Genomic DNA, 56559 nt, shown 5'->3' with positions numbered 1-56559 from the left:
ATCTTCATTCAACTGATAAAGCATTAGTTATTGATGACTTCTTGGCGAATGGTCAAGCAGCATTAGGACTAATTGATTTAATTCACCAAGCCAATGCAGAAGTTGTTGGTGTAGGTATTGTGATTGAAAAATCATTCCAACCGGGCCGTGATTTATTGCTTGAAAAAGGCTATCGTGTTGAATCATTAGCACGCGTTCATTCTCTTACAGATGGCCAAGTTATCTTTGTAAAAGAATAAGATTTATAAATAAAAAAAGAGCGGACATCCGCTCTTTTTTTTAACTGTTTAAAGTGAAACTACAAGCTTCTTAACAACCTCACCTAGGCGTTTACCTTGTGCTTCACACAAAATCTTTTCATCCTGACTTAAGTTCTGGTCATGGCGGGGTCCGCTTACATGACTTGCCCCATACGGTGTTCCACCTGTTTTAGTATTAGATAAAGCTGGAATTGCATTTGGTAATCCCAGAATCATCATGCCGTGATGAAATAACGGCGGTAACATCGTGAGTAAAGTACTCTCCTGCCCACCATGCATCGATCCAGAAGAAGTAAAAACACAAGCAGGTTTATTATGTAATGCTCCATTGAGCCAAAGACTAGTCGTTTGGTCCCAAAAATATTTCATTTCACTTGCCATATTACCGAAGCGAGTTGGGGAACCTAATGCCAGACCCGCACAATTCGCTAGATCATCTAACGTACAGTAGATATCGCCTTCTGCCGGAATGCTTGGTTCAGCGATTGTGACGACTGGAGCAATATTTGGCACTGTCCGAATTTTCACTGACATACCCGCAGACTCAACACCATTGGCAATTAAATGTGCCATTTCTTTTGTAGAGCCATATTTACTGTAATAGAGTACAAGAATGTAAGGTTGCATCGGTTGCATCGGTTTCATAAATTTTGTTAAAAAGAACACTATACGGTATTTTTTATTTTTTTGGCGAAACCAATCTTATGAAATTCTAGAGGTGATTGATTACGTAGCATGAAAGGTAACACGAGCAAATTTCTCAAATTCGTTGAGTAAAAGATTCACCGACTTTTGATGAATCTATGCCCAAACAACAGAAAGCCAACTTTTTTAAAAAGATTAGGGCTACAATTTTTTCTATAGCGCATAGTAAACTTACAGAACGACTTTAATTCTATAAGTTATTCTTTTGCTTTAATCTACGATTTGAGTTCTTAAGCTCATACTTTGATAAGCTATTAATCGCCCCACATGATGATTAAAAAAATCGGGATAGACGACGCATGTTACAACGTTTTTTAAGTAAGCTTCCTTTTTATAATAAAACCTGGTTTCAGTTCGTTTTATATGTATTTAAACGTTTTGAAGCTGATCGGTGCCGCGAACAAGCTGGTTCTCTCACCTATACAACACTATTCGCAGTTGTACCGATGTTAACGGTTTTTTTAGTTATTATTTCTTCAATTAAAGCGTTAGAACCTGCAAGACAACAGCTCCAACATTTGATCTATAGTAATTTTTTACCTAAAAGTACTATTGCATTTGATAAAGCCTTGAATGCTTTTACAGAAAAATCCAGTAACCTCACCGTTATTGGTGTGCTGTTTTTATTCGTGACTACCGTTTTAATGCTCACGTCAATTGAAACAGTTTTTAATCGTATTTGGCGTGTAAAAGAAACTCGTAGCGGCATTATGGGTTTTATGCGTTACTGGACGATCATCTCTTTAGGTCCGATTATTTTAGGAAGTGCATTCGTCATTTCCTCGACGGTCGCTTCCATGAACATTCTCAGCAATAATTTTGCAGGATATCAACTTGATGGATCATTCATACTCTGGCTGATTTCGTTTCTATTGACCATTGTTGGCTTTTTTATTTTGTATTGGACTATTCCGAATCGAACAGTTCCAGTTTATGCAGCTGGTATAGCGGCCTGCTTAAGTGCTGTACTTTTTGAAATACTCAAAAACTTATTTAGCTTTGTAATGTCAAATTTCACCAGTTATGAACTGATCTATGGCGCATTTGCAGCAGTGCCTATTTTCCTGTTATGGATATTTCTCTCATGGAATATTATTTTACTAGGAGTAGAAGTCAGCTTTGCTTTAACTGCTTTTCATTCAGGTAAAGAGCAAAAACGACACCCTGTGCTCATGTTATTAGATATTCTTGAATTGTTTTATAAAAAGCAAAAACTGGGTGAAAGTGTAAGTGATAAAGAAGCCTTAGAAATTTTAGGCCGAGGAGAAGTTGGGCGCTGGCCCTCTTATGTACTTCTACTTGAAGAGCAAAATTTGATTAAGCGTACAGATAAAGATGAATATGTTTTAGTTCGCAATTTGTCTCAAGTCGACTTCTGGAGCTTTTTTACGGCTCTTCCATATCCACTCCCTTTACGCCAAGATGTCCAAAATGTGCATGATGACGATGAATGGATGGAAAAAATTGGCCCAGCTTTAGTTGAGTCTAATGACTATCTAGCTGCAAAACTTTCTATCCCCCTCTCCACAATTCTTGAAGAAAAATAAGTAGGCAGCAGCTTCTCATTTAATTAGCTGCACTCTAATGTTTAGCTCATAAAAAAACCCTATTATTGAAAAATAATAGGGTTAAAAATATCTAGCGGCGCAAATGAAATTACGCTTTTACAAAAGTTTCCCAGACAAAATCTTGTGTTGCACCCTTTAATGTCATTTTCAACTGATCACCCGAGTGTAATGGTCCAACACCCGCAGGTGAGCCTGTCATAATCACATCACCCGGCTCTAATGAAAAAACCTGATTAATATCAGTTAACAGATTACCAATAGTAAACATTAATAGTTCAGTATTCCCATCTTGACGTAACTCATCATTAATATGGAACGTGAATTTAGTCTCTTGCCAATCTGTAATTTCTTTTGTATCTACCCAGTCAGCCAAAACACAAGCACCATCAAAAGCTTTTGCACGCTCCCATGGGTGACCTTTAGTTTTCAGATCATTCTGTAAATCACGCATTGTTAAATCAAGACCTAAAGTCACTGCACCAATCGCTTTTAATACCTTTGCAGGGTCTGTTTCACCTTTTAAAGGCTGGTCAATACGTAAAACTAATTCACACTCAAAATGACAACTGCCCCAAGCTGGATTCCAAGAAATACCGTCATTTAAACCAATCAAGCTACTAGGTGGTTTAATAAATAATATAGGTCTATCAGGCATAGCATTATTTAATTCTTTGACATGATCGGCATAACTTCTGCCTACGCAAACGATTTTTGAAGGACGTGTATTCATGAGGCTTCCTTGGTTGTTGCGGCTGATAATTCCAATAATTTATTTCTTAAATGTATTTTCAAATATAGTTTGATCTGAAACCTGTGCAAATGCTCGCTTTGGCACAATAATTACAGTTTTATTTTTTAGCTCAAGCATGTAAGTCAGCTTGCCTTTAGCAAAGGTTTGCACATCTGAATATTGCATCACTTGTTTACGACCGCTGGCATAAAGCTCAAAATAATCTTGATAGAGGTCAATGCCCTGCTCGCTCTTTCCAAACTTGTAACGGACAAATTGACGCTTAAATAACATCGGTAAAAGCCAATAACGCATCAGCCCTTGCATCACCAGAAAAAAAATACCTAGCCCAACATAATATCGACCAACCCCAGAGAAACCTAAATAAAGTCCCCAAATAATAATTGCGATACTAATCGCAGGTGTTAGAAAACGGGTAAATTGTTTTTTCCCAAATGTCACTAATGAAAATCCATCTTGTGACTCTTCTAAATTCAAATAGTAACGTAAAGATAAAGCTGTTTTTTGCTCGGTCATTGCACTGCATCGATACTCAATAAATCGGAACTATTAGAGCATATTCATTTCAGCTTTAAAATGAATCAAAGGCTATTTTTTGTTTTGCTCAAAAGTAGCCTTAGTAGCGAGATTAAAATATTTTCGTTGCATATATGGAACGTAGATTCATATTTATTGGGCTTATTTCACTTTTTAAAATTTCTACAATAAGAGCATCACCTTCTTAGTGGAATGTCTCATGTCTTTTTTTGCAAAATTATTTGGCTTAAATCAAAAAGCAACTGTCTCAAAAGATGTGGTTATCCAAACCACTCAAGAGACGAATCTTCCCAATGAAACAAGCTTTTTAGAATTAATTAAAAAACGCCGTTCTATTTATTCAATAGGAAAAAACTTAAAACACTCTCCTACTGAAATTGAAAAACTAATTCAAGAGGCTGTAAAACATAGCCCATCTGCTTTTAACTCCCAATCTTCTCGCGTTGTAGTTTTATTTGATCAATCACACCAAAATTTCTGGAATATAGTTTTAGATGTATTAAAAACTATTATTCCGGCAGAGGCCCTAACTGGAACTAAACAGAAAATTCAAAGTTTTGCGGCAGGCGCAGGCACAGTTTTATTTTTTGAAGATCAAGATGTGATTAAAGGTCTACAAGAGCAATTCGAGCTATATGCCGATAACTTTCCAATCTGGTCTGAGCATTCAACAGCAATTGCACAATTTGCAGTATGGAACGTACTGGCTGAACAAGGCATTGGTGCTTCATTGCAACACTATAATCCAATCATTGATGAGAAAATTAATGCTGCTTTCAATGTTCCTACGCATTGGAAATTAAGAGCTCAATTAGTATTTGGTTCAATCGAAGGCGAAGCAGGCGAAAAAGCTTTTATTGAAGATGAACATCGCTTTAAAACATTTGGTTAATCTTTCCCCCTTTAATTCTTTTCAAAGCTGGTTGCGATAAGCGGCCAGTTTTTTATTAAAAAGCATAAAATTTAGGTACAAAAAAACCGCTATATATAGCGGTTAATTCTTCAAGTGGTGCGCTCAGAGAGATTCGAACTCCCGACCCCTTAGTTCGTAGCCAAGTGCTCTATCCAGCTGAGCTATGAGCGCGTACTTGATGTTGCGCATTATACGCAGTTTTTAAAGCTTAGGAAGCCTTTTTTCATCTTTCTGTCATCAACCGTCTAGTTCTTAGCCAGCGCTCTAGTTTATACAAAATAGTACCTAAAATTATTGAGGTTTTTCTCACTTAAGATGTATTTGAAATATTTTTTTTCAAATAAGTTTTATAGTTTTTTTGAAGTATTTGGCCATACAACTACAAGTTAAAGGCGACTATTTTAGTCAACATTATAGAAATAAAATATTTATAGTTGAGCTTTAACATTATAAACCTAAGTAAAATTTACCTCATATAATGCTTCAATTAAGTGAAAATATAAGTAAAAACACAAGCAATCAAAAAAATATTATATAAAAATTATTATTATTTTTACGTCTAAATGCAATGAATTACTATGTGTTTAAATATTATTTAATATTAAAAAATGTGACTAAAAATACACATTGACAGCTTTTGAGATCTATCCAATACTAAATTCCAATTATTGAGATACGCATCTCATTAATTATGTAGCGCAATAAATAATACTTACTTAAAAATACATAATTATATAGGAAATAGACCAACATGTTCTTACTAAAAACTCTTGTTTCTTCGATATCAAATATTACTCAAGACTTAGGTAATATTATATCGGTGAACACTAACGTAACTGGTGGATCTTCGGTTGATGGTCACATATCAACCTCTGGCCTACTTTCAGACACTCTATCTACAGTAACAAATACTATTACAACAACCACAACTGGCCTTGTTTCCGATGCTATTGGTACGGTTACGGGTAGTATCGGTTCTACAAGCCCTGTTGACACTGTCACTAATATTATTGGTGGCGTAACGGGTGGTATTGATCTTGGAACCTCACCAATCGCTCCTGTTATTGATGTTGTTCAAGGTGGTATCGATATTCTTCAAGGTGTAGAAAGCCTAAAAACTGAAATTATTAACACAGGTATTGAAACTGTGGCCGATGCTATTATCGACGCCCTTCCTCAAACTGAGCACCCAGTTTCTGATATTGCAGACTTAGGTACATTAACTTTTGAAACTTCTCGCGACACAGTAAATGGCGCTCTTGAAGTTGTTTCTGATTTGGTTGGTGGCGACATCCAAGGTGCAACTGAATCTGCTACTGGTATTGTTGATACGCTTATCACCAACGGTACGACTGCTACAGGTATTGTGACTGGTGTTGTTGGAAGTGTTACAGATGTTGTTGGTGGCGTAACTGGCGGTGTTGATGGTAACCCGCTTGAAGTGATTACCGACATTATCGGCGGCGTAACCGGCGGTGTTGACGGCAACCCACTTGAAGTCGTGACTGACCTTATCGGTGGCGTAACCGGCGGCGTTGGTGGTAACCCTCTTGAAGTCGTGACTGACATTATCGGCGGTGTAACGGGTGGTATCGGTGGCGGCACATCACCAATCTCTCCAGTAATTGATGTCGTTCAAGGTGGTATCGATATTCTTCAGGGCGTAGAAAGCTTAAAAACTGAAATTATTAATACAGGTATCGATACTGTTGCCGACACAATCATTGGCATCCTTCCACAAACTGAACATCCTGTTTCAGACCTAGCAGATCTTGGTACATTAACTTTCGAAACTTCTCGCGACACAGTAAACGGCGCACTTGAAACTGTTTCTGATTTAGTCGGTGGCGATATTCAAGGCGCAACTGAATCTGCTACTGGCATTCTCGACACACTTATCACCAACGGTACAAATGCAACAGGAATTGTCAATAATATTATCGGCGGTGTAACCAGTGGTGATAGTCCTCTTGGCGTAGTAACCGATATTATTGGCGGGGTAACTGGTGGCGTTGGTGGTAATCCGCTTGAAGTGATTACTGACATTATTGGTGGCGTAACTGGCGGTGTTGACGGTAATCCGCTTGAAGTGATTACTGACATTATTGGTGGCGTGACTGGCGGTGTGGACGGCAACCCACTTGAAGTGATCACTGATATCATAGGTGGCGTAACTGGTGGTGTGGACGGCAACCCACTTGAAGTGATTACTGGCATCATCGGTGGCGTAACTGGCGGTATCGGTGGTGGAACGTCTCCAATCTCTCCAGTGATTGACGTAGTTCAAGGCGGTATTGATATTCTTCAAGGTGTCGAAAGCTTAAAAACTGAAATTATCAACACTGGTATTGACACAGTTGCTGACACAATTATCGGTATCCTTCCACAAGTAGAGCATCCTGTTTCTGAAATTGCAGACCTCGGTACGTTAACTTTCGAGACTTCTCGCGACACAGTAAATGGTGCTCTTGAAGTGGTTTCTGATTTAGTCGGTGGTGATATTCAAGGCGCAACTGAATCAGCGACTGGCATTCTGGGTACACTTATTACTAATGGCTCTACTGCAACAGGCTTATTAACAGAAATCCTTGGCGGAGTGACAGGAACTATTGGTGGCGCAACTGGTAGCGTTGGTGGTGATAGCCCTCTTGGTGTAGTAACTGATCTTCTTGGTAGTTTAACGGGAGGAGTTACCGGCGGTGTGGGTGGCGACAACCCTATTGGTATCGTAACGGATATCGTGGGTAGCTTAACTGGTGGGGTAACTGGTCAAGGTGGCTTAGATGTCATTTCTAATTTACTTGGTGGATTAACTGGCGGCAGTTTACTCGGTGGAGTAACTTCTACGGTATCTAGCGTAACCAATACAACACACACTATCGTACCTCAGTCATTACTTACTGATAACTTCTTAGATAATTCTTTCCATACTGTTTAATATCATCAAAAGAAAGCCACTTATAAAAGTGGCTTTCTGCTTTAATATAGTTCTAAATATTAATTAATACTAATCAATCTCTTGCCATCTATAATATTTTTTATGTGCTAACTCTAGCATTGCATAATCATTAGGCGTATCACCATAAGCATAAATTGTAGAATATTGGGCTAAATCATATTTATTTTTTATTCTATTTACTTTTTCTAAATAACCACAATCACCATCAATAAAATGACCTGTTAAAATACCATTATGTATTTCAAGTTGATTGCATATAACATCTAAACCTAAAGAATGGCACCAACTTTCTAAATAAACGCCTAATGATGCAGATACAACAACAATCTGATCACCTTGCTGTTTGTGCCAGAGAATACGCTCCAGAGCATTTTCACGGACACATGTAGGAAGCACCTTTTTAGCAAACTCTTGTCCCCTATCTTTTAGGGAGTTCGCGTCATAGCCTACATACCCTACTTGGCAGAGCTTAGTTCGAATAGTTTTATCTGTTACCCAACCAAGCTTATAGCCGGCTATATACGGCGCAAGTCGAATACCACCGACTATTTGAGTTTTTCTGTTCAATGAAAATTTAAGAAATAAGCTGAATGTGTCGTTGTGAGTGATGGTGCCATCAAAATCAAATAAAGCTAGATTCATTTATGATTATCTCTAATATAATTAAAAAGTTATAAATTTAGATTTTATTAAAATTACTAAAAAATAAGCACAAAAAAACCGCTATAAAAGCGGTTAATTCTTCAAGTTGGTGCGCTCAGAGAGATTCGAACTCCCGACCCCTTAGTTCGTAGCCAAGTGCTCTATCCAGCTGAGCTATGAGCGCGTAACTTGTGTGCCTTTCAGCGATTCGTTCTATTTTACTTGGTGCGCTCAGAGAGATTCGAACTCCCGACCCCTTAGTTCGTAGCCAAGTGCTCTATCCAGCTGAGCTATGAGCGCATTAAGTAATGGCGGTGAGAGAGGGATTCGAACCCTCGATACCAGTAATAGGTATGCTTCCTTAGCAGGGAAGTGATTTCAGCCACTCATCCACCTCACCGGAACGAGCCGCCATAATACAAACTAAAACCACATTGATCAAGTCATCATACTGAAATTTTCTTGTTTTTTAGTTCAATGAATTACTTTTTAAGCAATTTATTCATTATTTTCGTCTTTTTCGATCAAACGCTTGTTAAGATAGATATTATTTCTTCATCAAAATATTGTAGTGCATAACACATTATTGCAAACCTAAACGTGCAGTTCGGGTCTGCATGGCTTATGCTAAACTTATCTGCCAAGCGTGAAACAAAACGACATGACAAAAAACTGGGCTGACCCTGAAGCGAAAGCTGAAGCTGAACGTTATGACAACCCTATTCCAAGCCGTACTCTCATTTTAGATACATTGGAGCAGGTACAAACACCACAATCTCATGCAGAGCTTGTCGATCATTTTAATATTCATGACCAAAAAAGTATCGAAGCGTTAAGTCATCGTTTAAGTGCTATGGTTCGTGACGGTCAAATCATGAAAGACGGTTTTAAATTTCAGTTGGTGGCAGATCAACCAACATATGAAGCAACCGTTTATATTAATAGTAAAGGTTTAGGTACAGCACATATTGATGGTCAAACTGACCTTCTACTTCCTGAACGTGAATTACGTTTAGTGTTTAATGGTGATCGCGTTAGAGTGCGCCAGACTTCGGTAGACCGTAAAGGTAAACCTTGGGGCTTTATTACAGAAGTTCTACAGCACCGTGTAAAACAAATGATTGGTAAATTGTCAGTTCATGATGGCGAATATTTTATTCAACCCAACAATCCTAATCAGCATCAGCCTATTCCATTAGAAAAAGAGTTGGTTAAACACGCTGAAGCGAATGTTGGCGATATGCTACGTGTTGCAATTGATAGTTATCCGACCCGTGAAGAATTTGCTACAGCTCATATTATTCAGTCTATGGCGGACAAAGCTGATACAGAAATTATCATTCCACAAACCATTCTTGAATTTGGTTTGCCATATGAGTTTCCAGATCAGGTATTAAAAGAAGCAGAAAGTTTTAAAGAGCCATCTGCTCAAGACCGTGAAGGTCGTGTTGACTTAAGAGATTTAGCATTAGTTACGATTGATGGTGAAGACGCGCGCGATTTCGACGATGCAGTTTATGCAGAAAAACGTCCGGGTGGCGGCTATCGTGTTGTGGTGGCAATTGCAGATGTAAGCCATTATGTTCGTTTGGACTCAGCACTTAATGAAGAAGCTGAGGAACGTGGTACTTCTGTCTACTTTCCTCACTTTGTTTTACCAATGCTACCTGAAGCTTTATCGAATGGCTTGTGCTCTTTGAATCCGCATGTAGACCGTTTATGTATGGTCTGTGACCTAAAACTCTCGCGCACTGGACGTGTAACTGGCTATGAGTTTTATCCATCAGTCATGCACTCAAAAGCGCGTTTGACCTATACACAAGTAGCGCAATATTTTGACGGAACAACAGATGCAATTCCAAAAGATCGCGATGTTCATAAATCATTAAATACGCTTTTCCAGCTTTATCAAATTTTGAAGAACTTACGTGCCGACCGTCATGCAATGGAATTTGAGACCATTGAAACTTACATGACTTTTGATGAGTTGGGTGGAATTAAAGAAATTCTGCCACGTACCCGCAATGAAGCACATAAGCTTATTGAAGAGTGCATGCTACTTGCTAACGTAGCTGCAGCTGAATATGCATTAGAAAATGATATTCCAATGTTGTATCGCGTGCATGAGGCACCTGAGTTCTCACGTATCCAAAAAGTAAAAGACTTTGTGAAATTGTTGGGTCTACCCTTCCCAGACCAGCCAACTCAAGCAGACTATCAAAGAGTCATCGAAGCAACTAAAGATCGTGTAGATGCGCCAAGTATTCATGCCGTTTTATTACGTTCGATGATGCAAGCTTATTATGGTGCCAAAAATGCAGGACACTATGGCTTGGCCTATGAAGCATATACTCATTTTACTTCGCCAATCCGTCGCTATCCAGATCTATTGTTACACCGTGCCATTAAAGCTCATCTAAAACACAAACCTTCTCCACTCTCTGGCGCTGCACTAGATGATGCTGGTGAACATTTCTCTAAAACAGAGCGCCGCGCTGATGAAGCATCTCGTAGCGTAACGACTTGGTTGAAATGTCATTATATGCAACAGCATTTAGGTGAAGAATTTATTGGTATTGTGAGTGCCGTAACTGAGTTTGGTTTATTTGTCACGCTTAAAGACTTATATGTCGATGGCATGATTCATATTAGCCAACTCGGTGATGACTTCTTTATTTATGATCAAGCCAGCCAAAATCTGGTAGGCCAAAATAGAGGTCAAGTTTTTGGTTTAGGCGATGAAGTGAAAATTCAGGTTGCTGGTGTAAATCTTGAAGAACGTAAGATTGACTTCCAGCTTATTAATCAAGTGACACATGCAGGCCGAGTAGTTCGTAGCCGAGCTCCACGCACAACCAAAACTTCCCCACAAGCAACTGAAGAAGTTTTCAGCAAACCAACAAGTAGTGATGGCGAAAAGCCTGTTCAAAAAAAGAAAGAAAAAGCCAAGCCAAGCTCTTACACAAAGAAATCTGGTAAAAAAACTTCAGTAAAAGCTGAGAGTAAACCAGAAAAAGTAAAGAAAAAGGCCAAGCCGAAAAAGAAAAAAGCGAACGCCAAATCGAAGGCTGAATAACTCAAAAAATGATAGTACTCACTTAAAATTAAGCCCCCAATGTGGGGCTTAATTCTTCTTATAACGTTTATTTTGCAAATTAAACTTGATTTCCTACCTGACAAGACCTACATCTAATACTATGTTTAAAAAATAATGTGGCTAACAGCAATGACTTTACAGCAAGCGACTTTACCAACTCCGCGTTTTGATCAAATTCAATTAGAAAGTTTAAAACAAGACATACAGCAAGCAATTCAAGCTGGACAAGAGTTTTTAAATACCCTTACAGCCGCACCTACAGACACAGCTCAACAACTTGCAGTACTTGAGCAAATTGATACGCTTGAAAATAATTTGAGTGAGTCATGGGGTATCCTGTCACATTTAAATGCTGTGATGAACAATGCTGAAACCCGAGAAGTCTATCAATCGTTATTACCTGCCTTAAGCGAATACTATACTCAGCTTGGTCAACATACGGCGCTCTATCAAACTTATCAGCATCTCAATGATGGTCAGGGCTATACGTCTCTTAGTCCAGCCCAACAAAGTGCTATTCGTCTTGCTTTACGTGATTTTAAACTTTCTGGTGTGGCTTTAGAGGGCGAAGAGAAAAAACGCTATGCAGATATTTCTGCTCGTCTTTCACAGCTTTCCTCTGACTTTTCTAATCATGTACTTGATGCGACACAAGCTTATTTTAAACCCCTTACAGAAGCTGAGCTAAAAGGTCTTCCAGAAAGTAATATTGAGCTATTAAAACAGTATGGTAAACAACGTGAACTCGACCAAGCTGTAGCAACTCTGGACTTTCCCGCTTACTTTGCAATCATGACCTATGCAAATGACCGTTCATTGCGTGAAGAGCTTTACAGAGCCTATGTCACTCGTGCATCTGATCAGTCCGAACAAACTGAGTTTGATAACAGCAAAATTATGGAAGAAATTTTGAGCCTTCGTCAGGAAATGGCGAAATTACTCGGTTTCAATAACTATGCTGAATATTCTCTTGCAAGCAAGATGGCGCCAGATGTTAAAACAGTTCATGAGTTTTTAGTTGATCTCGCCGAGCATGCCCGTGCTCCTGCACTTCAAGAAGTTACTGAACTTCGAGATATTGCCAAACAAGATGGTGTTGATGAACTTCAACCTTGGGATAGCACTTATTATTCTGAAAAGCTTAAACAACAACAATTCAACTTATCTCAAGAAGCATTAAAGCCTTACTTCCCTGCACCTAAAATCATTCAGGGATTATTCCAGATCGTGCAGCGCTTATATGGTATTAACATCATCGAACGACAAGCACCTGTCTGGCACCCAGATGCACGTTATTTTGAATTAGAAGACCAAGGCCAAGTGATTGGTGGATTCTTCTTTGACATCTATGCACGTACAGGCAAACGTGGTGGTGCATGGATGAACGGGTTCCGCTCACGCATGCAAACTGTTCACGGTCTACAAAAACCAATTTGCTATATGGTCTGTAACTTCACTCCTCCAGTAGGTGATCAGCCTGCTTTACTCACCCATGATGAAGTCATTACCTTATTCCATGAGTTTGGACATGGCTTACATCATATGTTAACCGAAGTAGATAATATTTCGGTTGCAGGCACTCACGGCGTTGCTTGGGATGCTGTCGAGCTGCCAAGCCAGTTCATGGAATTCTGGTCTTGGGATAAAGAAAGTCTGGATGTATTAAGTGAGCATATTGAGAGTAAACAAACCTTACCGCAAGAATTGCTTGATGCTTTACTAAATGCTCGTTTTTTCCAGTCTGGCATGCAAACTCTACGTCAGCTTGAATTTGCATTATTTGATTTAACAATTCACACCAAAACACCAGCACTGAACAGTGAGCAAATTCAGCAGACTTTAAACGAAATACGTAGCCAATATGCTGTCGTTCCTACTGTCGGATACAACCGTTTCCAACACAGTTTTAGTCATATTTTTGCTGGTGGTTATGCGGCTGGCTATTACTCTTACAAATGGGCAGAAGTATTAGCGAGTGATGCATTCGATCGTTTTGAACACGAAGGTATTTTCAACACTCAAACAGGTAAAGAATTCCGTCAGGCTATTTTAGCTGTAGGTGGTAAAGATACTGCTCTTGAAGCATTTGTTAGTTTCCGTGGTCGTGAACCAAAAATTGATGCATTGTTACGTCATCAAGGTTGGACGAATGACAGCAAAACCGCTTAAACTATAGGCCTAAATTGATCGTGTGGTTAGGGTGATAAAGATGAAAAAACGTTTCATTGCTGGGGCTAAATGTCCAAAATGTGAAGCAACCGATCGGATTGTCATGCTAACCACCGCTGAAGACGAATGGATTGAATGTATCGAATGCGGTTATAGCGAAAATCGTCCGACTCATATTGATGAGCCTGAAGCACCCGCTGTACCTGATGAAGTTGGAGTAATACAGTTCAAGCCTCGTCGTCCTGACTAAAGGTCTTAGAGATGCCACTACAAAGAAAACAAAACTCAAAACTATTGTGGATTTTAATTGGGGGCTTAAGCATTCTTGTAGTGCTTTTTTTAGCTGCGCAATGGTTTTTCAAAAAAACCGAGTCATCCGCACCAATGGTTGATCCTCAACCTGTTTCGACACCTGCACCTGCTAAAACCACTGATCCATCATCAGGTTCCGAACCAGTAGCAGAAGCTGCAAGTTCCCAACAACTGGTGAATGAAGATGTGCTTAAACAGCCTGTACCTGCTCAAGAGTCTTTAGCTAAAGAAGAAGTGTCTAAACTCGATGACATCCATAGCCAGCTAAAAGATCAGGAAGCAACTTTAAAAGCTCAGCATGCTGATGCTGATCAATTAACTAAACTCAAAGAAGAACAAGTTAAATTGCTTGAAGCTCAACTCAAACAGCAATAGTTTTTCAATTGGAACTTAAAAAAGCTAAAGTTATCTATCTTTAGCTTTTTTATTCTAATTAAAATAATTCCAGTCATCTTTTTTCCTAAATTTACTAAAGTCTCTTACTAAAAAAGCCCTCCATTTAGGAAGGCTTTTTCACATTATATGAATTCCAATCTAACTTATTGATACCAACCAAACAACTTAAAGAAGTATGGAATGTAAGCAATAATTAACATTGCAGGTATCATGACCATCAATGGTAAAACCCATCGCTCGAAGCGGTAGAAGAACGATTTATGACGAACTTCTGCATCTGCTTCAGATACTTCATCGTCGCCAATTGCTTGCCTCGCCAATAAGTGGTTTAAAGCAACTGGAGGAGTAATATAACCAAGCTCAAAACCAATTAATGCGATCATCCAGAAATGTACAGGATCAATTCCGTATTTATATGCTACGGGGGCTACGGTTGCTGAAATTAAAATAACAGCACCAAATGGATCCATGATCATCCCAACAAATACCATCAGAATCACAATTAAGGAGATCACAACAAATAGACTACTAATATCTGTTGGGAAAGCCTCCATAATTTCGATTCGTTCCAAGAATCCACCCACACTTACAGACAATGCCATTAGAATAACTAATGCACCAATATGCCCAACAGTTTCACTTGTAGCTGTGTGTAAAGCTGATCGGAAAGACACTCTACGTTCAGGATTACGTGGATCATCTATAGGCTTTACTTGAGGTACAGGCTGAGAACCATCGGCTGGAGCAGTATAAACATTAAGAGTACTATCCCAATGTCCAACTGGTGCTAATGGAGCAGGTTCTCTACGTAACTTATCAAATAACACCATTAATAATAAGATTACAGGCATCATAACTGGTGCTGTAAACTCATTTAAATCTGTTGCCAAGGCATGTTTATAAAACAACCAAATTAAAATGAAAATTACGATATACGGCGATACTGGAACAAATGCACGTAACGAATTTGGAAACGCAACTTTTACAGGTGCGATCCGGAACTTTTGCTCAGCAAAGAATAAAGAAATTATTAAAAATAAAGTTGAAGATAATAAGAAAGTATATATACCATAATGATATAGCATATCAGTTGTAACTTCTTTATTTAAAGATGCGACAACAACAATCAATAAACACGGGCGTAATACGACTCCTAATGAACCAGACATAGCCGTTGCTGCTAGAGCAAACTGACGACGTCCACCCGCATTCCAGACTTCTTTATAAATAATTGCACCTGCCGCAATAACAAAAATACCTGACGCACCTGTATAAGCTGTCGGTAATGCCGCTGCAATCAAAATTAACCAAGTCAACGTTTCTGGAGCAAGATTCCATGGTCGAAGAATATTTAAAAATAAATCAACGATGCGTGTCTGTTTAAGTAACATCCCTGCCCAAATAAAAAGAGCAAGGTTTAGGAAGATACTTGAAAACTCAACCAACTGACCAAGGTAAATCCCTTGTCCCATTGGGTAATCCATAAAGAAGGTAAATGCCACACCAGTGATAATCGCCATATAAGCATATAAAGGAATACTTAAAAAAGCTAAACCGATATTCCCCCCCTCTTTTGTTGGTGTAGGAGACTTAATTAGTTTAAATAAACTAATTAAAGTTAAAATACCGAATAAGATAATCCAAAGCCAATAAATAACTTGCAGCTCTAAAGTAACAGGTACACCAGACCCTGTTACTGAGCGATATTGACTAATTGTTGAAGATGTTAACAAACCATTCGCAAGTAACATTGCAATTGAATAAACACGAAAGTCTATTCTGGTAGCGGGACTTCTTAAACCAATATGATGTGTCTTTAATGTAGCTGTTATTGCAGCTAACACGACCATAACAACCAAAAGCATCGCTCTGTTCTCTGTACCAAATTTAAAGAGACCAAAAAACGATGTTTCCACAGTTCTATATGTACGAATACTCGGATGTGCATCCATATAAGTAATCGCTTTATCATAAAACTGATATTTCTCGTCACATTGCTGCTGAGCTGCGAGTAGTGATGCACGGACATCACTTTCCGATGCAGCACCAAAGAAGCTCGCGAAGTCATCAGATGCATTCGCTTTCATTTGTTCTTTTACTTGAGCATCGATATTTGGATGTCGATCACAAGTCGGCTTTTCAGGTTCGGCACGCAAAAATGAATATTGCATACCTACCGCAGGGTCACCATAAAGACGCTCCCCGATACGTAATAATTGCCCGTGGATCATTTCCCCAGTACCAATGATTAGAGTCATTAATAGCAGAGTGAGGATGACAAATGTTGAGATCCATTCGTTCCAGATATAACCCAACAGACCTAATCCAGATCTTTTTTCTTGATATTCTTGCATAAATATTCCAATTTTGTTCTCTCAAAAACCTGAAAACAGGAGCTTGAGTCATGCAATTTTCTTGGTCAGGGGGTTAATTCCATCCCCCTTCTACCAATCCCTTTATTCAACGATCAAATTTGCATCAAACTTTATTAATAAAGAATGACTAAAATCACTTTTTTAACAGTTTGTATTGTCAATATTTCTTTTTTAATCTTTGAGCAAGCCAATAGCAGCCACCAAAGATTGCACCACCAATTGCTCCATATAAGTGAGCTTCAGTTAAAACCGGACTCCCTATTAACTGGGCAGTTCCTGTTTGCCCAAAGGTATTTTCCCATATCAGTTTTGCAATAATTAATCCTAAAACCAGAAAAGCAAAATTCCGTTCTTTACGATATTGCAAGTAAACTAAAGCAACTGCTGTATAGAGCCCATGTAAAACACCAGACAAACCAGCATATGCCTCGATATAAGGTAAATAAAAATAGAAAACCAAACTAATGAACGGTGGCAAAAGAAAAAGCAGACTTAAAAGATGCCACGCTTTGGTATGCGGGAAGATAAACGGTAAACAGGCGAATGCCATCATATTTAAAAGGAAATGAATCCACCCAACGTGTACACAATGTCCAGTCCATAAACGCCAGAATTCACCAAGTAAACTTTCGCGCCAATAAATAAAGGTATCAGGAAATACTTGTAGACAGGCAGACACAGAAATGCACACTGCGACCAAAAGCACTTTATGATTCAGTACATGATCCTTCATGGCACACTCCTTGAAATTAAACTTCTTGCTACTATTGTAAAACTTAACAACAGTCTCGCAAGAAGTTAACCTTTCAAATATTTTACTGCGCTGCTGGTGGAGCAGATGAGTCTGCAGGAGCTTCAGATGCGGCCCCTCCATTAAACAATTCATCTAACTCTGCTGCACCTTCATTCTTATCATCCCAGAAATGTGACATACCATCATCTCCGGTACGCACACCAGTATGCTCTGTCCAGTAACGGTCAGAAATACCACGTATAATCAGACCTGCCATACTATCGATTAACTTAAAGTTCGGATTGACAGGCTTATCATCAGCTTGAGATGCCGCATATAATCTTAATGCATCACGGATTTTTGCATCATCACCACTTGCTTGGGCAGCTACCGCATACAAAGCATGAGACAAGCGAACACCTTTTTGTTCACCAATTTGTACTGATTGTTTTAACGTTTGATATGGGTCAGGTTTCCCTTCATCTGCCCCTGGTAATAAAGTCCAGATCACAGCACGTGTTGCATTAGGTGCGCCCCAGAATTTTTCATTATCTAGACAGACCATGCCACGCTCTACAATAGCAGCAATATCTTTTGGAACATTGACTGCACCACCAGAGTTAATGTCATTGGTTACAGCCTGAAGGCCACTAATCATTCCAAGTAAATAAACAGTTTGATCAGTATCACTGCGCATGGTTGGGCAAGAATCACCTAAATGATATTTATATTTAGATTCCCAACGATCAGCAAACAACTTATAGCCCGTATATTGACGCTCAGCAGCAATGGCTGCCCAACGTTTCTGGGCAATACGAGCATCTTGAGCTTCGGTTACTTGACCTGCTTTTGATGCACGTAAATAACGTAATTCCTGTTCTAACGCTTGGTTCTCTGCACATACACCTGATGCGGCATACATTAATACAGCAACACGCGTTGGATCTGCACCCATACCTTTAGTAGACATGATTGCAGGTGTTAATGCACTACCAGTATTACAAACCATTTCAGCATCTTGCATTGCTAGAATAGGCGGAACGACGTGCTTTTCCGTAAAACCTAAAGCAACATTTGCTCCGGTTTTCACGACGTATGAACAACCTGATAAAACTGAAGCTGCTAGAAAACTCAACGCCAAACCTTGGCTTATTTTTTGGACTTTAGACATCTTCCTGTCCTCTATGTAATTTGTTTTTTCCTTTTCAGATGTACATTAGCAGATGCATATCTTGAATAAAAGAGTAATTACTCTAATTGTAGCTCTTATACTTTGACACACTTCACAGTAGATAAAATTGACAGTTTTTTCAGAAAACAGAAATTTTAGGCAAAAAAAAGTAGCATTGCGACGGTTCAGCACATGCTACTTATTAACTGAGATAAGCTTTTAACGGCTTATATTATTTTTGTTCTAGATAATCCTTAAGTAAAGTTCCTGCTCTTCCTACTACCACAGCCATAAGCACTGTAATTAACAGAAACATCCACATTGAAATCTCCATGAGAGACCTCCTTACTACAATCGCACCCAGTTATAAACTGAACACTTGATGGAATTAATCGACTAACCAATTTAATAATTGACTGATCGACGACCTTGCATCCTCTGTCTCTTAACTCTGTTAAAATTAACTTTGCTAAGATGTTCCCTGAGTAAAGTTCCTGCTCTTCCGATCACCACTGCCAAAATGATGGCAATGACCAAGAACGACCATGTTGGCATCTCCATTTTGAGACCTCCGACACACTTTACGTTGGTGTTTGTACTTTAACCGATGGAATAAAGACTCATCGTTGAAATTGTCAGACAATCATATTTCTCTGTCTTTTTTCTAACTTTTAACTAGACAATCTAAAATTTAAGAAAAAATATATTAATTAAGTTTTTGTTTTTAATAATTTTTATATAAATATACAAATGTAGAATTGTCTAACAATTAATAAACTTTCTGTAAGACTTTTAATTTTTTCCAATGCTGCAAAGGAAGTTGATCAAACCAAATAATGGCTACTTTCATAGGGGCCCCCTCAAAATAAATAACCATAAATAACTGATAATTAATTATTTTAGTGATTTCTACACGGGAAATCATCTTTTGCGAAGAGTATGCAACTGACCACGATTTTTGGTCTAAATATGCAATTTGAGAAATTCGTGATTTTTTCAAAAAAAATAGAAAACTAATAGACAAAAGAATGAGAGCAATCAACCACCAAATTGGTGATAACAATTGATAAAGTAGGATTGCTAAACTCAAGCCAATAAAAAGCTGAAATATTATCGAGAAACGACTATATTTCAGCTCAAAATTCAATTCTTTTATCAAAACAGTTTAGCCATGTACATACTGTTTTAATTTATAAATAAATTCACGTAATTCTGTGCGTGGAGGTTCAGAAACTTCCATGAACCAATCTAATAAATCCGGATCTTCTTGTTCAACTAATTCTGCAAATAAAACCTTCTCTGCTGGATCTGCTTTTAGATAATAGTTTTTTACATAAGGGTCAAAATAGACGTCAATTTCTTTTAAGCCGCGGCGTGCTCGATAAATTACTTTACGTTCTTCCAAGGTCATTTCGTCAGACATTTATTTCCCCACCTGCATTGATAGTGCGCTTAGTTTACCTGATCACATTCCAAAGATCGCTAAAAATATCAAATTGACCAAATTTATCATCTTGTGCTCATAATTGAGCATTCATCACATTGTTACGCAAGGAATGCTTACGTATGTTTAGATTCATAACATCACGCCTAAACCAAGGAAGAAATACAAATGCAATCTGGCGCTATTCGTCCCATTCCAAATATGTTACCAAGACAACTATTTAATGAAGAGCATGAGGCTTTTCGTGAAACAGTGCGTAAATTCTATGAAAAAGAAGTTGTTCCGAATATTGAAAAATATGAAAAACAGCAACATGTTGATCGTGACCTTTGGAATAAGGCCGGAGACTTAGGTTTACTGTGTACCACAATGCCTGAGCAATATGGTGGTTCTGGAGTAGACCGCTTGTACAGCATGATCTTAATTGAAGAACAAGCTTATGCGATGGACTCTAGTACTGGCTTTTCTTTGCATTCAGATATTGTTGCCAATTACGTGAACAACTTTGGTAATGAAGAACAAAAACAAAAGTGGTTACCGAAAATGGCCACAGGAGAAGTGGTCACAGCTATTGCGATGACTGAGCCTGGCACTGGTTCTGATCTACAAGCAGTAAGAACTACAGCCGTACTTGATGGTGACGATTATGTAATTAATGGTTCAAAGATTTTCATTACTAATGGCTATTTATGTGACATGGTCGTAGTGGTTTGTAAAACTGGCAATAACGACAAAGGTTCAGCAAACTTATCGCTCATTATTGTTGAAGCAGACCGAGCTGGCTTTAGCAAAGGTAAGCCTCTTAATAAAATTGGGATGAAAGGCCAAGATACGTGCGAATTATTTTTCGATAACGTTCGTGTCCCTAAAGAAAATCTTTTAGGTATGGAAGGCATGGGCTTTATTATGCTCATGAAAGAGTTAGCTTGGGAACGAATGCTAGTTGCTATTATTTGTCAGGCAGGAGCAGAAGCGGCATTTGCACATACGGTTCAATACACGAAAGACCGTAAAGCATTTGGTAAACATATTGGTGCATTTCAAAATACACGCTTTAAACTTGCTGAATTGAGAACAGAAATAGATTTCTGCCGTACTTATTTAGATCGTTGTATGGAATTACAACTTGAAGAAAAATTAAGTGTAGAAGCTGCGGCAGCTGCTAAATATAAAATTTCAGATATGTTCTCAAAAATTGTAGATGAGTGCCTTCAATTACATGGGGGTTATGGTTACATGCTTGAATACCCAATTGCACGTGCCTACATAGATCATCGAGCAAATCGAATTTATGCAGGTACCAATGAAATTATGAAAGAATTAATTTCTAGAACACTTTAATAGATTCATTATAAAAGGGGCATTACGCCCCTTTTATTTATCTAATATTTATTAAGATACTAGTTTTGGTTTACGCTCATTAGTTTCTGAACGTTTATGAAAATGCAGAACACCATCTTCAAATTTTGAATTTTTTAGCGATTTTTTGTCTTCTAAATAGTTATTAGTGACTTGCCATGGAGCATGCTTACCCTGTTTTGGAAGTTCATGTGCCGCACGGCTAATATAACCTGAAGACAATTTACCCATTACAGTATCTTCTTCCATTTCAGTCTTATCGCCAGATGGGATCACTTCGTCATAGTGATTTTTATCCATATAATTTAACAAGCGACAAATATATTCTGCAGCGATATCAACTTTAAGGGTCCAAGATGCATTTACATAACCAATAATCATAGCCATGTTTGGTACATCACTTAACATCACACCGTTATAAAGCATATGCTCAGATGAATTAACTGCTTTCCCATCAATAGTAGCTTGAACGCCGCCCATAATCTGAACTTGTAAACCAGTTGCAGAAATCACGATATCCGCATCAAGATGTTTACCAGATTTAAGTAAAATACCTTTTTCGGTAAATTTCTCAACTTGATCTGTTTCTACACTAGCTTTACCTTCACGCAAAATCTTAAATAAGTCACCATCAGGTACCACACATAGACGTTGATCCCAAGGATTATATGAAGGAGTAAAATGCTTCATATCAACTTTACCCTTTAACTGCACTTCAATTGCTTTTAAGAGTAAACGACGCACAGTCTTTGGATGTTTCTGTGATAATGCATAAATAGCGCGCTGCATACCAATATTACGTGCACGGGTAAATTTATAAGCTGCCTCTTCAGACATAAATTTACGCGTTTTTTCATAGATGAAGTCGATAGATGGTACACTAGCAATATATGTTGGTGAGCGCTGCAACATAGTTACGTGCCCCGCTCCACCTTTCGCCATTGCTGGTACTAAAGTAATGGCAGTTGCACCACTACCAATAATAACGACTTTTTTACCTGTGTAATCTAAATTCTCAGGCCAATGCTGTGGGTGAATGAGTTGCCCTTTAAATGCTTCTTGATTTGGGAAAGAAGGCGCATATCCCTGATCATAGTTATAATAACCAGTACACCCTACAACAAAGTTAGCAATCCAAGTTTGTTGTTTTTTCTTACCATCTTCAATTACAACCTGCCATTTCTTTGATTCAGAATCATAATTAGCAGAAAGCACACGATGACCAAAGTGAATTTTTTCTTTTAATTTATATTCATCAATTACTTCGCCTAAATACCCTTTAATAGAAGCACCATCAGCTAATACATTCGCTTTACACCATGGCTTAAAATTAAAACCAAATGTGGACATATCTGAGTCTGAACGAATGCCTGGATAACGGAAAAGATCCCATGTTCCACCAAAAGATTCACGACGCTCTAAAATTTCAAATTGGCGTTGTGGAGAATTTTTTGATAGATGAGCAGCGATTCCTATTCCTGAAATACCTGCGCCAATGATTAAAATATCAACTTGCTTTTCCATTTTATTTTTATACCCATGGTTGAGAATATAAGTTTATTAAAGCACAATTTTGACAATACACAATGTCAAGTTTGACCGTTTATTCGTTTTTTTATGTCAGTTGAGGACATTTTTATAATTTATTTAATGAGCAGAAATAAAAAAGACCGGTATAAAACCGGTCTTTTTTGAATAAAATCAATTATTCAGCTGAAGTTTTCACTTCACGATCTACAAGCTCAACGTAAGCCATCGGCGCTGCATCACCAGCACGGAAGCCCGCTTTAAGAACACGTAGATAACCGCCGTTACGTTCTTTGTAACGAGGGCCGAGTACGGTAAATAATTTACCTACAGTTGCAGCATTACGAGTACGAGCAAATGCTAAACGACGATTTGCTACAGTATCGTTTTTTGCTAGAGTGATTAAAGGCTCAGCAACACGACGTAATTCTTTAGCTTTAGGCACAGTTGTTTTGATCAACTCGTGTTCAAATAAAGAATTAGCCAAGTTTTGGAACATCGCTTTACGATGGCTGCTTGTACGGCCTAATTTCACACCACTATTACGATGACGCATGGTGATAGTCCTACTTAATTAACGGCTACGATAGGCAAAACGGTCGTCCATACGAAGACTAGCTGGTGGCCAGTTTTCAAGACGCATACCGAGTTGTAAGCCTTTCGATGCCAAAACATCTTTGATCTCTGTTAACGATTTTTTACCAAGGTTAGGAGTTTTTAACAACTCAACTTCAGTACGTTGAACAAGATCACCAATGTAGTAAATATTTTCTGCTTTCAAACAGTTAGCAGAACGAACAGTAAGCTCTAGATCATCTACTGGGCGAAGCAAGATTGGGTCAACTTCTTCACGAGGCTCTTGAGCAACTGGAGTTTGGTCTTTCTGAAGATCAACAAAAATTGCAATTTGTTGTTGCAAGATTGTTGCCGCTTTGCGGATTGCTTCTTCAGGATCAACCGTTCCATTTGTCTCGAGGTCGATTACCAGTTTATCTAAATCGGTACGTTGTTCTACACGCGCATTTTCAACGGTGTAAGAAACACGCTTAATCGGGCTATAAGAAGCATCTAATTGCAAACGACCAACAGGACGTGTTTCACCTTCAGGGAAACGAGAATCAGATGTTTCATAACCACGACCTTGAGCAACCTTCAAGCGCATTTTTAATGAGCCTGAAGCACTCAAAGTACCTATTAGATGTTCTGGATTAACCACTTCAACATTATGAGGTAAACGAAGATCAGCAGCAGTAATTTCGCCAGGACCTTGTTTCTCTAATGTTAAATATGCTTCATTTTGATCGAACAGCTTAATAGACAATCCTTTTAGGTTCAGCAAGAGCTCGACGATGTCCTGCTGCAAGCCTTCTAAAGTACTGTACTCGTGCTCGACACCTTCTATCTCAACTTCAACCACAGCAGCGCCAGGTAAAGAAGACAATAGAATGCGACGTAAAGCATTACCTAGAGTATGGCCAAAACCACGCTCTAAAGGTTCTAGAATCACTTTTGCCGAGGTCCCGCTAACCGCTTCGACCTTGATCGCTTGCGGAGTTAGAAACTCGTTTGCAGTACGCGTCATTATTGCTACCTCAAGGATTATTTAGAATACAATTCTACAATCAAGCTTTCATTGATTTCAGCAGGTAAATCAGCACGATCTGGTGCAGCTTTAAACGTACCTTCAAGCTTAGAATGATCAACATCGATCCAAGCTGGAATACCACGTTGTGCAGCCAACTCAATCGCGTTTTTAATACGCAATTGTTGTTTAGCACCTTCGTGAACCGCAATTACATCACCAGCTTTAACTTGAATAGATGCGATGTTTACACGACGACCATTCAAAGTAATGCTACGGTGACTTACTAACTGACGAGCTTCTGCACGTGTAGAACCAAAACCCATGCGATAAACAACGTTATCAAGACGGCTTTCAAGCAATTTCAACAAGTTCTCACCTGTTGCGCCTTTAACACGAGCTGCTTCTTTATAGTAGTTACTAAATTGACGTTCTAACACACCGTAAATACGACGGACTTTTTGTTTTTCACGTAATTGTAGTGAATACTCAGATTGCTTACCACCGCGTGCCTGACCATGTTGACCAGGTGCTTTGTTAGCTTTTTTAGTTTTGACGTCAAAAGGTTTAACGCCAGATTTAAGTTGCAGGTCTGTCCCTTCGCGGCGAGAGAGTTTGCATTTTGGACCAATATAACGAGCCATGAATGTTTCTCCTTACACGCGACGTTTTTTAGGTGGACGGCAACCGTTGTGAGGAATTGGCGTCACATCGGTAATGCTGTTAATTTTATAACCCACTGCGCCTAATGCACGAACCGCAGACTCACGACCTGGACCAGGGCCTTTTACAAGGACATCCAGATTTTTCAAACCGTAATCTAAAGCTGCTTTACCAGCAACTTCAGCAGCTACCTGAGCAGCAAACGGAGTTGATTTACGTGAACCACGGAAGCCTTGTCCACCAGAGGTGGCCCAAGCCAATGCATTACCTTGACGATCAGTAATCGTAACAATGGTGTTATTAAAAGACGCGTGAATGTGTGCAACACCTTCAGAGACGGTACGGGTGACCTTCTTGCGTGTGCGAGTATCTTTAGCCATCTTTTAGCTTCCAGAAATCTTACTTTTTAATCGGTTTGCGCGGACCTTTACGGGTACGTGCGTTAGTTTTGGTGCGTTGACCACGGACAGGCAAGCTGCGACGATGGCGAAGGCCGCGATAGCAACCCAAATCCATTAAACGTTTAATGTTCATGGAAATTTCGCGACGTAAGTCACCTTCGGTAGGAACCTTAGCAACTTCTGCACGAATCGCATCAAGCTGAGCATCGTCCAACTCACGGATCTTAGTAGTCTCAGTAATACCAACTGCTGTTAAGATATTCTTAGCAGTATGGCGACCGACACCAAAGATGTAAGTGAGGGAGATAACAGCATGCTTGTTATCCGGAATGTTTACACCGGCAATACGAGCCATTCACTTTCTCCAAAAAGGCAGTAGAGATAATCAACCGCCCCACAAAATCTTGAGGGGCGGATATTAACCCAATTCGCCTACTGAAATCAACAGGTCTTGATTAGATTAACCTTGACGCTGCTTATGACGAGGTTCTGCGCTACAAATTACGCGAATAACCCCATTACGACGGATAACTTTACAGCTACCACAAATTTTCTTTACAGAAGCTTGTACTTTCATGATGAAACCTCTAAGTGCGCTTATCCCTTAGGATGAGCAGTCGTTTTTCTCATTAATGTTTGATTATCATATTGATGAGATGTTAAGTGCGCTTGTAGCTGAGCCATAAAGTCCATAACAACGACAACTACGATTAGTAATGAGGTACCACCCAAAGAGAATGGGATCCCAAAAGAACTTTGTAGAATCATTGGCATTAGACAAATGACCGTAATATAAATCGCACCAATAAACGTCAAACGATTAAGAATATGATCTAAGTAACGAGCAGTTTGCTCACCTGGGCGAATACCAGGCACATAAGCTCCGCTGCGTTTTAGATTTTCTGATACTTCCTTAGGGCTAAATACTAAAGCCGTATAAAAGTAACAGAAAAAGATAATTAACGCACCAAAGAGCACCAAATACAAAGGCTGTCCAGGCGACAATACTAAAGCTAAATCTTGTAAGCTACGCTTAATTAATCCAGCATTTGCATCTGCACTTCCTACCCATTGACCAAGACTCGCTGGGAACAAGAGTAAAGAACTTGCAAAAATCGCAGGAATCACACCAGCCATATTAATTTTCAATGGCAAATGCGTCTGCTGTGCTGTAAATATACGACGACCTTGCTGCTTTTGTGCATAGTTTACTGGAATACGACGTTGTGCTTTTTCAATAAACACAATGGCAGCCAACACACCTAAAGACAAAAGACCAAAGATCACAAGACCAATTAAGCTTGTCTGACCATTATCTACTGATGAAACTGATTGCATAATTAAGTTAGGCAAACCAGAAACAATACCAGCAAAAATAATCATTGAGATACCATTACCAATACCTCTTTCAGTGATTTGTTCACCTAGCCACATTAAGAACATAGTTCCAGCGACAAGTGATGTAACTGCTGGTATATAAAACTCAAGACCAACTGACAGAGTAATACCCTGACCAATCAAACCTGCGCACATACCAACTGCCTGAACCACTGCAAGCAATAATGTACCCTGACGCGTATATTGATTAATTTTACGCTTACCTTGCTCACCTTCCTTTTTCAAGGCTTCTAGTGAAGGAATTACTGTAGACATTAACTGCACAATAATTGATGCAGAAATGTAAGGCATAATCCCTAAAGCAAGAATAGACATTCGCTCTAAAGCACCGCCAGAAAACATATTGAATAGCCCAAGAATAGTTCCTTGGTTCGCTTGAAATAAATTTTCTAACGCAGCATTATTAATGCCTGGTACTGGAATATGCGCTCCTAGTCGAAAGACCAGCAATGCACCGATTAGAAAACTCATCCGGCGAATAATTTCACGATATTTCACGTGAAATGGCTGACCTTTCATCATGTTGACATGACCTGAAGAACTAGGAGACATAGACACTCGAGATTACTCCTCGACTTTGCCGCCAGCTGCTTCAATCGCAGCTTTAGCGCCTTTAGTCAATGCAACACCTTGAACAGTGAATGCACGAGTGATTTCACCAGAAAGTACGATACGAGCACGAATTTGGTCACGACGAACAACATTCGCAGCTTTCAAAGTTTCTAGGCTAACGATGTCGCCTTCCACTTTGTTTAACTCAGATAAACGTACTTCAGCAGTTTTTAAAGCGATTTGGCTAGTGAAACCGAATTTAGGTAAACGACGATAAATCGCTGTTTGACCGCCTTCAAAGCCTGGACGAACGCCACCACTTTTACGTGATTTTTGACCTTTGACACCACGGCCACCGGTCTTACCAACGCCAGAACCGATACCACGGCCTAAACGAAGGTTTTCACGTTTTGCACCTTCTGCAGGCGCAAGCTCATTTAAACGCAGAGTCATGGCTTATTCCTCTACACTAACCATATAGTAGACTTTGTTGACCATACCACGGTTAGAAGGCGTATCTTGCACTTCTACAGTATGACCAATACGACGCAGACCTAAACCTTGTAAGCAAAGCTTGTGATTTTTCAAGCGATGTGAAGAAGATTTAGTCTGGGTAACTTTAATCGTTTTCATGATTCATTACCCTTGAATTTCTGCTACTGATTTACCACGTTTCGCAGCGACTTTCTCAGGAGAAGTCATATCACGCAAACCTTTGAAAGTTGCGTTCACTACGTTTGCAGCATTAGTAGAACCATAACATTTAGCAAGTACGTTATGCACGCCTGCAGCTTCTAGAACGGCACGCATTGCGCCACCAGCGATTACGCCGGTACCTTCAGAAGCAGGTTGCATGTATACACGGCTTGCACCATGACGAGCATTCACAGGGTGTTGTAAAGTAGTACCTGCAAGGTCTACAGTAATCATGTTGCGACGTGCAGCTTCAAGTGCTTTAGAAATAGCAGCTGGAACTTCACGTGCTTTACCACGACCGAAACCAACACGACCATTACCATCACCCACAACAGTTAATGCTGTGAAAGAGAAGATACGACCACCCTTAACAACTTTGGCTACACGATCAACGGCAACCAGCTTTTCAACAAGACCTTCGTTTTGTTCAACTTTAGCCATGATTAGAACTCCAAGCCGTTTTCACGAGCAGCATCAGCCAAGGCTTTGATACGACCATGATATTTAAAACCAGAACGGTCAAATGCAACTTTAGTTACACCAGCTGCTTTCGCGCGCTCTGCGATTAAAGTGCCTACTTTAGTAGCCGCATCTACATTACCTGTAGTACCGCTACGTAAAGATGCATCCAAAGTTGAAGCTTGCGCTAAAACTTTGCCACCATCTGCTGAAATAACTTGAGCATAGATGTGACGCGGAGTGCGGTTTACACACAAACGAGTCGCACCCAATGCACGGATGTGCAAGCGTGTGCTTTTCGCACGACGCAAACGGGTTTGTTTCTTTTCGTTCATAAGAACCTCGCGCCTTATTTCTTCTTAGCTTCTTTACGAAGAATGACTTCATCCGAATAACGAACACCTTTACCTTTATATGGTTCAGGAGAACGATACGCACGGATTTCTGCCGCTACTTGACCTAACAACTGCTTGTTTGCTGATTTCAAAATGATTTCAGTTGCAGTTGGAGTTTCCGCTGTTACACTTTCAGGTAAAGCGTAGTCAATTGGGTGTGAAAAACCAAGGTTAAGGTTTACAACGCTACCCTTAACCGCAGCTTTATAACCAACACCAACTAGCTGCAACTTACGTTCGAAGCCTTCACTAACCCCTTTTACAAGGTTATTCAATACAGCGCGAGCAGTACCAGCTTGCATCCAAGCATCTTTCGATTCTTTAACTGGAGCAAGTTGAAGTTTACCTTCTTCCTGTTTTAGCTCGACCAGCGCATGCAGGTTGAAAGACAACGTACCTTTGCTGCCTTTCACTTCGACCTGCCGGCCGTTCTGAGTAACTGTTACACCATTCGGTACAGTTACTGGGGCTTTAGCCACACGAGACATGAGGAATCACCTATTAAGAAACAAAAGCAATAACTTCACCACCAACGCCCGCAGCACGTGCAGCGCGATCAGTCATGATGCCTTTGCTTGTAGAAACAATTGCAATACCTAAACCTTGCTTAACGCTTGGAAGTTTATCTTTGCCACGGTATTGGCGAAGGCCTGGACGGCTTACGCGCTTAACCACTTCGATAACTGGTTTGCCTTCGAAATATTTTAAAGTAATTGTCAAAGTAGATTTTGTCTCTTCTTGAGCAACTTCTACATTTGAAATATAACCTTCTTGTTGAAGAACGTTTGCAATTGCAACTTTCAACTTAGAAGAAGGCATAGAAACGGTTTGTTTCTTAGCCATTTGTGCGTTACGAACACGTGTTAGCATGTCGGCAACGGTATCTTGCATACTCATTTAGTCGCTCCTTACCAGCTTGCCTTAACAACGCCTGGTACATCACCCTGCATTACTGTGTCACGTAATTTGTTACGGCTTAAACCGAACTTACGGAAGTAACCATGAGGACGACCAGTTAAACCACAACGGTTACGAAGACGCACCGGAGATGCATTACGTGGCAATGCCTGTAACTTTAACGTCGCTTCGAAACGCTCTTCTTCACTTGCATTTACGTTTGCAATAGTAGCTTTTAATTCAGCACGTTTTGCAGCGTATTTAGCAACTGTTTTTTCGCGTTTCAATTCGCGATTAATCATACCTTTCTTAGCCATATCGACCTCTTATTTGAACGGGAAGCCGAATGCACGCATAAGCGCACGGCCTTCGTCATCGGTGCGAGCAGTCGTAGTAATAGTAATATCCATACCACGAATACGATCAATCTTATCGAAATCGATTTCAGGGAAAACGATTTGCTCTTTCAAACCCATTGAGTAGTTACCACGACCATCAAATGATTTCGAAGAGAAACCACGGAAGTCACGGATACGAGGGATTGCGATTGAGATCAAACGATCCAAGAATTCGTACATTTGGTCGCCACGTAAAGTAACTTTACAACCAATCGGCCACCCATCACGGATTTTAAAACCTGCGATAGATTTACGAGCAAGTGTAACTACTGGTTTTTGACCAGCAATTAATTGCATGTCGACTACAGCACCATCTAATAATTTCTTATCAGTTGCAGCTGCGCCCACACCCATGTTTAGGGTGATTTTTGTGATGCGTGGAATTTCCATCACGTTCTTAACGCTAAGTTCTTCTTTTAACTTGGCTTTAAGTTCATCATTGTAACGTGCTTTAAGTCTGGCCATTGCCTTTTCAACCTATTACTTCGCTACCGCCACTGATTCACCATTTGATTTATAAACGCGAGTTTTCACGCCATCAATCACTTGGTAACCAACACGGTCAGCCTTTTGGGTTGTAGCATTTAAAATTGCCACGTTTGAAATATGAAGCGAAGCTTCTTGAGTAACAATACCGCCTTCAGCGCCAGTTACACGATTCGGCTTTTGATGCTTCTTCACTAAGTTAAGGCCTTCAACCTTAACGCGGTCTTCAGAAACAGACAACACAGTACCCTGTTTGCCTTTTTCTTTACCTGCGATCACAATAACTTGATCGCCTTTTTTAATCTTAGCCATGATTGCCTCTTATAGAACTTCAGGAGCCAATGAAATGATTTTCATGAACTGTTCAGTACGAAGTTCACGAGTCACTGGTCCGAAGATACGAGTAGCAATCGGAGCTTTGTTGTTGTTCAGGATAACTGCAGCATTATCATCAAAACGGATCACAGAACCATCTGGACGACGAATGCCGAATTTAGTACGAACTACAACCGCATTCATCACGTCACCTTTTTTAACACGTGCGCGTGGGATTGCTTCTTTTACAGTAACTTTAATAATGTCGCCAACAGAAGCATAACGACGATGTGAACCACCAAGTACTTTAATACATTGTACGCGGCGAGCACCACTGTTGTCTGCTACGTCGAGCATAGTTTCGGTTTGAATCATTGCCCTACTCCAAAACCGAGCATCACCGGTCACAATTTCGAAAGGCTCAAAGAGTACTCGAAATTGTCCGATGATGCAACAAGAACGTCGAATTACTCAGCAGCTGCTTCAACTACTTCCACTAAAGTCCAAGCTTTAGTTTTAGAAATTGGGCGGCTTTCTTTAATGGTTACAACATCACCAATTTTAGCGACGTTATTCTCATCATGAGCGTGTAACTTAGTTGAACGGCGAATTGACTTGCCATACAACGGGTGTTGAACGCGGCGTTCAATAAGAACAACAATAGATTTATCCATTTTGTCACTTACGACTTTGCCGGTTAACGTGCGGACTGTTTTTTCACTCATTGTCCGTTCCCCTGTTTTTCGGTAAGGAGTGTCTTAATACGAGCAATTGTCTTACGAGCAACTTGCACTTCGTGCGATTTACCCAACTGACCAGTTGCTTTCGCCATACGAAGACGGAATTGGTTAAGCTGTTGCTCATCAAGCAAAGCTTTCAACTCTTCTACCGACTTTTCACGTAAATCTTTAGTTTTCATTACATTACCGTCCGAGTCACGATAGTGGTTTTAAACGGAAGTTTAGCAGCAGCTAAAGCAAATGCTTCACGCGCTAATTCTTCGTTCACACCTTCAATTTCGTACAGGATCTTGCCTGGTTGGATCTGGCAAACCCAGTATTCCACGCTACCCTTACCTTTACCCATACGCACTTCAAGAGGCTTTTGAGTAATTGGCTTATCCGGGAATACGCGAATAAAGATTTTACCACCACGCTTAATACGGCGGCTAATAGTACGACGTGCAGCTTCAATCTGACGCGCAGTCATACGACCACGTTCAGTTGCTTTAATTGCAATCGAACCAAATGATACTGTACTACCACGATGCGCTAGACCAGTATTACGGCCTTTGTGCACCTTACGGAATTTGGTACGTTTAGGTTGCAACATGGATTATTCTCCCTTGTCAGCAGCACGGTCACCGCGACGACCACGACGCTCTTGACCTTCACCACGACCACGACCACGTTTAGCTGGACGATCTTCAGCAGGAGCAGGGTTCATGACTTGTTTCATGCCACCTAAAATCTCACCACGGAAAATCCAAACTTTAACACCAATCGTACCGTAAGTTGTTTCTGCACGCACAGTCGCATAGTCAATATCTGCACGTAATGTATGCAAAGGTACACGACCTTCACGATACCATTCTGTACGAGCAATCTCTGCACCACCTAAACGGCCAGACACTTCAACTTTGATACCTTTAGCACCAGCACGCATAGTGTTTTGAACCGCACGCTTCATAGCACGACGGAACATTACACGCTTTTCTAATTGAGAAGCAATTGCTTCAGCAACTAAACGCGCATCTAAGTCTGGGCGATCAATTTCATTGATACTTACTTGCGCAGGAACACCCATAATGCTGGTAAGTTCGCGCTGTAATTTCTCAATATCTTCGCCTTTTTTACCGATTACGATACCAGGACGAGCTGTGCTAATTGTTACCTTAGCAGCGCCTGATGGACGTTCGATAAGAATATTACTGATCATCGCATTCTTAAGTTTTTTATTTAAAAACTCACGAACTTGAAGATCTTTAAGCAAATATTCAGCGTATTGTTTCGGACTCGCATACCAGTTAGCGTTATGACGTTTCACAACACCTAGGCGGATACCGATTGGATGAACCTTCTGACCCATATCAAACCCCTACCTTAACGGTGATGTGACAAGTACGCTTCGTAATACGATCTGCACGGCCTTTAGCACGTGGCATAATACGTTTAAGGCTAACACCTTCATCAACGTAAATCGTAGAAACTTTAAGATCGTCAACATCTAAACTGTTATTGTGTTCAGCGTTTGCAATCGCAGATTCCAATGCTTTTTTTACTAAAACAGCAGCTTTTTTATTGCTGAAGTTTAAAATATTTAAAGCATGCGCAACAGATTTGCCGCGAATAAGATCTGCAACCAAACGTGCCTTTTGTGCCGAGATAGCGGCACCGCGTAATTTAGCAGTTACTTCCATCATGACACCTATTAACGTTTAGACTTCTTGTCAACACCGTGACCACGATAGGTACGAGTTGGCGCGAATTCACCGAGTTTATGACCAACCATATGCTCAGTAACAATTACTGGAACGTGATTACGACCATTATGAACGGAAATTGTTAAACCAACAAAATCCGGAAGGATCATCGAACGACGAGACCAAGTTTTAATCGGCTTGCGAGAGTTACTAGCAACAGCCGCTTCAACCTTAGCGAACAAGTGCGCATCGACGAATGGGCCTTTTTTCAGAGAACGAGGCATTAGTCAGATTCCTTTACTTGACGCGACGGTCGCGAATAATCATCTTAGTCGTACGCTTATTGGTACGTGTCTTGTACCCTTTAGCTTTTTGACCCCATGGGCTTACAGGTTGAATACCTTTATTACGCCCTTCACCACCACCGTGCGGGTGATCAACTGGGTTCATCGCCATACCACGTACGGTAGGACGAACACCACGCCAGCGCGCAGCACCAGCTTTACCCAATGAGCGAAGGTTGCTTTCTTGGTTAGAAACTTCACCAATTACAGCGCGGCATTCAACATGAATTTTACGCATTTCGCCTGAACGAAGACGAACAATCGCGTAAGAACCATCACGACCCAACAACTGAACAGAAGTACCAGCAGAACGCGCTAATTGCGCACCCTTGCCAATTTTAAGTTCAACGTTATGAAGTGTAGAACCGATCGGCATGTTACGAAGTGGCAAGCAGTTACCTGGACGAATTGGAGCATCGTTACCAGATTGTACTTTATCGCCAGCACGTAAGCCTTTAGGTGCAATGATATAACGACGCTCACCATCAGCATATTTCAACAAAGCAATATGTGCTGTACGGTTAGGATCGTATTCAATGCGCTCTACAACAGCTGGGATGCTGTCTTTATTACGCTTAAAGTCAACGATACGATAGTGTTGCTTATGACCACCACCAACGTGACGAGTTGTAATGTGACCGTTATTATTACGACCACCAGTACGTTTTTTTGCTTCAACCAACGGTGAGTAAGGCGCGCCTTTGTGAAGGTGATCATGAACCACTTTCTCTACAAAGCGACGTCCTGGAGACGTTGGCTTACATTTTTGAATCGGCATAATTTTCGTCCTTATTCCGCTGCGCTTTCAGCGGTATCGCCCAAGTCAGCCATTTCAACATCTTGGCCGGCTTTCAGGGTGACGTATGCTTTTTTAACATCAGAACGACGTCCTAATGTTTTACCAAAGCGCTTAGTTTTACCTTTAGTAATAGTAGTGTTAACTTTAACAACTTCTACACCAAAAAGTTTTTCAACTGCTTTTTTGACTTCAAGTTTAGTAGCATTAATATCTACTTTAAATACTTGAACGCCAACAGTATCACCTAGAACTTGTGCCTTTTCTGAGAAGACTGGTCCTTTAAGGACTTGATAGATACGTTCGTTGTTCATCCGAGTTCTACCTCAATTTTCTTAGCAGCAGCTACAGACATAACAACTTTATCAAACGCGATCAAGCTTACAGGATCGATTGCAGTTGCATCCACCACATCTACATGCGGAAGGTTGCGTGCTGCAAGATATAAGTTCTCATCTACAGCTTCAGTAACGATCAATGCACGAGTGGCATTTAAATCGCCAAGCTTTGCAAGCAATTCTTTAGTTTTTGGAGCTGCAATAGCAAACTCTTCAACTAATACAAGACGATCTTGGCGAACAAGTTCAGCTAAGATACATTGCATTGCACCGCGATACATTTTACGGTTTACTTTTTGAGACCAATCTTGTGGACGAGCAGCAAAAGTTTTACCACCACCAACCCAGATAGGGCTACGAGTAGAACCCGCACGAGCACGACCAGTACCTTTTTGACGGAATGGTTTTTTACCACCGCCAGAAACGTCTGCACGTGACTTCTGAGCACGAGTACCTTGACGACCACCTGCTAAGTAAGCAGTAACAACTTGGTGTACAAGAGCTTCGTTAAATTCACGTCCGAAAGCAACTTCAGACAATTCAACAGCAGAGCCGGAAACAGTTTTCAAATTCACGGTATTTCCCCTCAGGCCTTGATGGTAGGACGTACAATCACGTCACCGCCAGTTGAACCAGGAATTGCACCTTTAACAACTAAAACAGAACGTTCAGCGTCAATAGATACGATTTCAAGACCTTGTACTGTTACGCGTTCATCACCTAAGTGACCAGCCATTTTTTTGCCTTTGAACACGCGACCAGGAGTTTGGTTTTGACCTGTAGAACCTAATACACGGTGAGAAAGTGAGTTACCGTGAGTAGCGTCTTGGGTACGGAAGTTCCAACGCTTAACACCACCTTGGAAACCTTTACCTTTTGATTGACCAGTTACGTCAACAACTTGACCAACTGTGAACAAATCAACACCAATAGTACCGCCAACTTCACGACCTTCAAGCTCAGCTTCAGTAACACGGAACTCTTTAACCAAACGACCAGCAGCAACACCAGCTTTCGCAAAGTGACCTTTCTGAGCGTTAGTTACGCGAGATTCGCGACGTTCACCAGTAGTTACTTGAACAGCTTGATAACCATCAGTTTCAAGTGTTTTGATTTGCGTAATGCGGTTTGGATCGACTTCGATGACTGTAACAGGTACAGAAACACCTGCATCTGTAAAGATGCGAGTCATACCACATTTGCGACCGACTAAACCAATAGCCATGTGCATAAACCTCTAAAAAAGCGGCCTAATTAACTTAAAAGTTAATCAACCGAAAGCCTTAACCCAAAGCGATCTGAACATCAACACCAGCCGCAAGATCTAATTTCATCAATGCATCAACAGTTTTATCTGTAGGTTGAACGATGTCGATCAAACGTTTGTAGGTGCGGATTTCGTACTGGTCACGCGCATCTTTGTTAACGTGCGGTGAAGTAAGAACGTTGAAGCGTTCGATGCGAGTAGGCATCGGAATTGGACCACAAACTTGTGCGCCAGTACGCTTAGCGGTTTCTACGATCTCTTGAGCAGATTGATCAATCAGACGATGATCAAAAGACTTCAAACGGATACGAATTCTCTGGTTAGACATACCAGTAAACTCCAAGCCAAACATATAAAGAATCACCCTTGACGCATCTCACCTATCGGTAAGTGTCAAAGGCAGTGAAAATCACTAAGGTCATGATCGATGCCACGACTGTAATGCACATTTACCACTTTCTTCGCAGCAAATGCCCCTCCTCTTGAGGGTCGCTCATTATAACGATTGTTTAACTCTTATGCAATTCTCTTTTTCTATTTTCTCCACAAAACCTGCTTTGATCGAGCATTGAGAGTTCATTTAGGCATTTACTACAAATTCAATAGCTTTATTTAGAAGTTGATTACCTTGCTCAAATTTTTGTGCTTCGGAATAGTGTAAATCATGTGTAGATTGAACATATTCTCCATCAAAAATAGATAACTCTTCTTCATCTTCAAGTAAAAGAGCTAAAGTTGCTGGTGTCATTTCTGGATGGAACTGAAAACCCAGCACATTTGTTCCAATCTGATACATCTGATTGCGACAAGCCCGATTTTCAGCCAAGTGTATAGCGCCTTTAGGTATTTCAAACGTCTCACTATGCCACTGCATAACCTTTATATTCTCAGGTAAAGGAAAGCTTTCTTGAGGTAAATTTGCAACTCTCTGCACTGTTGACCATCCGAGTTCCTGATAGCGATTACGACTCACCGCAGCACCCAATGCATTAGCAATTAGTTGCCCTCCCAAACAAAGTCCAATAGCTGGTTTTCCGGCCGCTAAATAACGACGCAACCATCTTTTTTCTATCTTTAGCCATGGATAGTTTGCCTCATCATTTACACTCATGGTTCCACCCATGACCAATAACAAATCAACCTCTTCAATTCTGGGTAAAGCCTCTATTTCAAGCGATCGATCAACTGGAAGTGCAAAAAACTCTGTAGAGCTAATGGTCGCGTGGTGAGCTTTTAAAAATGAATAACAACTTCCAAATCCCTCACCAGCAATGTGTTGAAAATAGTGAACTCGTAAATGCGACTTCATGCGCTTAAACCTATTGTTGTTAGAATGTTGTAGTGGTCTTTGCAAAAATAAAGCCAAGTTTTTATTTTATAGGTCTACTGTAACGAAACGTCTTATAAAATTTCGTAAATATAGCCAATAATCTAAATTTCTCTTAATCTAACTTTATTATTTAAAATGCAACGCACTATGAAAAAGCATAACGACTTTCAGACTCGCCTCATTCATGCACCAAGAAAGGCTCCGCAATTTATTGAAACAGTGCAACCACCCTTATTTCGTGCATCCACTATTATTTTTAAATCAACTTCGCACCTTTTTGATCGTCATTGGACTAATGATTATGACTATAGTTATGGGACGCATGGCACCCCCACTACCTTCACATTAGGCGACAATATTGCGCAAATTGAAGGTGGATTGCATTGTTTGCTTGCACCGAGTGGTTTATCTGCAATTAATGTTGTGAACTCAGCATTTTTAAGCACTAATGATGAAGTATGGGTACCAGATAACATTTATGGACCGAACCTAGAACATTTAAATTATCTACAAAATCAATATGGCGTTATTGTTAAAGTATATAACCCCATTGATGCTTCAAGTTTTCAACCGACTGAAAGAAGCAAACTATTATGGTTGGAAGCTGCAGGTTCAGTTACTCTAGAATTCCCTGATCTTAAAAATTTAGTTAAAAAAGCTAAAAAGCATGGCGTATTAACAGCGCTAGATAACACTTGGGGCGCGGGGCTTGCGTTTAATGCTTTTAATTTTTCTGATGAAAATCTAGCAGTCGATTTAACCGTCCATGCACTAACCAAATATCCAAGTGGTGGCGGTGATATCCTAATGGGCAGCATTATAACTCGTGATAATAAACTCCATCACCGTCTGTTCCGCACACATGCCATTTTAGGTATTGCAGTTTCAGGAGATGATGCTGCTCAAATTCAACGTAGTCTTGCTCATATGTCTTTACGCTATGAACAACAATCTGCTAATGCTCAAACTTTATTTAAATGGCTAAAAGGCCAACCTCAATTTGCACAAGTTCTACATCCAAGTGATGAAACCGCCCCAAGTTATCAATATTGGCAAGAAATCTGCACAAATGGTCAAAGTGCAGGTTTAGTGAGTGTTATTTTCAAACCAGATTATGACATGGCAACAGTACGTCGCTTCTGCGATGCATTAGAGTTATTTAAGCTCGGTTTTAGCTGGGGAGGACCAGTTAGCCTGATCATGCTTTATGATTTAAAAATGATGAGAAAACTTGAGAATACACATTTACAACAAGGATTATTGGTTCGATTCTGTATAGGACTAGAAGATCCGCAAGATTTAATACAAGATATCGAAAACGCACTAAAATATTTGTAAAACGACAACATTATAGTGGCTCACACCAAAGGATAAAAATATATGGGTACACCGATTGTTATTGCTAAAAATATTAATGACACATCAAAAGAAATTGTTTTGCTTTCCCAGTTTGCCAACCGTCATGGATTAATTGCGGGTGCTACCGGTACAGGCAAAACAGTTACATTGAAAGTTCTAGCAGAGAGTTTTTCTCGAATTGGCGTACCCGTATTTCTTGCCGATGCTAAAGGTGATGTTTCGAGCCTCGCAAAATCAGGAGAAGCTTCAGATAAGTTTAATGAACGTCTAAAATTATTACAGATTGATAGCGTTCCTTTTGCTGCCAACTCTGTCATTTTCTGGGATCTATTCGGCCAACAAGGCCACCCTATTCGCACTACTATTTCTGAAATTGGGCCAATTTTATTGGCTCGTATGCTCAATTTAAATGACACACAAGAAGGTGTTTTAGCAGCCGTATTTCGTATTGCCGATGATCAAGGTTTGCTGTTAGTCGACTTTAAAGACTTAAAAGCCATGATCACTTTTGTTAGTGAGCATGCTGCCGAGTTTAAAGCTGAATATGGCAATTTATCTCCAGCCAGCTTAGGTGCTATTCAACGTAATTTGCTCGCTCTTGCCGACCAAGGTGGAGAACAATTTTTTGGTGAACCTGCTTTAAATATTCTGGATTTTATACAAACTGATGCAAATGGACATGGTTATATCAATATTCTTGCTGCTGACAAGCTCATGAATACGCCTAAGCTATATGCTACTTTCTTGTTGTGGATGCTATCAGAGTTATTTGAACAGCTTCCAGAAGTTGGCGATCTAGACAAACCGAAACTCGTGTTTTTCTTTGATGAAGCTCACTTATTATTTGATAATGCCAGCCAAGCATTACAAGAAAAAATTGAACAAGTTGTACGTTTAATTCGCTCCAAAGGTATTGGCATCTATTTTATTACTCAAAATCCACTCGATTTACCAGAAAGTGTTCTTGGTCAGCTTGGTAACCGCATTCAACATGCACTACGTGCATTTACGCCTAAAGATCAAAAAGCAGTAAAAACCGCAGCAGATACTTTCCGTGCCAATCCAAACTTTAAAGTTGATGAAGCCATTACCGAACTGGCTGTTGGCGAAGCACTCATTAGTTGTCTTGATGAACAAGGTACACCGCAGATTGTAGAACGTGGCTGGGTGATGTCTCCTTACTCTGCCTTTACGCCAATCACTCCAGAAGAGCGTCAAACTCTAATCTCAAAAAGTATTATTGCTGGCATTTATGAACAGGCTGTAGATCGTGATAGCGCCTATGAAATGCTACAAAATAAAGTCGCTGAACGTGAGCAACAACAACAAAATGACGAACTTGCCAAACAACAAGAAAAAGAGCAAGAAACTTTAGCCAAACAACAAGTAAAGGAACAAGAACGATTAGCACGCGAGCAACTAAAAGAAGAAGAACGAACAGCACGTGAACGAGCCAAGCTTACACAAGATATTGTGGGTACTTTTGCAAAAAGTGCTGCACGAAGTTTAGGTGGAAGTACAGGTCAAAAATTAGTAAGAGGCCTGCTTGGTTCACTATTTGGCAAATAACTTTCTTAGAGATATATCACTTTTAAATTAGGGAATTTTATATTCCCTAATTTTTTTATGGTTTTTATAAAAAATCTATTGCGATTACTTTTTTAAAGATGTATTTTAAATACATCTTATATAGCCAGATAAATAAGGTCTAGCCATGACTCCACAACAAATTGAACTCGTTAAATCTACTGTACCTGTTTTACGTGAACACGGTGTTACGCTTACCACATACTTTTATAAGCGTATGCTTAATAACAATCCTGAATTAAAAAATGTTTTTAACTTAGATGACCAAACTAGCTTACGTCAGCCTCGCGCTCTTGCAGCCGCAGTACTTGCATATGCAGAAAATATTGAGAACCCTTCTGTTTTAGCTAAAGCAGTTGAACGCATTACAACTAAGCATGTGAGCTTAGATATTCAACCCGACCAATATGCAATTGTTGGCGACAACTTACTTCATTCAATTAGTGAAGTACTCAACGTTCCATTTGAGTCTGAGCTTATCGAAGCGTGGAAACAGGCTTATTTACAATTGGCAGATATCTTGATTGGTGTTGAAAAACAAAAATATGAACAACTTGAAAATTTAAATGGTGGATGGGCTGGCTGGCGTTCATTTGAAATTACTCAAATCGACCCTCTTGAATCTGGAAAACGTTTTACCTTAAAAGCAACTGACCATGAAGACGTACTTAGCGGTCCTGCGAATGCTTTTATCTCGGTTAAAGTACAAGTTCCAGAACAACAGCTTGAGCAACCAAAAGCATTTAAATTTACAGAAGCTCAGGAAAACAACTCATATCATTTTGAAGTTCAGCCTGAAGAAAATCATACTGAATTCTCAGTTTCAAACATCTTGCTTGAACATTATAGAGTTGGCGATCAAGTTCAAGTTTCAGCGCCTTTAACGCTCTAATATAAAAACCTCTTGCCTGAAAGTTTTCTTATTTAGACTTTCAGGCTAAGATGATCATCCTTTTTATTCTTCCCATTTTTGGTGATCATGCAGCTTAATAAATTTACCGATTATGCATTACGAATATTAATGTACGTTGCTCGCCCAAGTGATGCACCCTACACGATTGCAGAAATCGCGAAAGATTTGCATGTTTCACAAAACCATCTGGTTAAAATTGTCCACTTTATGGGTAAACAAGAATGGATCATTACCATTCGTGGAAAAGGTGGTGGAATTCGTTTAAATCCAGAAGCCCTTAATTCAAATTTAGGTTCAATTGTTCGAATCTTACAGGGTGATCACCAAATTGTTGAATGCAATACACCGCCCTGTGTGCTACGTGCACATTGTGGTTTAAAAGGTATTCTTGACCAAGCTTTAGAAAGCTTTTACCAAAGTCTAGACCAATACACACTTGGAGAGGTTTTGCAGCAATCAAAGTCTGCCCCACCTAATTCTCCTATCGCTTTTTTGCAAATCTAATAAATACTCTTTATGGGTTAAATCTATTGAAAATTAGCAAGAACAACCAAGCTCCTTTATACTAGGCACGAGCCCTCTCATTTAAAAAGTTATTTTTTATGCGTCGTAGTGAAAAATCGAAAGACACCAAAGCCAGACTCGCGCCCAAGCAAAAGATCAGCTATGAAAAAGCACCAGATCCGGCGATCACAGCATACGCTGTGCAATCATTAAACTGGTTACGCCAAGCTGAGTTCCTAATGAGTGCACCTAAATTGGCACTTTGTGTTGAAGATAGCGGCTACGAAATTGCTTTTGCAGGACGCTCAAATGCTGGTAAATCTAGTGCGATTAATGCTTTAACTAATCAGAAACAACTAGCACGTGCCTCTAAAAGACCTGGCCGTACTCAGATGATTAACTTCTTTAGTCTAGGCAACCCTGATCAACGTTTAGTCGATCTTCCAGGTTACGGTTATGCAGCTGTACCTGAAGATATGAAACGGGTGTGGCAAAAAGAATTAGAAAACTATCTAATCCACCGCCAAAGCTTACAAGGCTTAGTGTTACTTATGGATATTCGCCATCCTCTACAGCATTTCGACATGATGATGCTAGAGTGGGCTTATTCACGTCATCTATTTGTTCATATTCTACTAACAAAAGCAGACAAACTTAATCGCGGCCCTGCAAACAAAGTTCTACTAGAAGTTAAGCAACAACTTAAAAAGATGAAGCTTGATTTTTCTATTCAACTTTTCTCCTCACTTAATAAGATAGGCTTAGAAGAGCTAGCAAGTGTTATGGCAGGGCGTCTACATTTCACATTGGATCAACAGCCAGAATTTGATGTCGATTCAATCCCTGAAGTATCAGATGAGGATGCTGAAAGCTAAATTATCCCTACAGATACAATTTCTTCGTTAAATTTATACTCAATTGTCCCCTATTGCTAAACACAAATGTAGGGGCTTTTTTTATACTCGTTGTTAACTTCATCGAGTTAAAAATCAGGACTAAATGATGAAATTGTTATCTTTTTTGAAGAACAAGGCTTTAGGTTCTTCTATTGATTATAAAATTCTTCCACGTAAAGTAAAATTTGACTGGAAAGATACCCCTGTCGACTGGATTCCTAATCAGCCTTTCGCAAGCTATTTTATTAATGAAATTAATAATATTTTGCCAGCTGGAGAGTTCTGGTTTTGCCGTTTATACAACAAGGTTTTACCAAGTATTACTGACGAAAAACTTAGACAAGATGTCCAAGCTTTTATCCGTCAAGAAGCTATGCATGCCAACGCACATACTTCTGCAAACAAAGAATATTTAAGCGTCCGTAATATTGATATCCAGAGAAATCTGGACATTATGAATTATTTATTTAATAAAGCTTTAGCAGATAAACCATTTGATAAAGAAGTTCCAAATTTTTTACAAGGCCAATGGGATTTATTCCGTTTAGGAGTTGTTGCCACAGTCGAACACATGACCTGTGTGTTAGGCAAATATGCACTTTATAACAAGCGTTGGGAAGAATTAGGCGCCGATCCTGAAATGGTCGATCTGGTTAAATGGCATGGTTCAGAAGAAATTGAACACCGTACTGTAGCCTTTGACTTATATCGTCATCTTGGTGGTGGCTATATTCCACGTTACTACTTAAGTCTTGCAGTGATTGTACTGGTACTCGGATTATGGGTAGACGGTGCAGCACATATTATGAAGCAAGACCCACGTTTTGCCGATGCTGCTAAATCTAGATTTTTCCCAGTTTGGGTTGCTGTAGAATGGTACAAAATTAGCCGTAAAGATAATCAGGTTTTACCAAATCCTATCTGGCTTATTGCTCAACAAATTGATTACCTCATGCCTTGGTATGATCCAGTCAAAGAAGGCAACACTGAAGATGCGGTTGGTTATTTATCGCAATCTCCAGCAGCAAAAAGAGCAGAGCTACAAGCCGCTTAAAATAAAAAAGCAGGATTTAAATCCTGCTTTTTTTTGATTTATAGATATTAGACACTGATATCTTTATCTTTGGTATAACGGTCTACAACCACACTAATCATCATATCACCCTGCACATTTACCACCGTTCTTACTGTATCTAATAAACGGTCAATCGGGAGCAGAATTGCAATTGCCTCGGCGGGCAAACCCACCGACTGTAAAACCATAATCATGGTGACCATGCCAGCGCTAGGTATTCCTGGCGCACCAAGTGATGCAATCATTGCTGTTAAACAGACTATAATTTGCTGTGTCAGGTTTAAATCCAAGCCCACTAAATTTGCTACAAACAGTGCAGCTGCTGCTTCATATAAAGCAGTACCATCCATGTTTAACTGGGTGCCTAGTGGAATAACAAATCCTGCGGTTTGAGGACGTACACCCAAGTTTTCTTGTGCACATTTCATACTCAGCGGCATAGTGGCAGAGCTAGAACTAGTTGCAAATGCTGTAATCAGTGCTGTACGCGTTCCTTTAAAAAAGGTCCACGGGCTCATACGGCCAAAAATCCAAAGAAGTAGTGGTAGAACAACGGCACCATGAAAAATAGTTGTACCCGTTACAACGGCTGCAAACTCAGCCAAACGACTTAATACTGAAATATCTTCTGTTGCCATTAACTTTGCTAATAAAGCAAAAATACCCAAAGGCGCTAATTTCATGACCCAGCCAACCAACAGCATCATCATTTCAAAGAACTGGTGACTCAATACACGAATACTTTTGAAACGCTCGCCACCCTGCACCAAAGCGACACCAATAAATAAAGCAAAGACCACGACAGCTAAAACGTTACCATCACTAAATGCTTTAAATGGATTGATTAAAGTATTTTGAATAAAATTCGTGAAAAAACTTGCGGGGTTTAAACTATCTGGTGCTTGATAATTTTGTATAGAGTTCTGAAAAATAGAAATATCTATGCCACGTCCTACTTCAAATAAATGAGCACAACTAATGCCTAAAATTAGGGCTAAAGTCGTGGTAGTTAAACAGCATAAAAATGTAATTTTCCAGACTGGTCCTAACTGTCCGCCTGCTTTTAGATTTGATACACCTACAACAATCGAACTAAAAATTAAAGGCACCAAAAGCATTTTAAGCAGCCCAATAAAAACACTACTTAATATTCCAAGCCCATATAAACTATGTTTTACAAAAGCTGTATCTGGATACATTGTGAGTAGGAAACCAAAGGCTAAACCTAAAATGGCGGCAATCAGAATTTGTGTATTTAAGTTCATATCAGCATTATTTTTTTCAGTTGGCGTACCTATTTACAATATGACATGAGCTTGCTCTTCATTCGAGCAATTTTTTGTCACATCGTTTCCTTAAAAAGAAAAAAGCCATCTGGTTAGATGGCTTTTTCGAGGAATTTATTGCGTTTCAATTTCCCGTAAACGGATTAAACCCTCTTGTACTGTACTGCATACAAGCTGACCATTTTGCCACATACGACCGAAGTTTAAACCGCGAGAAGCCGCGCTCACTGTGGCTTCCATATCATAAAGCATCCACTCATCCGCACGAAGTGGACGATGGAAATAAATCGCATGATCAATGCTTGCACATTGCAAACTTGGAGAAATATAACTCAGCCCATGCGGTCTTAAAGCCGTCGTCATTAAGGTAAAGTCTGAATAAAAGGCAACAATCGCTTGATGCAAAGCAATATCATCTAATTGTTTTGGAATACGATCATGTGTGCGGATATAGTGCGCATTATATGGAGCTTCTGGTTGCGGCTGAAATGGGTTTACTGGATCAATTGGGCGAATTTCTACATGACGCTCACGCATGAAACTCGCGCGAACATTTTCAGGTACAAAATTTAAAATCCCCTGTTTCAACTCATTTTCAGATTTAAGCGTTTCTGGTGCTGGATACTCAGGTTCTTGATGTTGATAGTTCAAACCTTCTTCTGGGTTGGCAAAAGAAACCATCGCTGAAAATATGACTCGCCCATGCTGAATTGCACGAACTTGACGACTTACAAAGCTCTTCCCATCCCGTAAACGGTCTACTTCATAGATAATTGGGGCATTAATATCGCCGCCATACAAAAAATATGCATGCAAAGAATGCGCTGGGCGATCAGTTGTATAAGATGCTGCACGTAAAGCCTGACCCAAAACCTGTCCACCAAAGACACGTTTACCGACAAGATTACGGCTCATGCCACGGTAAATATTTTCTTCTAGCTTTTCTAAAGTGAGAAGCTCGACTAGTTCTTGGGTTAACGCATTCATGAGAGATACCTTCATATTTCAGGTAAAAAATCGTATTAAAGGACAGATGTGTAGAATCTATTGTGCCATAAAAAACTATTTGAACATGGAACAATCAGTCAACTTATGACGAACATTGCTTATATAACAGCTAAAAATACGATTTTTAACGATAAAATATGCCAAAAGCATTATAATTTATAAGCTATTAGCATATTGTTTTTTTCAATAAATGCCTCAAAATAATTACCCTCCGCATTTGGTGCTGGGATTTGTCTTTAAGAAGTAGGAGTTCTTATGTCCAAGAGTGGGTTTGGTCAAATGTATCGTCGGCTTTCGAGTAAACTACTTGACCTCGTGGTAACACCACATGTTCTTGGGGAAGTTCCTACTGAACCAGTATCAGAAACAGAAGCAAAGACTGACCGCAAGAAAGTGGTATGTTATGTCTTACAAAACCATTCTCGAAGCAATGCTTTGGTGGTTGATGGAGAAACGCGTCGTTTAAATTTAAAACCTGCGTTAGACCCATTAGTTGTTGGCACTCATCAGGAAAAAGCATCGGTTTTATTTTTACAGCATAATGATGAAAATAATTTCCTGAATCCTCCTCCTCATGCTTTTCCACCACGCTTACTAAAATTAATTGAAGTCTTACAAGAAAATCCTGAACTTGATATAGAGCTTGTTCCAGTTACCGTTTTATGGGGCCGTACGCCAGATAAAGAAGATTCTTGGTTTAAGCTCTTATTTTCAGATACTTGGGCTACACCAAGCACCGTTAAGCAATTGGTCAACATTGGCTTACATGGTCGCCAATCGTATTTAGAATTTCATGAACCGCAATCGCTACGTGAACTGGTTGAATATGCACAGCAGCATTATCCAAACCTTTCACCAGCAACTTATATTGTAAGTACATTAAATGATTATTTAGACCGTCAGCGTGAAGTGGTATTAGGCCCCGATTTATCGGATCGCCGTAATGTTATGCAGTCGGTTGTAAAATCTCGCGATGTGCAAGAAGCTATTCGCCGTGAAAGTATTCGCGGGAAAGTTAGCATGCTCGAAGCTGAACGCCGTGCGATTAGTTATGTGAACGAAGTCGTATCGGATTATTCACACTCAGCTGTACGCTTTGCCGATCTTGCTTTAACGCGCTTATGGACCCAGCTTTATGACGGCGTAGAAGTGCATAACTTCAGCACTGTTCGTGAACTGGCAAAAGATTATGAAGTGGTTTATACACCTTGCCACCGCAGTCACATTGACTATTTATTATTATCCTACGTGATTTATAAACGTGGCTTAATGGTTCCGTATATTGCTGCGGGTGATAACTTAAATCTACCATTTGTAGGGCAACTTTTACGTGGAGGCGGTGCATTCTTTATCCGCCGTTCTTTCCGTGGAAATGGCCTTTATACAACAGTATTTAAAGAATATTTATATAGTATTTTGTCACGTAACACGCCACTCGAATACTTTATTGAAGGTGGACGATCACGTACAGGACGCTTATTACCGCCTAAAACTGGCATGCTTGCCATGACAGTTCACAGCCATTTACGTGGCCGTGCTAAACCTATCGTCTTCTTACCAACCTATATTGGTTATGAACGACTGATGGAAGGCTCGACCTACGTGGGTGAAATGCAAGGTAAGCCAAAAGAAGCCGAATCAATTTTTGGTATTGTGAAAACCTTACGAAAAATTGAACGTATTTTCGGTAAAGTCCACGTGAACTTTGGTGAGCCTGTTTTCCTTGATGATCTGCTTAAGCAACATAATGCAGAAAATGTTTATATCGAGAAAAATGACGACCCAATTCCTCAAGCGGTTTCAGATGCAGTAAATAGCTCTGCACATGCAATTTTAGAAAATATTAACCGAGCTGTGGTAATTAACCCTGTTTCTTTACTTTCTATTATTTTGCTTGCAACTCCAAAGCATACGCTTGATGAAGAAATCTGTATTAAGCAACTTGAAGCTTATCGCAATCTGGCATCAAACTTTCCATATGACCAACGTATGGAAGTAACCCCACTTTCTGGTAAAGAAATTATTGCTTATGGTTTAAAGCTTAAACTCATTAAACGAGTTCAGCATGCACTCGGCGATATTATTGCGATTGAAGATAACCAAGCTGTTCTTCTGACCTATTTCCGTAATAACATTTTGCACGCCTTTGTTTTACCGTCATTGGTTGCATCACTTGTTGAACACAATGGAAAAATCAGTCGTTCAGATTTAACTAATGTCATCTATACCCTGTATCCATTCTTGAAGGCAGAGTTATTCCTTAAATGGAAGAGTAGCGAGCTTAAAGAACAAATTGAGCAATATGCAGATGCGTTGGTTCAATCGAAACTGATTCAACAAGACGATGAAGGTAACTTGATTAGTTCTGCACCAAATACTGAAGAGCACAATCAGCTTGTTGTTTTAGCTACTCCTGTTAAGCAAAGCCTTGAGCGTTACTACATGACGCTTGCGCTCATTACTCAACGTGGTTCGGGTAATATTTCTGCTAAACAGGTTGAAGAATTAAGTCATTTACTCGGACAACGTTTGTCAGTTCTATATGAATTTAATTCGCCAGAGTTCTTCGACAAAGCTTTATTCCAAAGCTTCTTAAAAGTACTTACACAGCAAAACTACATTCGAACCAATGACCAAGGCCAAATCGAGTTTGATGATAATTTCCGTCAAATGGCTGCGGGTGCACAGTTGGTTCTTGATGAAGTAACCTTACAAATGTTACAGCACATCACGACCTTTACCGACGAAGAATTAAAAGATGCTCTTGAAGCTATGGCATCTCAACAAGCAAAACGACGTCTAAAGCGTAAAAAATCTTAAGATTTTGAATCAAAATAAAAGGCAACGAATGTTGCCTTTTATTTTATTAGCGAATTGGACATTCAAAATAGCGCGGATCATCCATACAACGCAGACGCTTCATCAGTTGAACAAAATAAGCATCGTAATAACCTGAAAGTACGTACTGATTGCGTATTTTTGCAACCATAACGTCATAGCTCTGTTTTTCATAAAAAGAGACATCTACCCAATAATAAGCAGGTAAATGATTTTCCCACTGGGTCGCACGGTTAGTCAGTAATTGACTATTTTGAACAAACCATCCTCGAATTTTTCGGCCAAAATTAGCAGGATAAGCTTGTGGCTTAATAATTAAATTGACACCGAAATATGCCAAAGGAAAGTTAATGACTTGGACATCTGGCCCAAATTCTTTCTGTAAATTATAGGGCAATAATCCATATATAGGAGCTGGAACAATATCGATTTTGTCTTGCTTAAACTGAACAATTGCATTAGATAAATCAACATAAACTGGCTGACCACCCACGCTTCGTACCAATGCCTGTTGTGGTGGATTATTTGGTAATACGCCAATACGTTGATTTCTTAATTGAGCAACCCTAGAGATTCTCTTATTTTTTAGGACCATATAAGCAGTGCCAATAGGAATCATCCCTACTGCTTCATAGTCCTTAGAAATGAGCCTTTTCTCGACTGTTGGATGATTCAAAAGCTGTAATAAACTTTTAGCAGTACGATTATTAGGAATGAGCCCGATACCTGCAGTACTTCCCATAAACTGGTTATAACGATAAGTATTGAAATTAGATGCCGCTAAACCTGAACATTTACCTTCGTCAAAAGCTTGTATGGCCTGTTGTTCCTTTTGATAGGTAACCACTTTAAATTTGACTTGATATTGCTGGGCATATAATCGAATGTCATTTAAACGACGTGTGATATCCCCTTGGGAACCAATCGGGTCATATGCACACCACACCTGATCCTCGGCCCAACTATAAGCTGTTATTATACTCAAAATAAGAGCTAAGCAAATTTTTTTCACTTTCAACCTTTTTATCTTTATCGGCAATTTGGCTGCCTCATCAGGTATTTCTATTCTTATTTAAAGTTTAACCAAAATTTTATTATGTACCATGAACATTTAAACATAATAAATAGTCATTAAAGCAAATTGGATGCTCTAATTGAAAACCTGTTTGAAGCAAATGTTTAGCATAAATTCTTTTACCTGAAGTGTGGTTCGATTCTAAAGTTAACTCTGGCAATCCCAATTGTTTTTGGAACCACAAGATAATTTCATGCAAGGGCAATGGTTGATTATTAGTCACAATATAGCTCGCTTGATCAGTTTCATAGCTAGCCATAAAAGCTAAAAAGCTTGCTAAATCATTAATATGTATTCGATTACTATAATGAATATTTGGATAACTTTGACTATTTTCAGCCATTTTCTTTAAACGGGCAACGGAAGATCCATAAATGCCAGTTGGGCGAACAATTACACATTGGTTTGGATAATACTTCTGCCAAACTAGCTCCATAGTACGCAATATATGGCCTTGTGCATCACTTGGCTGAATTTCGCTAAAATCATCAATGATCTCTCCTGTATTTTCACCATATACCCGCGTAGAAGAGACTACAATTATTTTTTTTACTGGATGTATTTTTAATGCTTCTCGAATCGGTTCAATACTATCTACATAAGTATGCTGATAACCCTCAACCGTACCTTCTGTCGGGGAAAGTAAAATATACACGACATCTACAGGTTCAATTTTACTTAAATCAAGTTTAAAGATATCTTGAACTAGATGGGTTGCGTAACTATCTGTTTTTACACTACGGCTGATTGTGGTAATTTGATGTTCTTTCTCAAATAGTTGTTTAGCAACACGCTGAGATGTTTTACCATAACCGATAAATAATATATGCATAGAATACTCGTTGAGGGGACATGACTTCAGTCCATCAGTTACAAGGCGTTGGATCGGCTTCAGCAGCCCTGCTCGAAAAACTAAATATTTTTACCACAGATGATTTACTGTTTCATCTGCCACGTGATTATGAAGACCGCAGTACAATTATTGCAATGAATCAACTCGTAGTTGGGCGTAGCTATTTACTCGAAGGCGAGGTCAGATCAATTGATTTTCCTCCGGGAAAACGAAAATCTATGGCAGCCTTGGTTCAAGATGAGTTCGGTAAAGTCACCTTACGCTTTTATCATATTTATAAAAACCTCACTGACAAAATAAAACCCGGTCATCGCTTACGTATTTTTGGTGAAGTTCGCGTAGGGGCGCGTGGCCTTGAGATGTATCATCCTGAAATTCACCTCATGAATGAACATACCCCCCTACCAAAGACCCAACTTACAGCAATTTACCCAAGTACTGAGGGTCTAACCCAACCAAAATTACGTGAGTATGTAAAACAAGCATTAAAACATCATAGTGATGCTTTGCCAGAGCTACTGCCTAAGCAATATACCAATGGCTATGCCCTCAAAGAGGCTTTGTATTACATTCATGAGCCGCCAGTTGATGCCAATATGGTTCAATTGGCCGAAGGTTCACATCCAGCCCAACAACGGCTTATTTTTGAAGAGTTAGTTGCACACCAGATTAGTTTACTTAATCGCCGTGCTTATATCCGTCAAATTGCATCTCCGGCTTTTTCAAGTAGTAAAATATTAGCTAAAAAGTTATTAGAAGCTTTGCCTTTTCAAATGACCAATGCACAAAAACGTGTATCTAAAGAAATTTTGAATGATTTAAAACAGCACCAACCAATGCTGCGATTAGTACAAGGCGATGTAGGCGCTGGAAAAACTTTGGTTGCAGCTGTAGCTGCTTGCCATGCTTTAGAAGCTGATTGGCAGGTTGCGTTAATGGCTCCTACCGAAATTCTTGCAGAACAGCATTATTTGAATTTTAAGCGTTGGTTTGAACCATTAGGTATTACTGTCGCATGGTTGTCTGGAAAACAAAAAGGTAAAGCGCGTGCTCAAGCAGAGCAGCAAATTAAAGAAGGTCATGCTGAACTTATTATTGGTACACACGCGTTATTTCAAGATACCGTTGGATTTGCAAAATTAGGTCTAGTGATTATTGATGAACAGCATCGTTTTGGCGTAGATCAACGCTTAGCTCTACGTAATAAAGGTGCGGAGCAGTTTACCCCTCACCAACTCGTCATGACAGCTACCCCTATTCCAAGAACACTGGCAATGAGTGCATATGGTGACTTAGACACTTCAATTATTGATGAGTTACCACCGGGTCGCACCCCAATTCAAACGGTTACGATTCCGCTTGATCGTCGTGAGGAAGTACTTCAACGAATTGCTTCGAATTGCAGAGATGGGAAACAGGCGTATTGGGTATGCACACTGGTTGAGCAGTCTGAAACTTTAGATGCTCAAGCAGCTGAAGCAACTTATCAGGAAATGAAAGAGCGCTTTCCAGAGCTCAATATTGGCTTGGTGCATGGCAAAATGAAAGCCGACGAAAAACAATCGGTCATGCAAGCGTTTAAGAATAATGAATTACAGCTTCTTATTGCCACCACGGTCATTGAAGTTGGAGTAGATGTCCCCAACTCCTCCATTATGGTGATTGAAAATGCCGAGCGTTTAGGGCTTTCTCAGTTACACCAGTTACGTGGTCGTGTAGGTCGAGGCGCTCAAGCCAGTTTTTGCGTACTTTTATACAAAACGCCCCTTTCACAAAATGGGCAAGAGAGGCTTTCTATTTTAAGAGAGAGTAATGATGGCTTTGTGATTGCAGAAAAAGATCTGGAATTACGCGGACCAGGTGAATTACTGGGTACTAAACAAACTGGAGATATGGGATTTAGAGTAGCTCATCTAGAGCGAGATGATCACTTACTCAGTCAAGCTCATTATGTAGCTCAACAAGTATTAAAAGATTACCCAGAACAAGCAGATGCATTATTAAAACGTTGGCTTCCAGAAGCGCCTCGCTACGCATATGTTTAGTTTCTTAAATCCGCAACATCTTATCCATTCACTCTCACCTTGCTTGTTGTGTGAGTCAGGTGTGCGAGAAAAACATTCGCTCTGCAAGGACTGTTGGAGACAGTTACCTTGGCTTAAACAAACAATTCAGCGCAATAACCAATCAGTTCTTGTAGCCTGTGATTATGCATATCCAGTTAACCGGATCATTCAGCAGTTTAAATATGAACAAAAATTACATTATCAAATCTTGTTAGGTGAAATTCTACAGCAACTAAAATTTCCTAAAGTACAGGCTATTGTACCTATGCCAATTTCGAATCAACGCTTAATTGAACGTGGTTTCAATCAGTCTTTGTTACTCGCAAATATCTTAAGCAAGCAATTAAAAACACCTATTTGGCAGCCAGTACAACGCCTTGCCGAGCATTCGCAAAAAGGGCTTTCACGCTTAGAAAGACTTGAAAATATTGAACAGCAATTTATTGCACTCACTCATGAAAAACGGCGCTATCGCCGCATTCTCATTATTGATGATGTGGTCACAACCGGAAGCTCAATTTATGCCCTCAGTCAGGCAATAAAACAACTCGGATGTACATCCATTCATGCAGCTTGTTTAGCAGCAACTTTAACGAGCTAAGTTAATTAAACTGTAGATAGATGCTGCTCACACCAAGGAATAACAACTTCACGAGTCAAGGGTGCGAGGTAAGTTTCTGAATCATTTAGCTCTATCCACTTCATTTCTGCAATTTCGGCTGCAATTTTAGGAACTTGATCGAGCTGAACAAAATATAAATGACTTACCAGAATATGATCTGGTTCATTCGCCGCTGCTGTTTCAAAACGTCCAAGAAATTGCTCAATTACACAAGAACTTCCAACTTCTTCTAAAATTTCTCGCTGCATTGTGATCTCTGGTGCCTCATTCGGTTCCAGCTTACCACCCACTTGCATAAAAGCATGGGTATTACGCTTTCTTACGAGCAACAACTGATTTTTCTCGTTCAAGATCACTGCAGCAGCGACCGTAATTGTTTTCACCTATTTAACCTCTTTATGGCTGAACATCAGCATTTATCCATTTGGGTTGCGGCGCCTTATAATGTTCAAATTGAGTTAGAATGGTTTCAATTTGATCAGAAGCAATTAACTTATCGACAAAGCGCGCCTGACTAAATCCATTATCCACTGTACCTTGAATCATTTTAAGTAAATCTTCATAAAAGCCAGCTACATTTAAGAAAGCACATGGTTTCTGATGAATACCTAATTGAGCCCACGTCCATTGTTCAAAGATTTCTTCTAATGTGCCTGCGCCGCCTGGCAAAGCAATAAAACCATCGGAAAGGTCTGCCATTTTGGTTTTACGCTCATGCATATTTTCGACCACATACAATTTGGTTAAGCCCGGATGAGCTAACTCACGATCGACCAAAGCACGAGGAATTACGCCAATGACTTGTCCACCAGCTTGTAAGGCGCTATCAGCGACAACACCCATTAAGCCCGAACGACCACCACCATAAACCAAGGTTTTACCCTGTTTTGCAATTGCCTCGCCTGTAACTTGGGCAACTTGTTGGAAAATTGGGTCTGAACCAAGAGATGAACCACAGAAAATACAAATTGAATTCATAGTATAAAAACCGTTTTACTGAACTGTCATGCTGACAAACTAAACTATCAATAGAGTTTTTTTTTGCAAAATAGCGTATTAGCAAGTGTTTTTCGGCAAATCCTTGTCTAAAATACACCCATCCATTTCCATCAGACTGCGTGAGGAAAAAAGACACATGCTTGAAGCCTTTTATGCCACAGAACGCGGAAGTCTGGAAGATGCCACCATCAATGGTGGATTTGATCTACATCCCGAATTAGTCTGGCTTGATCTTATTGCCCCCTCTCAAGAAGAGCAACAATGGGTCTTAGATGCCTATGATCAAAATTTACCCACACTAAAGTCGCTTGAAGATATTTCATCCTCAGCACGATTTTACCGTGATGATGACGGTATTTTGCATATCAGCACCTATTTTTTAACGAAAAATAAAAATTATCAAGTTGATGGTGATGCAGAAGACTCATCGCATATTTTAGCGATGGTGCAAACGGTTGCATTTATCTTACATAAAGACCGTCTCTTTACGATGCGTGGCGAAAAACTAGTGGCTTTTCGTGCCTTCCGTGCACGCGCACGTCGCAACGACTACGACATGGACTATAAAGACCCCACATGGATTTTATTAGGTCTTCTTGAGGCAAAACTCGATGAGCTTGCGGATATCTTAGAAGATATCCACAAAGATTTAGAAAAATACTCTACTGAAGTTCTCAATAACCACCAACGTGAACAAATTCTAGATCTTGATGACATGATTACACGCCTAGCTCAACAAGAAGATATGTTAGGAAAAGCGCAGCTCTGTTTAATTGATTTGCGACGTGTACTTACTTTTTTATCACGTCCCCGCGCATTAGGCAGTCATATTTATGACGCGGATATTCGAGAACTTAGTGAGGATGTTCGCTCACTCGTAGAACACGATGCTTTCTTGTTCCAAAAAGTACGATTCTTGCTTGATACAACGTCTGGATTCATTAATACCGAGCAGAATGACACGATCCGTCGATTCTCGATTTTACCAAGTATGTTAGCTCCACCTATGCTCATTGCCAGTATCTATGGCATGAACACAGATGTATTACCTTTCGCACATGGTACGACTAGTTTCTTTATTGTTTTACTCATTATTATGGGCTTCTTTATTGGTCCCATCATTTACTTCCGCTGGAAAAAATGGATCTAAGCTTTGTAATAAAATGCTAATTCTAAGCATAAAAAAGCACCTATATTTAGGTGCTTTTTTATATTTTACAGATCAAATCAGATGTAGATCTTCCTGCAAATGGCAAGCTTGAATGATCTTCAGCATTTTTTCAGGTACATTTTTAAAATGTAAACCAGCTTTTCGTGGAGTCACTCGTAACCATTGGACTAAAACAGCCAATGCCAAGGTACTACCATGCTCAAGCTGTGTTAAATCTACCACCAAAGGGAAGCTTTGCTGCTTCTTAATGATAGCTAAACCTGCTTGATACTGTTGTTCCGCATTTTCAAAATCAATTTTCCCCGAAACAACCAATTGCTGGTTGAGATACTGAATCACTCGTCACCTACTTATTTCTGTTTTTTCTGATTAACAGCAGCATCTGCATCCGGTTGGAAGGTTGCAATGGCTTTAGTTAAATCACCACCATTACGCTTCACAGTTGCAGCAAACTGGTTACGGAACTGTAATCCTAAATCAATACCAGAAACATTGATATTACGGATTTTCCATTGTGTACCTTTATCAGCCAACTGGAAAGACACAGGAATTTTTTCACCATTGTGATTAAAGTCCAATGTCACTACCGGGTTTTTGCCCGCAGTTGCCTTGTAAGGACGCATGGTATAGCTTTGGTTCGTATACTTAGC

At 39.8% G+C, this 56559-nt stretch carries 65 protein-coding genes, 4 tRNA genes and 2 pseudogenes (2 of these 71 cut by a window edge); 20 read left to right on the top strand and 51 right to left on the bottom strand.

Annotation, left to right across the window (positions count from 1 at the left end):
* A protein-coding gene (locus MSG66_RS10905) for a xanthine phosphoribosyltransferase (protein ID WP_324654129.1) crosses the window boundary here: on the top strand, positions 1–239 show its end. It extends 337 nt beyond the left edge of the window; the window shows 239 of its 576 coding nt (coding positions 338–576); its start codon lies beyond the left edge, outside the window; its stop codon occupies positions 237–239.
* Positions 240–287: 48 nt separating this feature from the next.
* On the opposite strand, the gene wrbA is transcribed toward MSG66_RS10905, so the two are convergent.
* Positions 288–896 carry an NAD(P)H:quinone oxidoreductase gene (gene wrbA / locus MSG66_RS10900; RefSeq protein ID WP_324654140.1) on the bottom strand — a complete coding sequence of 203 codons (609 nt, stop codon included), beginning with the start codon at positions 894–896 and terminating at the stop codon, positions 288–290.
* Positions 897–1264: 368 nt separating this feature from the next.
* On the opposite strand from wrbA, the gene MSG66_RS10895 reads away from it, so the two are divergent.
* Positions 1265–2512, top strand: a complete 1248-nt coding sequence (locus MSG66_RS10895; RefSeq protein WP_133971674.1) for a YihY family inner membrane protein — start codon at positions 1265–1267, stop codon at positions 2510–2512.
* Between the two features lie 109 nt (positions 2513–2621).
* On the opposite strand, the gene MSG66_RS10890 is transcribed toward MSG66_RS10895, so the two are convergent.
* On the bottom strand, positions 2622–3263 hold the full coding sequence (locus MSG66_RS10890; RefSeq protein WP_324654128.1) for a fumarylacetoacetate hydrolase family protein: 642 nt from the start codon (positions 3261–3263) through the stop codon (positions 2622–2624).
* A gap of 39 nt (positions 3264–3302) precedes the next feature.
* Positions 3303–3800: a YcxB family protein gene (locus tag MSG66_RS10885; protein ID WP_324654127.1), complete on the bottom strand. Its 498-nt coding sequence runs from the start codon at positions 3798–3800 to the stop codon at positions 3303–3305.
* A 220-nt stretch (positions 3801–4020) separates the two neighbouring features.
* On the opposite strand from MSG66_RS10885, the gene MSG66_RS10880 reads away from it, so the two are divergent.
* On the top strand, positions 4021–4713 hold the full coding sequence (locus tag MSG66_RS10880; RefSeq protein WP_133971668.1) for a nitroreductase family protein: 693 nt from the start codon (positions 4021–4023) through the stop codon (positions 4711–4713).
* A gap of 115 nt (positions 4714–4828) precedes the next feature.
* Here the strand turns inward: MSG66_RS10880 and MSG66_RS10875 are convergent.
* Positions 4829–4905 (bottom strand) — tRNA-Arg (locus MSG66_RS10875).
* A 580-nt stretch (positions 4906–5485) separates the two neighbouring features.
* Here MSG66_RS10875 and MSG66_RS10870 point away from each other — a divergent pair.
* A complete protein-coding gene (locus MSG66_RS10870; protein ID WP_324654126.1) occupies positions 5486–7672 on the top strand; it encodes a hypothetical protein in 2187 nt (728 codons plus the stop codon).
* Positions 7673–7741: 69 nt separating this feature from the next.
* On the opposite strand, the gene MSG66_RS10865 is transcribed toward MSG66_RS10870, so the two are convergent.
* The 4 genes from MSG66_RS10865 to MSG66_RS10850 all read right to left on the bottom strand — a co-directional run bounded on the left by MSG66_RS10865 (position 7742) and on the right by MSG66_RS10850 (position 8735).
* Positions 7742–8335, bottom strand: a complete 594-nt coding sequence (locus tag MSG66_RS10865; RefSeq protein ID WP_133971666.1) for an HAD-IB family hydrolase — start codon at positions 8333–8335, stop codon at positions 7742–7744.
* A 107-nt stretch (positions 8336–8442) separates the two neighbouring features.
* Positions 8443–8519 (bottom strand) — tRNA-Arg (locus MSG66_RS10860).
* A 39-nt stretch (positions 8520–8558) separates the two neighbouring features.
* A tRNA-Arg gene (locus MSG66_RS10855) sits at positions 8559–8635 on the bottom strand.
* 9 nt (positions 8636–8644) lie between these two features.
* Positions 8645–8735, bottom strand: a tRNA-Ser gene (locus MSG66_RS10850).
* A gap of 261 nt (positions 8736–8996) precedes the next feature.
* Between MSG66_RS10850 and rnr the strand changes: the two genes are divergently transcribed.
* The 4 genes from rnr (at position 8997) to MSG66_RS10830 (ending at position 14288) form a co-directional block, all read left to right on the top strand.
* Positions 8997–11411 carry a ribonuclease R gene (rnr, locus tag MSG66_RS10845; RefSeq protein ID WP_324654125.1) on the top strand — a complete coding sequence of 805 codons (2415 nt, stop codon included), beginning with the start codon at positions 8997–8999 and terminating at the stop codon, positions 11409–11411.
* 135 nt (positions 11412–11546) lie between these two features.
* Complete coding sequence (locus MSG66_RS10840; protein ID WP_324654124.1) at positions 11547–13601, top strand: M3 family metallopeptidase; 2055 nt, start codon at positions 11547–11549, stop codon at positions 13599–13601.
* Positions 13602–13641: 40 nt separating this feature from the next.
* Complete coding sequence (locus MSG66_RS10835) at positions 13642–13851, top strand: YheV family putative zinc ribbon protein (protein ID WP_004639498.1); 210 nt, start codon at positions 13642–13644, stop codon at positions 13849–13851.
* An 11-nt stretch (positions 13852–13862) separates the two neighbouring features.
* Positions 13863–14288, top strand: coding sequence for a hypothetical protein (locus MSG66_RS10830; RefSeq protein WP_324654123.1), 426 nt, complete (start codon positions 13863–13865; stop codon positions 14286–14288).
* 164 nt (positions 14289–14452) lie between these two features.
* Here MSG66_RS10830 and MSG66_RS10825 read toward each other — a convergent pair whose 3' ends face one another.
* From MSG66_RS10825 to MSG66_RS10805, 5 genes are all read right to left on the bottom strand, one after another.
* Positions 14453–16663: a TRAP transporter large permease subunit gene (locus tag MSG66_RS10825; protein ID WP_262473537.1), complete on the bottom strand. Its 2211-nt coding sequence runs from the start codon at positions 16661–16663 to the stop codon at positions 14453–14455.
* Between the two features lie 178 nt (positions 16664–16841).
* Complete coding sequence (rrtA, locus tag MSG66_RS10820) at positions 16842–17417, bottom strand: rhombosortase (protein WP_324654122.1); 576 nt, start codon at positions 17415–17417, stop codon at positions 16842–16844.
* Positions 17418–17499: 82 nt separating this feature from the next.
* On the bottom strand, positions 17500–18588 hold the full coding sequence (locus tag MSG66_RS10815; RefSeq protein ID WP_324654121.1) for a hypothetical protein: 1089 nt from the start codon (positions 18586–18588) through the stop codon (positions 17500–17502).
* Between the two features lie 769 nt (positions 18589–19357).
* Positions 19358–19747, bottom strand: coding sequence for a hypothetical protein (locus MSG66_RS10810; RefSeq protein ID WP_262473532.1), 390 nt, complete (start codon positions 19745–19747; stop codon positions 19358–19360).
* Between the two features lie 6 nt (positions 19748–19753).
* Positions 19754–20011 carry a succinate dehydrogenase assembly factor 2 gene (locus MSG66_RS10805; RefSeq protein WP_202743282.1) on the bottom strand — a complete coding sequence of 86 codons (258 nt, stop codon included), beginning with the start codon at positions 20009–20011 and terminating at the stop codon, positions 19754–19756.
* Between the two features lie 189 nt (positions 20012–20200).
* Between MSG66_RS10805 and MSG66_RS10800 the strand changes: the two genes are divergently transcribed.
* Entirely contained in the window at positions 20201–21373 is a 1173-nt protein-coding gene (locus MSG66_RS10800) for an acyl-CoA dehydrogenase family protein (RefSeq protein ID WP_133971649.1), read from the top strand.
* Positions 21374–21424: 51 nt separating this feature from the next.
* Here the strand turns inward: MSG66_RS10800 and MSG66_RS10795 are convergent, their stop codons facing one another.
* The 30 genes and pseudogenes from MSG66_RS10795 to MSG66_RS10650 all read right to left on the bottom strand — a co-directional run bounded on the left by MSG66_RS10795 (position 21425) and on the right by MSG66_RS10650 (position 37636).
* A complete protein-coding gene (locus MSG66_RS10795) occupies positions 21425–22915 on the bottom strand; it encodes a flavin-containing monooxygenase (protein ID WP_075431077.1) in 1491 nt (496 codons plus the stop codon).
* 181 nt (positions 22916–23096) lie between these two features.
* Positions 23097–23474, bottom strand: coding sequence for a 50S ribosomal protein L17 (gene rplQ, locus MSG66_RS10790; protein WP_042895180.1), 378 nt, complete (start codon positions 23472–23474; stop codon positions 23097–23099).
* An 18-nt stretch (positions 23475–23492) separates the two neighbouring features.
* Positions 23493–24500 (bottom strand): DNA-directed RNA polymerase subunit alpha, encoded by a 1008-nt coding sequence (locus MSG66_RS10785; RefSeq protein ID WP_003653641.1) that lies wholly within the window; start codon positions 24498–24500, stop codon positions 23493–23495.
* Between the two features lie 17 nt (positions 24501–24517).
* The gene (rpsD, locus tag MSG66_RS10780; RefSeq protein ID WP_005301294.1) at positions 24518–25144 is read right to left on the bottom strand and encodes a 30S ribosomal protein S4; all 627 of its coding nucleotides are present in this window, start codon (positions 25142–25144) and stop codon (positions 24518–24520) included.
* Between the two features lie 12 nt (positions 25145–25156).
* Positions 25157–25543, bottom strand: a complete 387-nt coding sequence (gene rpsK, locus MSG66_RS10775; protein WP_001040166.1) for a 30S ribosomal protein S11 — start codon at positions 25541–25543, stop codon at positions 25157–25159.
* 19 nt (positions 25544–25562) lie between these two features.
* Complete coding sequence (rpsM, locus tag MSG66_RS10770) at positions 25563–25919, bottom strand: 30S ribosomal protein S13 (RefSeq protein ID WP_003653646.1); 357 nt, start codon at positions 25917–25919, stop codon at positions 25563–25565.
* A gap of 105 nt (positions 25920–26024) precedes the next feature.
* Positions 26025–26141: a 50S ribosomal protein L36 gene (rpmJ, locus tag MSG66_RS10765; protein WP_000867907.1), complete on the bottom strand. Its 117-nt coding sequence runs from the start codon at positions 26139–26141 to the stop codon at positions 26025–26027.
* A 20-nt stretch (positions 26142–26161) separates the two neighbouring features.
* Entirely contained in the window at positions 26162–27481 is a 1320-nt protein-coding gene (gene secY, locus MSG66_RS10760; RefSeq protein ID WP_171056784.1) for a preprotein translocase subunit SecY, read from the bottom strand.
* Between the two features lie 45 nt (positions 27482–27526).
* Complete coding sequence (gene rplO, locus MSG66_RS10755; protein WP_042895186.1) at positions 27527–27967, bottom strand: 50S ribosomal protein L15; 441 nt, start codon at positions 27965–27967, stop codon at positions 27527–27529.
* A gap of 3 nt (positions 27968–27970) precedes the next feature.
* Positions 27971–28147, bottom strand: coding sequence for a 50S ribosomal protein L30 (rpmD, locus tag MSG66_RS10750; RefSeq protein WP_003653652.1), 177 nt, complete (start codon positions 28145–28147; stop codon positions 27971–27973).
* A gap of 6 nt (positions 28148–28153) precedes the next feature.
* Positions 28154–28651 (bottom strand): 30S ribosomal protein S5, encoded by a 498-nt coding sequence (rpsE, locus tag MSG66_RS10745; RefSeq protein WP_003653653.1) that lies wholly within the window; start codon positions 28649–28651, stop codon positions 28154–28156.
* A 2-nt stretch (positions 28652–28653) separates the two neighbouring features.
* The gene (rplR, locus tag MSG66_RS10740) at positions 28654–29004 is read right to left on the bottom strand and encodes a 50S ribosomal protein L18 (protein ID WP_005043857.1); all 351 of its coding nucleotides are present in this window, start codon (positions 29002–29004) and stop codon (positions 28654–28656) included.
* A 14-nt stretch (positions 29005–29018) separates the two neighbouring features.
* A complete protein-coding gene (rplF, locus tag MSG66_RS10735; protein WP_042895190.1) occupies positions 29019–29552 on the bottom strand; it encodes a 50S ribosomal protein L6 in 534 nt (177 codons plus the stop codon).
* Positions 29553–29565: 13 nt separating this feature from the next.
* Positions 29566–29961, bottom strand: a complete 396-nt coding sequence (gene rpsH / locus MSG66_RS10730) for a 30S ribosomal protein S8 (RefSeq protein WP_005038490.1) — start codon at positions 29959–29961, stop codon at positions 29566–29568.
* A gap of 11 nt (positions 29962–29972) precedes the next feature.
* Positions 29973–30278 carry a 30S ribosomal protein S14 gene (rpsN, locus tag MSG66_RS10725; protein WP_009388045.1) on the bottom strand — a complete coding sequence of 102 codons (306 nt, stop codon included), beginning with the start codon at positions 30276–30278 and terminating at the stop codon, positions 29973–29975.
* Between the two features lie 9 nt (positions 30279–30287).
* Entirely contained in the window at positions 30288–30824 is a 537-nt protein-coding gene (rplE, locus tag MSG66_RS10720) for a 50S ribosomal protein L5 (protein WP_042895197.1), read from the bottom strand.
* A 15-nt stretch (positions 30825–30839) separates the two neighbouring features.
* Positions 30840–31157, bottom strand: coding sequence for a 50S ribosomal protein L24 (gene rplX / locus MSG66_RS10715; protein WP_002116820.1), 318 nt, complete (start codon positions 31155–31157; stop codon positions 30840–30842).
* A gap of 9 nt (positions 31158–31166) precedes the next feature.
* A complete protein-coding gene (gene rplN / locus MSG66_RS10710; protein ID WP_001982634.1) occupies positions 31167–31535 on the bottom strand; it encodes a 50S ribosomal protein L14 in 369 nt (122 codons plus the stop codon).
* A gap of 92 nt (positions 31536–31627) precedes the next feature.
* Positions 31628–31885, bottom strand: a complete 258-nt coding sequence (rpsQ, locus tag MSG66_RS10705) for a 30S ribosomal protein S17 (RefSeq protein WP_001291845.1) — start codon at positions 31883–31885, stop codon at positions 31628–31630.
* A complete protein-coding gene (gene rpmC, locus MSG66_RS10700) occupies positions 31882–32079 on the bottom strand; it encodes a 50S ribosomal protein L29 (protein WP_000849928.1) in 198 nt (65 codons plus the stop codon). Before rpmC ends, rpsQ begins: the two co-directional genes overlap by 4 nt.
* Positions 32079–32492 (bottom strand): 50S ribosomal protein L16, encoded by a 414-nt coding sequence (gene rplP / locus MSG66_RS10695; protein ID WP_002049688.1) that lies wholly within the window; start codon positions 32490–32492, stop codon positions 32079–32081. Before rplP ends, rpmC begins: the two co-directional genes overlap by 1 nt.
* Positions 32432–33248 (bottom strand): annotated as a pseudogene (gene rpsC / locus MSG66_RS10690) (30S ribosomal protein S3). Before rpsC ends, rplP begins: the two are co-directional and overlap by 61 nt.
* 1 nt (position 33249) lies before the next feature.
* Positions 33250–33579, bottom strand: a complete 330-nt coding sequence (gene rplV / locus MSG66_RS10685; RefSeq protein WP_004639524.1) for a 50S ribosomal protein L22 — start codon at positions 33577–33579, stop codon at positions 33250–33252.
* Between the two features lie 11 nt (positions 33580–33590).
* Positions 33591–33866 (bottom strand): 30S ribosomal protein S19, encoded by a 276-nt coding sequence (gene rpsS / locus MSG66_RS10680; protein ID WP_001138119.1) that lies wholly within the window; start codon positions 33864–33866, stop codon positions 33591–33593.
* 13 nt (positions 33867–33879) lie between these two features.
* Complete coding sequence (gene rplB, locus MSG66_RS10675) at positions 33880–34704, bottom strand: 50S ribosomal protein L2 (protein WP_003653661.1); 825 nt, start codon at positions 34702–34704, stop codon at positions 33880–33882.
* An 11-nt stretch (positions 34705–34715) separates the two neighbouring features.
* On the bottom strand, positions 34716–35036 hold the full coding sequence (gene rplW / locus MSG66_RS10670; RefSeq protein WP_003653662.1) for a 50S ribosomal protein L23: 321 nt from the start codon (positions 35034–35036) through the stop codon (positions 34716–34718).
* Complete coding sequence (gene rplD, locus MSG66_RS10665) at positions 35033–35635, bottom strand: 50S ribosomal protein L4 (RefSeq protein WP_042895205.1); 603 nt, start codon at positions 35633–35635, stop codon at positions 35033–35035. The genes rplW and rplD overlap by 4 nt, the downstream gene beginning before the upstream one ends.
* An 11-nt stretch (positions 35636–35646) precedes the next feature.
* Positions 35647–36285 carry a 50S ribosomal protein L3 gene (gene rplC / locus MSG66_RS10660; RefSeq protein ID WP_133971645.1) on the bottom strand — a complete coding sequence of 213 codons (639 nt, stop codon included), beginning with the start codon at positions 36283–36285 and terminating at the stop codon, positions 35647–35649.
* Between the two features lie 58 nt (positions 36286–36343).
* On the bottom strand, positions 36344–36655 hold the full coding sequence (gene rpsJ / locus MSG66_RS10655; protein WP_000070912.1) for a 30S ribosomal protein S10: 312 nt from the start codon (positions 36653–36655) through the stop codon (positions 36344–36346).
* Positions 36656–36907: 252 nt separating this feature from the next.
* Positions 36908–37636, bottom strand: coding sequence for a type 1 glutamine amidotransferase (locus MSG66_RS10650; RefSeq protein WP_042895209.1), 729 nt, complete (start codon positions 37634–37636; stop codon positions 36908–36910).
* A 168-nt stretch (positions 37637–37804) separates the two neighbouring features.
* On the opposite strand from MSG66_RS10650, the gene MSG66_RS10645 reads away from it, so the two are divergent.
* The 7 genes and pseudogenes from MSG66_RS10645 to MSG66_RS10615 all read left to right on the top strand — a co-directional run bounded on the left by MSG66_RS10645 (position 37805) and on the right by MSG66_RS10615 (position 43970).
* Positions 37805–38995 (top strand): PLP-dependent transferase, encoded by a 1191-nt coding sequence (locus MSG66_RS10645; protein WP_324654118.1) that lies wholly within the window; start codon positions 37805–37807, stop codon positions 38993–38995.
* A 42-nt stretch (positions 38996–39037) separates the two neighbouring features.
* A complete protein-coding gene (locus MSG66_RS10640) occupies positions 39038–40585 on the top strand; it encodes a helicase HerA-like domain-containing protein (protein ID WP_324654116.1) in 1548 nt (515 codons plus the stop codon).
* A gap of 15 nt (positions 40586–40600) precedes the next feature.
* Positions 40601–40728: pseudogene (locus MSG66_RS10635) on the top strand (hypothetical protein).
* Positions 40729–40730: 2 nt separating this feature from the next.
* The gene (locus MSG66_RS10630) at positions 40731–41495 is read left to right on the top strand and encodes a globin domain-containing protein (protein WP_202743287.1); all 765 of its coding nucleotides are present in this window, start codon (positions 40731–40733) and stop codon (positions 41493–41495) included.
* Positions 41496–41582: 87 nt separating this feature from the next.
* Positions 41583–42020, top strand: a complete 438-nt coding sequence (locus MSG66_RS10625; RefSeq protein ID WP_133971636.1) for an RrF2 family transcriptional regulator — start codon at positions 41583–41585, stop codon at positions 42018–42020.
* A 98-nt stretch (positions 42021–42118) separates the two neighbouring features.
* Positions 42119–42895, top strand: a complete 777-nt coding sequence (gene yihA, locus MSG66_RS10620; RefSeq protein ID WP_324654113.1) for a ribosome biogenesis GTP-binding protein YihA/YsxC — start codon at positions 42119–42121, stop codon at positions 42893–42895.
* A gap of 124 nt (positions 42896–43019) precedes the next feature.
* Positions 43020–43970, top strand: a complete 951-nt coding sequence (locus MSG66_RS10615; RefSeq protein ID WP_324654111.1) for a metal-dependent hydrolase — start codon at positions 43020–43022, stop codon at positions 43968–43970.
* Between the two features lie 47 nt (positions 43971–44017).
* Here the strand turns inward: MSG66_RS10615 and MSG66_RS10610 are convergent, their stop codons facing one another.
* Positions 44018–45256: a dicarboxylate/amino acid:cation symporter gene (locus MSG66_RS10610; RefSeq protein WP_262473506.1), complete on the bottom strand. Its 1239-nt coding sequence runs from the start codon at positions 45254–45256 to the stop codon at positions 44018–44020.
* A gap of 135 nt (positions 45257–45391) precedes the next feature.
* Positions 45392–46264 carry an acyl-CoA thioesterase gene (locus MSG66_RS10605; RefSeq protein WP_003653674.1) on the bottom strand — a complete coding sequence of 291 codons (873 nt, stop codon included), beginning with the start codon at positions 46262–46264 and terminating at the stop codon, positions 45392–45394.
* Positions 46265–46540: 276 nt separating this feature from the next.
* Between MSG66_RS10605 and plsB the strand changes: the two genes are divergently transcribed.
* Complete coding sequence (gene plsB, locus MSG66_RS10600; RefSeq protein ID WP_133971628.1) at positions 46541–49105, top strand: glycerol-3-phosphate 1-O-acyltransferase PlsB; 2565 nt, start codon at positions 46541–46543, stop codon at positions 49103–49105.
* 46 nt (positions 49106–49151) lie between these two features.
* On the opposite strand, the gene MSG66_RS10595 is transcribed toward plsB, so the two are convergent.
* Positions 49152–50135, bottom strand: a complete 984-nt coding sequence (locus tag MSG66_RS10595) for a putative solute-binding protein (RefSeq protein WP_324654108.1) — start codon at positions 50133–50135, stop codon at positions 49152–49154.
* Between the two features lie 82 nt (positions 50136–50217).
* Positions 50218–51030, bottom strand: a complete 813-nt coding sequence (locus tag MSG66_RS10590; protein ID WP_324654106.1) for an SDR family NAD(P)-dependent oxidoreductase — start codon at positions 51028–51030, stop codon at positions 50218–50220.
* 20 nt (positions 51031–51050) lie between these two features.
* Between MSG66_RS10590 and recG the strand changes: the two genes are divergently transcribed.
* Together recG and MSG66_RS10580 are read left to right on the top strand one after the other, a co-directional pair.
* The gene (gene recG / locus MSG66_RS10585) at positions 51051–53096 is read left to right on the top strand and encodes an ATP-dependent DNA helicase RecG (RefSeq protein WP_324654104.1); all 2046 of its coding nucleotides are present in this window, start codon (positions 51051–51053) and stop codon (positions 53094–53096) included.
* Positions 53089–53718: a ComF family protein gene (locus MSG66_RS10580; RefSeq protein WP_324654102.1), complete on the top strand. Its 630-nt coding sequence runs from the start codon at positions 53089–53091 to the stop codon at positions 53716–53718. The genes recG and MSG66_RS10580 overlap by 8 nt, the downstream gene beginning before the upstream one ends.
* A gap of 5 nt (positions 53719–53723) precedes the next feature.
* Here the strand turns inward: MSG66_RS10580 and MSG66_RS10575 are convergent, their stop codons facing one another.
* Both MSG66_RS10575 and MSG66_RS10570 read right to left on the bottom strand, forming a co-directional pair.
* Positions 53724–54122, bottom strand: coding sequence for an NUDIX domain-containing protein (locus MSG66_RS10575; RefSeq protein WP_324654100.1), 399 nt, complete (start codon positions 54120–54122; stop codon positions 53724–53726).
* Positions 54123–54135: 13 nt separating this feature from the next.
* Positions 54136–54717, bottom strand: coding sequence for a TIGR00730 family Rossman fold protein (locus tag MSG66_RS10570; RefSeq protein WP_324654098.1), 582 nt, complete (start codon positions 54715–54717; stop codon positions 54136–54138).
* Between the two features lie 157 nt (positions 54718–54874).
* Between MSG66_RS10570 and MSG66_RS10565 the strand changes: the two genes are divergently transcribed.
* The gene (locus tag MSG66_RS10565; RefSeq protein WP_004639553.1) at positions 54875–55888 is read left to right on the top strand and encodes a magnesium and cobalt transport protein CorA; all 1014 of its coding nucleotides are present in this window, start codon (positions 54875–54877) and stop codon (positions 55886–55888) included.
* Between the two features lie 72 nt (positions 55889–55960).
* Here the strand turns inward: MSG66_RS10565 and MSG66_RS10560 are convergent, their stop codons facing one another.
* Positions 55961–56248 carry an STAS domain-containing protein gene (locus tag MSG66_RS10560; RefSeq protein WP_324654095.1) on the bottom strand — a complete coding sequence of 96 codons (288 nt, stop codon included), beginning with the start codon at positions 56246–56248 and terminating at the stop codon, positions 55961–55963.
* A gap of 11 nt (positions 56249–56259) precedes the next feature.
* Positions 56260–56559: the end of an MlaC/ttg2D family ABC transporter substrate-binding protein gene (locus tag MSG66_RS10555; RefSeq protein ID WP_262473495.1), read on the bottom strand. It continues 342 nt past the right edge of the window; only the last 300 of its 642 coding nucleotides appear in the window; its start codon lies off the right edge, out of view; it ends in the stop codon at positions 56260–56262.

Source organism: Acinetobacter sp. IK31 (assembly GCF_035615195.1).
Classification (GTDB): Bacteria; Pseudomonadota; Gammaproteobacteria; order Pseudomonadales; family Moraxellaceae; genus Acinetobacter; species Acinetobacter calcoaceticus_C.
The sequence above is the reverse complement of the archived record's forward strand: the minus strand, read 5'-3'. Positions and strand labels throughout refer to the sequence as shown.

Bases quoted from the DNA above. Each gene is read 5' to 3' on its own strand.
- rpmJ (WP_000867907.1), bottom strand. From the start codon at position 26,141: ATGAAAGTACAAGCTTCTGTAAAGAAAATTTGTGGTAGCTGTAAAGTT.
- MSG66_RS10805 (WP_202743282.1), bottom strand. From the start codon at position 20,011: ATGTCTGACGAAATGACCTTGGAAGAACGTAAAGTAATTTATCGAGCA.
- plsB (WP_133971628.1), top strand. From the start codon at position 46,541: ATGTCCAAGAGTGGGTTTGGTCAAATGTATCGTCGGCTTTCGAGTAAA.
- rpsQ (WP_001291845.1), bottom strand. From the start codon at position 31,885: ATGAGTGAAAAAACAGTCCGCACGTTAACCGGCAAAGTCGTAAGTGAC.
- MSG66_RS10865 (WP_133971666.1), bottom strand. From the start codon at position 8,335: ATGAATCTAGCTTTATTTGATTTTGATGGCACCATCACTCACAACGAC.
- MSG66_RS10630 (WP_202743287.1), top strand. From the start codon at position 40,731: ATGACTCCACAACAAATTGAACTCGTTAAATCTACTGTACCTGTTTTA.
- rpsS (WP_001138119.1), bottom strand. From the start codon at position 33,866: ATGCCTCGTTCTCTGAAAAAAGGCCCATTCGTCGATGCGCACTTGTTC.
- MSG66_RS10835 (WP_004639498.1), top strand. From the start codon at position 13,642: ATGAAAAAACGTTTCATTGCTGGGGCTAAATGTCCAAAATGTGAAGCA.
- MSG66_RS10645 (WP_324654118.1), top strand. From the start codon at position 37,805: ATGAAAAAGCATAACGACTTTCAGACTCGCCTCATTCATGCACCAAGA.
- MSG66_RS10605 (WP_003653674.1), bottom strand. From the start codon at position 46,264: ATGAATGCGTTAACCCAAGAACTAGTCGAGCTTCTCACTTTAGAAAAG.
- MSG66_RS10825 (WP_262473537.1), bottom strand. From the start codon at position 16,663: ATGCAAGAATATCAAGAAAAAAGATCTGGATTAGGTCTGTTGGGTTAT.
- rpsM (WP_003653646.1), bottom strand. From the start codon at position 25,919: ATGGCTCGTATTGCCGGTGTAAACATTCCGGATAACAAGCATGCTGTT.
- secY (WP_171056784.1), bottom strand. From the start codon at position 27,481: ATGAAAGGTCAGCCATTTCACGTGAAATATCGTGAAATTATTCGCCGG.
- MSG66_RS10625 (WP_133971636.1), top strand. From the start codon at position 41,583: ATGCAGCTTAATAAATTTACCGATTATGCATTACGAATATTAATGTAC.
- yihA (WP_324654113.1), top strand. From the start codon at position 42,119: ATGCGTCGTAGTGAAAAATCGAAAGACACCAAAGCCAGACTCGCGCCC.
- rplO (WP_042895186.1), bottom strand. From the start codon at position 27,967: ATGACTCTGCGTTTAAATGAGCTTGCGCCTGCAGAAGGTGCAAAACGT.
- MSG66_RS10785 (WP_003653641.1), bottom strand. From the start codon at position 24,500: ATGACGCGTACTGCAAACGAGTTTCTAACTCCGCAAGCGATCAAGGTC.
- MSG66_RS10830 (WP_324654123.1), top strand. From the start codon at position 13,863: ATGCCACTACAAAGAAAACAAAACTCAAAACTATTGTGGATTTTAATT.
- rplR (WP_005043857.1), bottom strand. From the start codon at position 29,004: ATGAACGAAAAGAAACAAACCCGTTTGCGTCGTGCGAAAAGCACACGC.
- MSG66_RS10870 (WP_324654126.1), top strand. From the start codon at position 5,486: ATGTTCTTACTAAAAACTCTTGTTTCTTCGATATCAAATATTACTCAA.
- rpmC (WP_000849928.1), bottom strand. From the start codon at position 32,079: ATGAAAACTAAAGATTTACGTGAAAAGTCGGTAGAAGAGTTGAAAGCT.
- rplC (WP_133971645.1), bottom strand. From the start codon at position 36,285: ATGGCTATTGGTTTAGTCGGTCGCAAATGTGGTATGACTCGCATCTTT.
- wrbA (WP_324654140.1), bottom strand. From the start codon at position 896: ATGCAACCGATGCAACCTTACATTCTTGTACTCTATTACAGTAAATAT.
- rpsE (WP_003653653.1), bottom strand. From the start codon at position 28,651: ATGGCTAAAGTTGAACAAAACGAAGGTCTTGTTGAAAAGCTGGTTGCC.
- MSG66_RS10590 (WP_324654106.1), bottom strand. From the start codon at position 51,030: ATGCATATATTATTTATCGGTTATGGTAAAACATCTCAGCGTGTTGCT.
- rpmD (WP_003653652.1), bottom strand. From the start codon at position 28,147: ATGAAAACGATTAAAGTTACCCAGACTAAATCTTCTTCACATCGCTTG.
- recG (WP_324654104.1), top strand. From the start codon at position 51,051: ATGACTTCAGTCCATCAGTTACAAGGCGTTGGATCGGCTTCAGCAGCC.
- MSG66_RS10570 (WP_324654098.1), bottom strand. From the start codon at position 54,717: ATGAATTCAATTTGTATTTTCTGTGGTTCATCTCTTGGTTCAGACCCA.
- MSG66_RS10895 (WP_133971674.1), top strand. From the start codon at position 1,265: ATGTTACAACGTTTTTTAAGTAAGCTTCCTTTTTATAATAAAACCTGG.
- MSG66_RS10840 (WP_324654124.1), top strand. From the start codon at position 11,547: ATGTGGCTAACAGCAATGACTTTACAGCAAGCGACTTTACCAACTCCG.
- MSG66_RS10795 (WP_075431077.1), bottom strand. From the start codon at position 22,915: ATGGAAAAGCAAGTTGATATTTTAATCATTGGCGCAGGTATTTCAGGA.
- rnr (WP_324654125.1), top strand. From the start codon at position 8,997: ATGACAAAAAACTGGGCTGACCCTGAAGCGAAAGCTGAAGCTGAACGT.
- rpsJ (WP_000070912.1), bottom strand. From the start codon at position 36,655: ATGTCTAACCAGAGAATTCGTATCCGTTTGAAGTCTTTTGATCATCGT.
- rpsH (WP_005038490.1), bottom strand. From the start codon at position 29,961: ATGAGTATGCAAGATACCGTTGCCGACATGCTAACACGTGTTCGTAAC.
- rplP (WP_002049688.1), bottom strand. From the start codon at position 32,492: ATGTTGCAACCTAAACGTACCAAATTCCGTAAGGTGCACAAAGGCCGT.
- rplB (WP_003653661.1), bottom strand. From the start codon at position 34,704: ATGCCGATTCAAAAATGTAAGCCAACGTCTCCAGGACGTCGCTTTGTA.
- rplN (WP_001982634.1), bottom strand. From the start codon at position 31,535: ATGATTCAAACCGAAACTATGCTCGACGTAGCAGACAACAGTGGTGCT.
- MSG66_RS10610 (WP_262473506.1), bottom strand. From the start codon at position 45,256: ATGAACTTAAATACACAAATTCTGATTGCCGCCATTTTAGGTTTAGCC.
- rrtA (WP_324654122.1), bottom strand. From the start codon at position 17,417: ATGAAGGATCATGTACTGAATCATAAAGTGCTTTTGGTCGCAGTGTGC.
- MSG66_RS10565 (WP_004639553.1), top strand. From the start codon at position 54,875: ATGCTTGAAGCCTTTTATGCCACAGAACGCGGAAGTCTGGAAGATGCC.
- MSG66_RS10615 (WP_324654111.1), top strand. From the start codon at position 43,020: ATGATGAAATTGTTATCTTTTTTGAAGAACAAGGCTTTAGGTTCTTCT.
- rplX (WP_002116820.1), bottom strand. From the start codon at position 31,157: ATGGCTAAGATTAAAAAAGGCGATCAAGTTATTGTGATCGCAGGTAAA.
- rplF (WP_042895190.1), bottom strand. From the start codon at position 29,552: ATGTCTCGTGTGGCTAAAGCCCCAGTAACTGTACCGAATGGTGTAACA.
- rplQ (WP_042895180.1), bottom strand. From the start codon at position 23,474: ATGCGTCATCGTAATAGTGGTGTGAAATTAGGCCGTACAAGCAGCCAT.
- MSG66_RS10580 (WP_324654102.1), top strand. From the start codon at position 53,089: ATGTTTAGTTTCTTAAATCCGCAACATCTTATCCATTCACTCTCACCT.
- rpsN (WP_009388045.1), bottom strand. From the start codon at position 30,278: ATGGCTAAGAAAGGTATGATTAATCGCGAATTGAAACGCGAAAAAACA.
- MSG66_RS10815 (WP_324654121.1), bottom strand. From the start codon at position 18,588: ATGTCTAAAGTCCAAAAAATAAGCCAAGGTTTGGCGTTGAGTTTTCTA.
- rplE (WP_042895197.1), bottom strand. From the start codon at position 30,824: ATGGCCAGACTTAAAGCACGTTACAATGATGAACTTAAAGCCAAGTTA.
- rpsK (WP_001040166.1), bottom strand. From the start codon at position 25,543: ATGGCTAAAGATACTCGCACACGCAAGAAGGTCACCCGTACCGTCTCT.
- MSG66_RS10890 (WP_324654128.1), bottom strand. From the start codon at position 3,263: ATGAATACACGTCCTTCAAAAATCGTTTGCGTAGGCAGAAGTTATGCC.
- MSG66_RS10885 (WP_324654127.1), bottom strand. From the start codon at position 3,800: ATGACCGAGCAAAAAACAGCTTTATCTTTACGTTACTATTTGAATTTA.
- rplV (WP_004639524.1), bottom strand. From the start codon at position 33,579: ATGGAAGTAACTGCTAAATTACGCGGTGCCGCTATCTCGGCACAAAAG.
- MSG66_RS10880 (WP_133971668.1), top strand. From the start codon at position 4,021: ATGTCTTTTTTTGCAAAATTATTTGGCTTAAATCAAAAAGCAACTGTC.
- MSG66_RS10650 (WP_042895209.1), bottom strand. From the start codon at position 37,636: ATGAAGTCGCATTTACGAGTTCACTATTTTCAACACATTGCTGGTGAG.
- MSG66_RS10640 (WP_324654116.1), top strand. From the start codon at position 39,038: ATGGGTACACCGATTGTTATTGCTAAAAATATTAATGACACATCAAAA.
- rpsD (WP_005301294.1), bottom strand. From the start codon at position 25,144: ATGGCTCGTTATATTGGTCCAAAATGCAAACTCTCTCGCCGCGAAGGG.
- rplW (WP_003653662.1), bottom strand. From the start codon at position 35,036: ATGAACAACGAACGTATCTATCAAGTCCTTAAAGGACCAGTCTTCTCA.
- MSG66_RS10800 (WP_133971649.1), top strand. From the start codon at position 20,201: ATGCAATCTGGCGCTATTCGTCCCATTCCAAATATGTTACCAAGACAA.